This window comes from Streptomyces sp. NPDC090025, from assembly GCF_044748125.1.
Lineage (GTDB): Bacteria > Actinomycetota > Actinomycetes > Streptomycetales > Streptomycetaceae > Streptomyces.
The window spans coordinates 172435-230105 of the sequence record NZ_JBIVFL010000005.1 but is presented as its reverse complement, the minus strand read 5'-3'; the positions used below and the strand labels follow the sequence as shown (position 1 = coordinate 230105).

At 73.7% G+C, this 57671-nt stretch carries 40 protein-coding genes (2 of these 40 only partly in view); 10 read left to right on the top strand and 30 right to left on the bottom strand.

All coding sequences use genetic code 11. The features are described 5' to 3' along the window. The 3 genes from ACIPXM_RS15455 to ACIPXM_RS15445 form a co-directional block, all read right to left on the bottom strand. Positions 1-353 carry the beginning of an HSP90 family protein gene (locus tag ACIPXM_RS15455; protein ID WP_401655404.1) on the bottom strand. Its footprint begins 1546 nt before the window's first position, so 353 of the gene's 1899 nt are visible here — the first part of the coding sequence; its start codon is at positions 351-353; its stop codon lies beyond the left edge, outside the window. 100 nt (positions 354-453) lie between these two features. Continuing rightward, positions 454-1431, bottom strand: a complete 978-nt coding sequence (locus ACIPXM_RS15450) for a hypothetical protein (RefSeq protein WP_401655402.1) — start codon at positions 1429-1431, stop codon at positions 454-456. Positions 1432-1588: 157 nt separating this feature from the next. Next, on the bottom strand, positions 1589-2767 hold the full coding sequence (locus ACIPXM_RS15445; RefSeq protein ID WP_401655401.1) for an ROK family protein: 1179 nt from the start codon (positions 2765-2767) through the stop codon (positions 1589-1591). A 183-nt stretch (positions 2768-2950) separates the two neighbouring features. On the opposite strand from ACIPXM_RS15445, the gene ACIPXM_RS15440 reads away from it, so the two are divergent. The 3 genes from ACIPXM_RS15440 to ACIPXM_RS15430 all read left to right on the top strand — a co-directional run bounded on the left by ACIPXM_RS15440 (position 2951) and on the right by ACIPXM_RS15430 (position 7108). Then, positions 2951-4429 (top strand): APC family permease, encoded by a 1479-nt coding sequence (locus ACIPXM_RS15440; RefSeq protein ID WP_401655400.1) that lies wholly within the window; start codon positions 2951-2953, stop codon positions 4427-4429. Positions 4430-4667: 238 nt separating this feature from the next. After that, positions 4668-6467, top strand: a complete 1800-nt coding sequence (locus tag ACIPXM_RS15435; RefSeq protein ID WP_401655399.1) for a sigma-70 family RNA polymerase sigma factor — start codon at positions 4668-4670, stop codon at positions 6465-6467. 35 nt (positions 6468-6502) lie between these two features. Next, entirely contained in the window at positions 6503-7108 is a 606-nt protein-coding gene (locus ACIPXM_RS15430) for a DUF998 domain-containing protein (protein WP_401655398.1), read from the top strand. Positions 7109-7112: 4 nt separating this feature from the next. Here ACIPXM_RS15430 and ACIPXM_RS15425 read toward each other — a convergent pair whose 3' ends face one another. Continuing rightward, on the bottom strand, positions 7113-7958 hold the full coding sequence (locus ACIPXM_RS15425) for an SDR family NAD(P)-dependent oxidoreductase (RefSeq protein ID WP_401655396.1): 846 nt from the start codon (positions 7956-7958) through the stop codon (positions 7113-7115). 106 nt (positions 7959-8064) lie between these two features. Between ACIPXM_RS15425 and ACIPXM_RS15420 the strand changes: the two genes are divergently transcribed. Continuing rightward, positions 8065-8418 (top strand): MmcQ/YjbR family DNA-binding protein, encoded by a 354-nt coding sequence (locus ACIPXM_RS15420; RefSeq protein WP_401655395.1) that lies wholly within the window; start codon positions 8065-8067, stop codon positions 8416-8418. 23 nt (positions 8419-8441) lie between these two features. Here ACIPXM_RS15420 and ACIPXM_RS15415 read toward each other — a convergent pair whose 3' ends face one another. Further along, on the bottom strand, positions 8442-9542 hold the full coding sequence (locus tag ACIPXM_RS15415) for a magnesium and cobalt transport protein CorA (protein ID WP_401655394.1): 1101 nt from the start codon (positions 9540-9542) through the stop codon (positions 8442-8444). 109 nt (positions 9543-9651) lie between these two features. On the opposite strand from ACIPXM_RS15415, the gene ACIPXM_RS15410 reads away from it, so the two are divergent. After that, a complete protein-coding gene (locus ACIPXM_RS15410) occupies positions 9652-10077 on the top strand; it encodes an ArsR/SmtB family transcription factor (protein ID WP_401655393.1) in 426 nt (141 codons plus the stop codon). A 42-nt stretch (positions 10078-10119) separates the two neighbouring features. Here ACIPXM_RS15410 and ACIPXM_RS15405 read toward each other — a convergent pair whose 3' ends face one another. Both ACIPXM_RS15405 and ACIPXM_RS15400 read right to left on the bottom strand, forming a co-directional pair. Further along, the gene (locus tag ACIPXM_RS15405) at positions 10120-11589 is read right to left on the bottom strand and encodes a nitrate/sulfonate/bicarbonate ABC transporter ATP-binding protein (RefSeq protein WP_401655392.1); all 1470 of its coding nucleotides are present in this window, start codon (positions 11587-11589) and stop codon (positions 10120-10122) included. 70 nt (positions 11590-11659) lie between these two features. Beyond that, complete coding sequence (locus ACIPXM_RS15400) at positions 11660-13399, bottom strand: ABC transporter permease (protein ID WP_401655391.1); 1740 nt, start codon at positions 13397-13399, stop codon at positions 11660-11662. A gap of 742 nt (positions 13400-14141) precedes the next feature. Here ACIPXM_RS15400 and ACIPXM_RS15395 point away from each other — a divergent pair. Both ACIPXM_RS15395 and ACIPXM_RS15390 read left to right on the top strand, forming a co-directional pair. After that, a complete protein-coding gene (locus ACIPXM_RS15395) occupies positions 14142-15581 on the top strand; it encodes an amidase (protein WP_401655390.1) in 1440 nt (479 codons plus the stop codon). Further along, positions 15578-16384 carry a crotonase/enoyl-CoA hydratase family protein gene (locus ACIPXM_RS15390; RefSeq protein ID WP_401655388.1) on the top strand — a complete coding sequence of 269 codons (807 nt, stop codon included), beginning with the start codon at positions 15578-15580 and terminating at the stop codon, positions 16382-16384. Before ACIPXM_RS15395 ends, ACIPXM_RS15390 begins: the two co-directional genes overlap by 4 nt. A 22-nt stretch (positions 16385-16406) precedes the next feature. Here the strand turns inward: ACIPXM_RS15390 and ACIPXM_RS15385 are convergent, their stop codons facing one another. The 7 genes from ACIPXM_RS15385 to ACIPXM_RS15355 all read right to left on the bottom strand — a co-directional run bounded on the left by ACIPXM_RS15385 (position 16407) and on the right by ACIPXM_RS15355 (position 38346). Continuing rightward, entirely contained in the window at positions 16407-17657 is a 1251-nt protein-coding gene (locus ACIPXM_RS15385; protein ID WP_401655387.1) for a cytochrome P450, read from the bottom strand. A 79-nt stretch (positions 17658-17736) separates the two neighbouring features. Continuing rightward, entirely contained in the window at positions 17737-19380 is a 1644-nt protein-coding gene (locus ACIPXM_RS15380; protein ID WP_401655556.1) for a phytoene desaturase family protein, read from the bottom strand. Positions 19381-19486: 106 nt separating this feature from the next. Further along, complete coding sequence (locus ACIPXM_RS15375) at positions 19487-21175, bottom strand: phytoene desaturase family protein (RefSeq protein ID WP_401655386.1); 1689 nt, start codon at positions 21173-21175, stop codon at positions 19487-19489. Next, positions 21165-30827: an amino acid adenylation domain-containing protein gene (locus tag ACIPXM_RS15370; RefSeq protein WP_401655385.1), complete on the bottom strand. Its 9663-nt coding sequence runs from the start codon at positions 30825-30827 to the stop codon at positions 21165-21167. The genes ACIPXM_RS15375 and ACIPXM_RS15370 overlap by 11 nt, the downstream gene beginning before the upstream one ends. Positions 30828-30971: 144 nt before the next feature. Then, on the bottom strand, positions 30972-31826 hold the full coding sequence (locus tag ACIPXM_RS15365) for a sterol desaturase family protein (RefSeq protein WP_401655384.1): 855 nt from the start codon (positions 31824-31826) through the stop codon (positions 30972-30974). A 474-nt stretch (positions 31827-32300) separates the two neighbouring features. Continuing rightward, positions 32301-34055, bottom strand: coding sequence for a discoidin domain-containing protein (locus ACIPXM_RS15360; RefSeq protein ID WP_401655383.1), 1755 nt, complete (start codon positions 34053-34055; stop codon positions 32301-32303). Between the two features lie 118 nt (positions 34056-34173). Beyond that, a complete protein-coding gene (locus ACIPXM_RS15355; RefSeq protein WP_401655382.1) occupies positions 34174-38346 on the bottom strand; it encodes a glycosyl hydrolase family 8 in 4173 nt (1390 codons plus the stop codon). 206 nt (positions 38347-38552) lie between these two features. On the opposite strand from ACIPXM_RS15355, the gene ACIPXM_RS15350 reads away from it, so the two are divergent. Next, a complete protein-coding gene (locus tag ACIPXM_RS15350; protein ID WP_401655381.1) occupies positions 38553-38720 on the top strand; it encodes a hypothetical protein in 168 nt (55 codons plus the stop codon). Positions 38721-38729: 9 nt separating this feature from the next. After that, entirely contained in the window at positions 38730-39437 is a 708-nt protein-coding gene (locus ACIPXM_RS15345) for a GntR family transcriptional regulator (protein WP_401655380.1), read from the top strand. A gap of 168 nt (positions 39438-39605) precedes the next feature. Here the strand turns inward: ACIPXM_RS15345 and ACIPXM_RS15340 are convergent, their stop codons facing one another. Beyond that, entirely contained in the window at positions 39606-41024 is a 1419-nt protein-coding gene (locus ACIPXM_RS15340) for a zinc ribbon domain-containing protein (protein WP_401655379.1), read from the bottom strand. Positions 41025-41091: 67 nt separating this feature from the next. Here ACIPXM_RS15340 and ACIPXM_RS15335 point away from each other — a divergent pair, with 67 nt between their 5' ends. Next, entirely contained in the window at positions 41092-41325 is a 234-nt protein-coding gene (locus ACIPXM_RS15335) for a hypothetical protein (protein WP_401655378.1), read from the top strand. Positions 41326-41370: 45 nt separating this feature from the next. Here the strand turns inward: ACIPXM_RS15335 and ACIPXM_RS15330 are convergent, their stop codons facing one another. The 15 genes from ACIPXM_RS15330 to ACIPXM_RS15260 form a co-directional block, all read right to left on the bottom strand. Further along, the gene (locus tag ACIPXM_RS15330) at positions 41371-41970 is read right to left on the bottom strand and encodes a phage tail protein (protein WP_401655377.1); all 600 of its coding nucleotides are present in this window, start codon (positions 41968-41970) and stop codon (positions 41371-41373) included. Beyond that, positions 41967-43937: a putative baseplate assembly protein gene (locus ACIPXM_RS15325; RefSeq protein WP_401655376.1), complete on the bottom strand. Its 1971-nt coding sequence runs from the start codon at positions 43935-43937 to the stop codon at positions 41967-41969. The genes ACIPXM_RS15330 and ACIPXM_RS15325 overlap by 4 nt, the downstream gene beginning before the upstream one ends. Continuing rightward, on the bottom strand, positions 43937-44359 hold the full coding sequence (locus tag ACIPXM_RS15320) for a GPW/gp25 family protein (protein ID WP_401655374.1): 423 nt from the start codon (positions 44357-44359) through the stop codon (positions 43937-43939). The genes ACIPXM_RS15325 and ACIPXM_RS15320 overlap by 1 nt, the downstream gene beginning before the upstream one ends. Then, positions 44359-44676 carry a PAAR domain-containing protein gene (locus ACIPXM_RS15315; protein WP_401655373.1) on the bottom strand — a complete coding sequence of 106 codons (318 nt, stop codon included), beginning with the start codon at positions 44674-44676 and terminating at the stop codon, positions 44359-44361. The genes ACIPXM_RS15320 and ACIPXM_RS15315 overlap by 1 nt, the downstream gene beginning before the upstream one ends. Positions 44677-44746: 70 nt before the next feature. Then, entirely contained in the window at positions 44747-46561 is a 1815-nt protein-coding gene (locus ACIPXM_RS15310; protein WP_401655372.1) for a VgrG-related protein, read from the bottom strand. After that, on the bottom strand, positions 46558-47280 hold the full coding sequence (locus ACIPXM_RS15305; RefSeq protein WP_401655371.1) for a LysM peptidoglycan-binding domain-containing protein: 723 nt from the start codon (positions 47278-47280) through the stop codon (positions 46558-46560). Before ACIPXM_RS15305 ends, ACIPXM_RS15310 begins: the two co-directional genes overlap by 4 nt. An 88-nt stretch (positions 47281-47368) precedes the next feature. Next, entirely contained in the window at positions 47369-47794 is a 426-nt protein-coding gene (locus tag ACIPXM_RS15300; protein ID WP_401655370.1) for a phage tail protein, read from the bottom strand. A 68-nt stretch (positions 47795-47862) separates the two neighbouring features. Further along, the gene (locus tag ACIPXM_RS15295) at positions 47863-51057 is read right to left on the bottom strand and encodes a hypothetical protein (protein WP_401655369.1); all 3195 of its coding nucleotides are present in this window, start codon (positions 51055-51057) and stop codon (positions 47863-47865) included. A gap of 4 nt (positions 51058-51061) precedes the next feature. Continuing rightward, positions 51062-51220 (bottom strand): DUF6760 family protein, encoded by a 159-nt coding sequence (locus tag ACIPXM_RS15290; protein ID WP_401655368.1) that lies wholly within the window; start codon positions 51218-51220, stop codon positions 51062-51064. After that, the gene (locus ACIPXM_RS15285) at positions 51217-51723 is read right to left on the bottom strand and encodes a hypothetical protein (RefSeq protein ID WP_401655367.1); all 507 of its coding nucleotides are present in this window, start codon (positions 51721-51723) and stop codon (positions 51217-51219) included. The genes ACIPXM_RS15290 and ACIPXM_RS15285 overlap by 4 nt, the downstream gene beginning before the upstream one ends. Further along, positions 51720-52160: a phage tail protein gene (locus tag ACIPXM_RS15280; protein ID WP_401655366.1), complete on the bottom strand. Its 441-nt coding sequence runs from the start codon at positions 52158-52160 to the stop codon at positions 51720-51722. The genes ACIPXM_RS15285 and ACIPXM_RS15280 overlap by 4 nt, the downstream gene beginning before the upstream one ends. 132 nt (positions 52161-52292) lie before the next feature. After that, positions 52293-53846: a phage tail sheath family protein gene (locus tag ACIPXM_RS15275; RefSeq protein ID WP_401655365.1), complete on the bottom strand. Its 1554-nt coding sequence runs from the start codon at positions 53844-53846 to the stop codon at positions 52293-52295. 228 nt (positions 53847-54074) lie between these two features. Beyond that, complete coding sequence (locus ACIPXM_RS15270; protein ID WP_401655555.1) at positions 54075-56222, bottom strand: AAA family ATPase; 2148 nt, start codon at positions 56220-56222, stop codon at positions 54075-54077. 110 nt (positions 56223-56332) lie between these two features. After that, positions 56333-57163, bottom strand: coding sequence for a DUF4255 domain-containing protein (locus ACIPXM_RS15265; protein WP_401655364.1), 831 nt, complete (start codon positions 57161-57163; stop codon positions 56333-56335). Further along, positions 57160-57671: the end of a hypothetical protein gene (locus ACIPXM_RS15260; RefSeq protein ID WP_401655363.1), read on the bottom strand. The gene runs 2647 nt beyond the window's last position; the window shows 512 of its 3159 coding nt (coding positions 2648-3159); its start codon lies off the right edge, out of view — the gene reads right to left on this strand; the stop codon is at positions 57160-57162. Before ACIPXM_RS15260 ends, ACIPXM_RS15265 begins: the two co-directional genes overlap by 4 nt.

The window sequence follows — 57671 nt, the reverse complement described above, 5'->3', positions numbered from 1 at the left end:
GCGTCGAGTCCGGCGCCGTCGAGGGCGCCGTCGGCGGTGCGCTTGGAGCTGCGGCCGATGGTGGCGAGGAAGCGGTGGACGTCGGCCTCGGTCAGACCGACGCCGGTGTCCGTGACGGTGAGGGTGTCACCGGTGCGCACGGTGATGGTGCCGGGCGCGCCGGGGTCCAGGGCCTGGCGGGCGGTGATGGCGTCGACGGCGTTCTGCAGCAGCTCGCGGAGGTAGACGCGCGGGCTGGAGTACAGGTGGTGGGAGAGCAGGTCGACGAGGCCGCGCAGATCGACCTGGAAGGTGTGCGCGGTCTCGGCGGGGGAGGAGTCGGGGGTACCGGAGGAGCCGGAGGAAGAGAACACGTGACGACGTCTTTCGGTGACGGGAGGTCTCGGGACGGGGGAGGGGCCGTCGGCCGGTCGCGGGCGTCCGTTCCGCGCGCGCGTACCGGGCGGCCCGGGGTCAGCGACCGGCGGCGGAGCGCATCTTGCGGTAGACGTCGGCCGGCCGGTCCGCGTTCAGGTACTGCCACGGGGACTTGGTGACCCGGCCCGCGAGCAGTTCGAAGCACTCGCGGGCGGCGCCCTGGTCGGCGGCGAGCGAGAAGGCCAGCGCGAAGCTGTTGACCGTGTTGAGCCAGCCGGTCTCCTGCCGGAAACCCGGGTGCCGGTAGGAGTGGTCGGCGGCCCGGCGCAGCGACTCCAGGACCTCGGGCGTGCGCATGTACGCGGTGTCGGCGCCGCGGTCGAGCATCAGCCACTGCTCGATGTGGGCGTCCGGGACGAGCCCGCCGAGCAGGGTGCCGCCCGGCGCGCCGAACGCGGAGTCCCGCGCGAACGCGTGCATCTCCTCGTGCGAACCGCCCCACTTCTGGCAGACCTGCTGCAACTGCTGCTGGTGCGCGCCGCGGTGCTGGGGGCTGCGCCGGACGACCGCCTCGAAGCGGCGCCGGGCCACCGTCTGGCCGACCTCCAGGCCGCGCCCGGTGATCTGCAGCCCGTACCAGGGCGAGGCCCAGCCGGGCTCGCGCTCGGCCGCCTCGTACAGCCAGCGCTCGGCGTCGCGCAGCCGGGCGTGGAAGACCCGGAACTGGTCGCGCGAGACGTGCTCGGCCAGGGCCCCGGTCCTGGCCTCCCAGGCGAAGGTGATGTAGCGGATCCCGGCGACGACCCGGGGCAGCGCCGTGTCCGGCTCGGCCTCCAGGACGCGTGGCATCCACTGCTCGACCCCGGCGGTGTCGCCGACGGCCCACAGCAGCTCGGTGCGGTCCGCGGCCTCCGGGCGTGCTTCGAGCACCGCCCGCACGGTCGGCCAGTCGCCCGCCTCGGCGGCCTCCCGGATCCGGGCCACCTCGGGGTCGCCCGAGTCCTTCACCACCGCCGCGTCCTCGCGCCCGGCCCATCTGCCGAGCGTGCGCCCCCATGCGCGGACCAACGCCATCTCCCCACCCCTTGCTGTGTCGAACGGGCAGGTCAGCGATCGATCCCGCCCATGCGTAAGTGAGTATCACGATCGGCCGACAATCGCCCAGAGTTATCCACAGGCCATGGCTCGGGGGCGGTGACACCGCCGTACCGCCGGGCCCCCGCCGGACCCTTCAGCCCTGCGGCCGCCGCTCGAAGACCAGGTCCCTTGCCGTGTCCAGGGCGATCGCCAGGGCCCCGTGCAGCACCGCGTCCTCGCCGAGCGAACTCGCCGTGATCCGGGGCCTGATCGGGGTCAGGGTGCGCAGGGTGGCGCGGACCGTGCTGAGGAGCAGGTCGGCGCTGTGGCCGACGCCGCCGCCCAGCGCGACCAGATCGGGGTCGAGCACCGCCGAGACGGCGGCCACCGTGTGGGCGAGGCGCTCGCCGACCAGCTCCACCGTGCGCACGGCGGCGGGCTCCCCGGTCCGGGCGGCGGCGAAGACGTCCTTCGCGGTCAGCGGGGTGTCGGTCATCCCGTGCTCGCGCGCGGTGGCCACCACGGCGTCGCCGGACACCAGTTCCTCGACCGTGCCCGGCCCCTCCTGGCGCGGCCAGGGCAGGAAGCCGATCTCACCGGCCCCGCCGTGGGCGCCGGTGAAGAGGCGCCCCTCGCTGACCACGCCCATGCCGAGGCCGGTGCCGATCATGAGGTAGACGAAGAGACGGCTGCCGGTGCCGACCCCGGAGGTGTATTCGCCGAGCGCCGCCAGATTGGCGTCGTTGTGCACCGCGAGCGGCACGCCGAGCCCGTCGCGCATCCGGTCGAACAGGCCGGGGCGGCCCCAGCCGGGCAGGTGCTGGGCGAGCCGCACCCGGTGGCGGCCCTCGTCGTACACACCGGGGGTGCCGACCACGGCCTGGGCGACCTTGGCGGGCTCGACCCCGGACGACTCCATCAGCTCACGGGCGGTGCTGACCACCAGCTCGGCCATCGGCCCCGAGGTGCGGGCCTGGTTCCGGACCTCGGAGCGGGCCACCACCGCGCCGTCCAGATCGGCCAGGGCGACCCGCAGCCAGGAGCGGCCGATGTCGATGCCGAGCGCGTAGCCGGCGGTCGGGTCGGGCGCGTAGAGCACCGCCGACCGGCCGCGCTCGGGAGTGTGCAGACCGGCCTCCCGGACCAGGCCCGCGCCCTCCAGGGAGGCGAGGGCGCTGGAGACGGTGGGTTTGGACAGACCCGTGGTCCGGGCGAGCTGTGCCCGGGACGTCGGTCCGCCGGATCGCAGCAGGTCGAGCAGCAGCCGCTCGTTGCCGCTGCGCAGTCGCTGCGGGTTCCAGATCTGGTCTCCGCCCTCGTCGTTGCCGGTCATCCCGTCATTCTGGCCCATCTCGCGCGGTGATCCGTCCGGCGGATCCTGACGAACCCTTGACGGGTCTAGTAAAGGACCCTAACTTAATCGCACCCGGCGCCGAAGAGCGCCCTGCCCGAGGGGCGGGCGCCGGTCGCGCCAGATCCCTTTCCCTACCCCGTCGCAAGCCCCAGGGGGCATGTCGTGTCCGGTTCCCCTCCGCCGTCCGGTGGCTTCACCCGCCGCATCGGCCTCTTCCAGGCCACCGCCATCAACATGAGCCAGATGTGCGGCATCGGCCCCTTCGTCACCATTCCGCTCATGGTGGCGGCCTTCGGTGGCCCGCAGGCGTCCATCGGTTTCGTCGCGGGCGCGATCCTCGCCCTCGCCGACGGCCTGATCTGGGCGGAGCTGGGAGCCTCGCTGCCCGGCTCCGGCGGCTCGTACGTCTATCTGCGCCAGGCGTTCCAGTACCGCACCGGCCGGCTCATGCCGTTCCTCTTCGTGTGGACGGCGATGCTGTTCGTCCCGCTGATCATGTCCACGGGCGTCGTCGGCTTCGTGCAGTACCTCGGCTACCTCGCCCCGGACCTCGGCGGCACCACCGGCGACCTGATCGGCCTCGGCGTCATCGCCCTGGTGATCCTGCTGCTGTGGCGGGGGATCGAACACATCGCGAAGATCACCACGGTCATGTGGATCGTGATGATCACCGCGGTGGTCCTGGTCATCGTCGCGGCGGTCACCCACTTCGACCCGGACCTCGCCTTCACCTTCCCGAAGGGCGCCTTCGACCTCACCGAGGGCAGCTTCTGGATGGGCTTCGCGGCCGGTCTCACCATCGGCATCTACGACTACCTCGGCTACAACACCACCGCCTACATGGGCGCCGAGATCAAGGACCCGGGCCGCACCCTGCCCCGCTCGATCGTCTACTCCATCGGCGGCATCATGGTGATCTACCTGCTGCTGCAGATCGGCTCCCTCGGCGTGATCGACTGGCACCGGATGCTCGACAGCACGGACATCGCCTCCTCGTCCGTCGCCTCCGCCGTCCTCCAGGAGACCTGGGGCAAGGGCGCCGCCCAGGTGGTGACCGTCCTGATCCTCATCACGGCCTTCGCCTCGGTCTTCACCGGCCTGCTCGGCGGCTCCCGCATCCCCTACGACGCCGCCCGCGACCGGGTGTTCTTCCGGGCGTACGGCAAGCTGCACGCCAAGCACAAGTTCCCGACCTTCGGCCTGGCCACCATGGGCGTCGTCGCCGCCGCCGGATTCCTCATCGGCCGCCACACCGACCTGGTCACCCTGATCCAGCTGCTCACCACGGTGATGATCCTCGTGCAGGCGTTCTCCCAGATCGCCGCCGTGACGGTGCTGCGCAAGCGCCAGCCCACGCTGCCCCGCCCGTACAAGATGTGGCTCTACCCGCTGCCCAGCGTCGTGGCCCTGGTCGGCTGGCTGGTCATCTACGGCTACGCGGACAAGAACTCCCCGGGCCGCCACCCCATCGAGTGGTCGCTCGGCTGGCTCGCCCTCGGCTGCGTCGCCTTCTTCCTGTGGTCCCGCTTCGAGAAGGTCTGGCCGTTCGGACCGCGCGAGATCAACGAGGAGTACCTGGCCGGCGCGACGGCAGGGACCGGCGCGGCCGACGGCCGCGCCCCGGAGCCCGACCCGCGCTGACGGGCCGCCGCCCCCGGCACTTCAGTCGCGAAGCGGCCGGTTCCCCCGCACACGGAGCGGGCGAACCGGCCGCGTCGCCGTTCCCGGCGCCCCTGAAGAAAAAAGGACTCCTCGAAGAACTCCTCGACGGATTTCCGTTATCCGGCCGCCCGCACGCGATCTCCCAGATGTCGGACCACCACACCGGCACCCCCACGCACGACGACCACCGGGATGAGGCAGGGCGATGAGGCAGGGCATGGAAGCAGCGCACGGGACCGAGCTGGTCAGGGCCGCGCAGAGCGGCGACCCGCAGGCACGGGAGCGGCTCGCCCGGGACCATCTGCCGCTCGTCTACAACATCGTGGGCCGGGCGACCCACGGCCGCCGCCACGCCCAGGACGTCGACGACATCGTCCAGGAGACGATGCTGCGCGCCCTCGACGGACTGTCCCGGCTGCGCTCCCCGGACAGCTTCCGGTCCTGGCTGGTCGCCATCGCCATGAACACCCTGCGCGCCCACTGGCACCAGCGGCAGCGCGCCGGACACGCGGCGGGCGCCCTCGACGACGTCCGCGACCTCGCCCACCCCGGCGCCGACTTCGTCGACCTCACGGTCGCCCGGCTCCAGCTCTCCGGCCAGCGCCGCGAGACCGCCGAGGCCACCCGCTGGCTCGAAGCGGAGGACAGCGCCCTGCTCTCGCTGTGGTGGCTGGAGTGCGCGGGCCTGCTCAGCCGGTACGAGATCGCCGCCGCGCTCGAACTGTCCCCCGAGCACACCGCCGTCCGCGTCCAGCGGATGAAGACCCAGCTGGAGACCGCCCGGGTGGTCGTGCGGGCCCTGACCGCCCGGCCGCTGTGCCCCGCCCTCCACCACGAACTGGGCGGCTGGGACGGCCACCCCTCGGCGCTCTGGCGCAAGCGGATCGCCCGGCACGCACGCGCGTGCCCGCACTGCGCGGGCTTCCAGGACGGCCTGGTCCCGGCCGAACGGCTGCTCGCCGGACTGCTCCTGGTGCCCCCGGCCGGCGGTCTGCTCGCCGCCGTCCTGCACCGTGCGGGCCTCGCCGACCCGGCCCTCACCGCGACGCACGCCTACGAACCGGCCCAGGGCTACGGCCCGGCCGACGCCTACGACCCGGCCCACGCCACGACGGCCGTCGACGGCACCCCGGTCGTCCCAGGACCCCGCACCGGCGGCGGCCCCCGGCACGGCGCCGGGCGCGGCCGGCACGCGGCGGGCGGCGGCACCGGCGACGGCACGCCCGTCGGCCGGGGCGCCCGCCGCGCGGAGGAGCGGCGCAGGCGCGGCCGTCGCCGCGCGGTCGCCGCCGCCGGACTCGCCGTCGTCGCCGTCACCGGCGGCGCCTTCACCCTCACCACCGGACCCGACGGCGGCGACCCCGACGCCGGGGACGTCACCCAGGCGTCCGCCCCCGACACCGCAGAGATATCCGGCTCCGACCCGGCCACCACCGACGGCACCGCCGTCCCCACCGGCAGCGCGAGCACCACCGCGAGCCGCTCCGCCACCCCGGGCCACCCGCCGAAGCCCACCCCGACCCCCACCCCCAGCAGGACCACCACCCGGCCGGCCCCGCCGCGCACCACCCCGCCCGCCCCGCCGCGCCCCCGCCCCACCACCCCGAGCAGCCCCAGCGGCTCCCCGGGCTCCGGGGACGACTCCGCCGCCCAGCAGGTCATCGACCTGGTCAACACCGAACGCGCCAAGGCCGGCTGCGGCCCGCTCACCGAGCACACGCTGCTGACCCGCGCCGCCCAGGGCCACTCCGACGACATGGCCGCCCGCGACTTCTTCGACCACACCAACCCCGACGGCGCCTCGCCCGGCGACCGGGTCACCGCCGCGGGCTACCGCTGGTCGACGTACGGCGAGAACATCGCCAAGGGCCAGCGCACCCCCGCCCAGGTGATGGACTCCTGGATGAACAGCCCCGGCCACCGCGCCAACATCCTCAACTGCTCCTTCAAGGAGATCGGCATCGGCATCCACGACGCGGGCGGCCCCTACTGGACGCAGGTCTTCGGCGCGCGCTGACCGGCTCGCGCCGGATCCTTGCCTACCGTGATCCGATGCGACGCGTTCCGAGATGGGCCCTGCTGCCGTCGGGCTCCGCACCCGTCGTCCTGGTGGGCGGCTGGACCACGGCCGCCGCGCTCGAAGGGCCCTCCTACGACGCCGTACGGCAGACCATCAGCGTGCTCGCCGCCTACGGCGCCGCCGGGTTCTGGGTGATGACCAGCGCGCTGTTCGCCGTCGGCGTCTGCCACCTGGGCACCGCCGTCGGCCTGCGCGCCGCCGCCCCCGCCGGGCGGGTCGCGCTCGCCGCCGGCGGGGCGGCGGCCCTCGCCGTCGCCCTGGTGCCCGCGCCCAGCAGCGGCGGCTCGCTGCGGCACGGCTCGGTGGCGGCGACCGGCTTCGCGTTCCTGGCCCTGTGGCCGGTGCTCGCGGCGGTACGCGGCGGGGCCGACGCCCCCTGGGCGCTCCGGCTCGGACCGGCGCTCGCCGCGAGCGCCGCGATGGGCGGGGGCGCGCTCTGGTACCTGATCGCCACCGGAGACGGCGGCCCCGCGGGCGTCGCCGAACGCCTCGTCACCAGCCTGCAGTCGCTGTGGCCGCTGGTGGTGGTCGTCTCCTGCCTCCTCCACCAGCACCGCACCCGCCCGCCGACCCCGTGACCCGTCAGCCCGCGCGCGGCTCCAGGCGGAAACCGAAGCCGAGCGTGCCCGGGTCCAGGGACGTGACGCCGCCGTCGACGGTCAGGGTGGCGCCGTTGACGAAGGAGGCGGCGGGGGAAAGGAGCCACGCGATCGCCTCCGCGACCTCGCGGGGCTCACCGGGGCGCCCGGCCGGACTGACCCGGGTCACCTCCTCGTACGCCTGGGCCACCCCGCCCGGCAGTCCGGCCTCGGCCGCGAACCGGTCCATCCGGCGGTCCGCCATGTCGGTGCGCACCCAGCTCGGGCACACCGTGTTGGCGCGCAGCCCCGCCGGGCCGTAGTCGACCGCCAGCGAGCGGCACAGCTGGAGCAGCGCCGCCTTCGAGGTGGTGTACGCGGCGCTGCCGACGCCGCTGAGGAGCGCGGAGACCGAGGCGACCGCGACCACCGCGCCGCGCGCCTCCAGGAGGGCGGGGAGCGCGGCCCGCAGCAGATGGAAAGGACCGGTGAGATTGGTCCGCATCACCTCGTCCCAGTCGTCGAGGGCCACCTCGCCGACCCCGCCGCCGCGTCCGATCCCGGCGTTCAGGACGAGCCCGTCGAGCCGCCCGTACGCTTCGAGCGCCGCCGCCACCAGCGCGGCCGAGGCCGCCGGGTCGCCGATGTCCGAGGGCACCGCGAGCGCGCCGGTCTCCTCGGCGACCAGGTGCAGCGGCTCCGGCCTGCGGCCCGAGACCACGACCCGGTGTCCCGCGGCGGCGAGCAGCCGGGCGGTGGCCGCGCCGATGCCGGTGCCGCCACCGGTCACCAGGTACACCCGCCGGTCCCCGTCGGCCGTGCCGTCCCTGTCCTCCGTCGCCGCGCGCATGGGAAGCCTCCGTCGTCCTGGGCCGGGTCCGTGCCGTGTCCGTGCCGAATTCCATGATCATAGGTGGGCCCGGCCGTTGTCGGTGGTCGCCCGTAAGGTCGGGTCCATGAGCACTTCCGACGACGTCCGCGCGCTCGCGCTCGCCCTCCCGGAGACCACCGAGAAGGTGGCCTGGTCGATGCCCACCTTCCGGGTCGCCGGGAAGATGTATCTGACCCTGCCCGACGACGAGACCTCGATGGCCGTGCGCTGCCCCAAGCTGGAGCGGGACGAACTCACCCTGGCGGAGCCGGAGAAGTTCTGGGTCGCCGACCACGAGGCGTCCTCCGCCTGGGTCCGGGTGCGGCTCGCCGCCGTCGACGACCCGGACGAGCTGCGGGCGATCGTCGTCGACTCCTGGCGCCAGGCCGCCCCGCCCCGGCTCCTCGACACTCACCCCGAGCTCGCCGCCCCCGCCTGACCGGCCCCGGCCGGGGCAGCGGCTCAGAGCCAGCCGTTGCGCTTGAAGCCGCGGTGGATGAGGAAACAGGCCGTGGCCATCACGGCCAGCACCGTCGGATAGCCGTACGTCCACCGCAGCTCCGGCATGTGGTCGAAGTTCATGCCGTACACCCCGCACACCATCGTCGGCACCGCCACGATCGCGGCCCACGCGGTGATCTTTCGCATGTCCTCGTTCTGGGCGACCGTCACCTGCGCCAGATGGGCCTGGAGGATCGAGTCGATCAGGCCGTCGAAGGCGTTGATCTGCTCGGTCACCCGGGCGAGATGGTCGCAGACGTCACGGAAGTACGGCCGTATCGCCGGGTCGATCACGGCCGGCGGCCGGGCCACCAGCGCTTCCAGCGGCCGGGCGAGCGGCACCGCCGCCCGCTTCAGCTCCAGGAGTTCCCGCTTGAGCTGGTAGATCCGGCCGGGGTCGGCCGAGGTCTTGGCCCGGGGCGCGAACACCTCGGTCTCGACCTGGTCGATGTCGTCCTGCACGGCGTCCACCACCGCCAGGTAGTCGTCCACCACCTGGTCGGCGAGGGCGTGCAGCACCGCCGACGGCCCCTGCGCCAGCTGCTCGGGCCTGGCCTCCAGCGACTCGCGCAACGGACCGAGCGAACCGTGCCGCCCATGCCGTACGGTCACCACGAAATCGGGCCCGGTGAACACCATCAGCTCACCGGTGTCGACGACCTCGCTGGTCGCCGTCAGTTCCTCGTGCTCCACATAGGTCACCGTCTTGAACACGGCGAACAGGACGTCCCCGTACTGCTCCATCTTCGGTCGCTGATGGGCGTGCACCGCGTCCTCGACGGCCAGCGGGTGCAGTCCGAACAGCTCGGCCACCCCGGCGAACTCGGTCTCGCTCGGCTCGTGCAGACCGAGCCACACGAAGCCGCCGCGGCGGGCGTGCTTGCGCAGATGGCGGATGTTCTCGGCGACCCCGCCCTCGTCCGGGAGACGGCAGCCGTCGCGGTAGACGACACAGTTGACCACCGTGCTGCCGAGCGGGGAGCGCGCGGGATGGCTCAGGTCCACCCGGCGCATCCGCCGGGCGAGCCGGGCCATCTTGCGCAGTCCGCCGACCATCGACATACGGGCTCCTCCGCCGTTCACCGTTCACCGCCCCCGGACCGGTGCTCCGGCGAGACGGCCGCCCAGTCTGCCAGAGCCCGACCGGGCCGCGGCCCGGTAGGCTACTTGCATGAACGCGCAAGGAGAAGGACAGGGCGAGGGCTGGGACACGGCGGCGGCGGAGCGGGCGGTCGCCGTCCTCAAGGCCGTGGCCGACCCCTCGCGCTACCGGCTCCTGTGGGCGCTCAGCCGCCGCGAACTGCCGGTGAGCGAACTGGCCAGGATGCTCGACGCCCATGTGGCGGCCACCTCCCAGCACCTCGCCAAGCTGCGCGCCGCCGGACTCGTGGTGTCCCGGCGCGAGGGCACCCGGATCTTCTACCGGGCCGTCGACGTGGCCGGGCTGCTCGAACAGGCCCAGCTGCTCGCCACCGCCGACGAGGTCGCCGCGGCCCGCGCCGAGGCCACCGGCACCGCGACCGCCACGGCCGCCGCGCCCGCGCCCGCCCCGGCGCGGGCCCGCGCGACCGTCCGCCGCCCGGCCACCGAAGCCTGAGCCCCCCCGGCCAGGCCCAGGGCAGCGCCCCGGGCCCTGGCCTCAGTGCCCGCCCACCTCGTCGATCCCCGCCCCGCCCGTGCCGCCGCCGACCCCGAAACCGAAGCCCGACCCGGTCCCGTTCTCGTCGAGCCGGTACTCCTCCGGGTCCGCGTCATAGGTGAACAGCTCCGCGTAGCGGCCCCAGTCGGTCGCCGTCTCCAGCTGGTCCGCCACCTGCTCACTGGTGAAGTGGTGGGCGAGCAGATCCCGGAAGAACCCGGCCCGCACCGTGCCCTCCGGGTTCTGCCGCAGACTCGTCGTGATCAGCCGGACCAGCGGCGCCCGCAGCGCCGCCGCCGCGAAGATCCGCTTCGAGGTCTGCACATCGGCCCCGGCGAAATCGGTGCCGGGCCCGGTGAGCAGCAGGTCGTCACCGTCGACGGTGGCGAAGCCGAGCAGGTCGAGGGCGTCGATCTGGGGAAGCAGATCGTCGATCTCCAGGCCCAGTTCGTCGGCCAGGTCCGCCAGGTCGCAGCTGCCGCCGCGGTGCTGCACCAGCTCGGCGAGCCCGGACAGGCCGTCGACGCTCGCCGAGGGCAGCGGGGTGTTCGCCGGGGTGCGCTTCTCCGGCACCGGCTCGGCGCGCCCGGGCGTCCTGGTCTCCTTCTGGCGGCCCGTCATGGTCCGGTACACCTGGTCGATCAGCGCCTCGAACTCCGGGGCGTTCCTGTCCCTGGGCCGGTCCAGGCCCACCTCGATGACCTCGCGGATGGTGCCGTACGGGCGGGAGCCGAGGACCACGATCCGGTCGGCCATCAGGACCGCCTCCTCGATGTTGTGGGTGACGAGGACGATCGCCCGGGTCGGGAACTGGCCCGACTCCCACAGCTCCATCAGCTCGCCGCGCAGGTTCTCGGCGGTCAGCACGTCGAGCGCGGAGAACGGCTCGTCCATCATCAGCACGTCCGGCTCGACCACCAGGGCCCGGGCGAAGCCGACGCGCTGGCGCATGCCGCCGGACAGCTCCTTGGGGTAGGCGGACTCGAAGCCGTCGAGACCGATCAGGTCGATGGCCTGCCGGGCGGACTCGGCCCGCGCCTCGGCGGGCACGCCCTTGGCCTCAAGGCCGAGTTCGACGTTCTGCTGGACGGTCAGCCAGGGCAGCAGCGCGAAGGTCTGGAAGACCATCGCGGTCCCCGGGTTGGCGCCGGTCAGCGGGGCGCCCTTGTAGCTGACGGTGCCGGAGCTGGCGGGCAGCAGCCCGGCGAGGCAGCGCAGCAGCGTCGACTTGCCGGACCCGGACTTGCCGAGCAGGGCGACGACCTCGCCGGCCCGTACGGTCAGGTCGATGCCGGAGAGCACCGGCAGTTCGCCGTCGGCACCGGCGTACGACTTGGTCAGGCCGACGGTCTCCAGCAGCACCTCGTCGGGCGCGCCGGGCGCGTCGGGCGTGGCCGGGCCGGTGGCGCCGTGGGTGGCGAGGGCGGCGGTGGTGGTGTGCAGGTGACGGCGGAGGATGTTCAGCACCATGGTGTGCTCCTGGAACGGTGGGCCGCGCCGGGACGCGGGGCGTGCGTACGGAAGGGAAGTTCGAGGGGGGTCAGAGCGCGTAGCGGCGCTCGGCGAGCCGGTAGAGGCGGCGCCAGAACAGCCGGTTGACGGCGACGACGTACACGCTCATCACGGCCACTCCGGCGAGCAGCTTCGGGAAGTCTCCGGCGGCCGTGGCCTGGGCGATATAGGCGCCGAGGCCGGTCGCGGTGAGCGTGGTGCCGCCGAAGGTGACGACCTCGGACACGATCGAGGCGTTCCAGGCGCCGCCGGACGCGGTGATGCCGCCGGTGACGTACGAGGGGAAGATCCCGGGCAGGATCAGTCGCCGCCAGCGCTGCCAGCCGCGCACCCCGAGGTCGTCCATGGCCTCGCGGAGGTCGGTGGGGATGGCCATGGCACCGGCGATGGTGTTGAAGAGGATGTACCACTGGGCGCCGAGGGCCATCAGCAGGATGCCGCCGACGTCGATGCTGATCCCGGCCTTGAGGAAGAACCACACGGCGAGCGGGAAGAGGAAGTTGGCCGGGAAGGACGCCAGGACCTGCACGATCGGCTGGGCGATCCGGGTGAGCCGGGGCGAGAAGCCGATCTTCACGCCGATCGGCACCCAGATCAGGGTGGCGAGCACCACCAGGACCACGACCCGGGCGAGGGTGGCGAGGCCGAGCAGTATCGGTTCGCCGAACACCCCGAGTCCGGCCTTGTCGTGGAGGTAGCCGAGCAGGTCGACGAGTCCCCACACCACCAGCGCGCCGACGACGACCGCGAAGACCAGGTCCCCGGCGCGCTGCCGGCCGCGGTCCACGGTGAGCGCCCGGTCGTCGGTGCCGAGCAGCCGTCCGGCGCTGTTCAGCGCGCGGCCGACGGGCCGCAGGGCGCGGCCGAGCAGCTGCGGCCAGTGCGAGCGGCGCAGGAAGTCGAGCACCGCGGAGCGCTGCACCTCGCCCGCCTCGGCCTGCTCGTTCTTGAACTTCTCGGCCCAGGCGGTGAGCGGCCGCCAGAACAGGAAGTTCACGCCGATGACCATGACGGCCATGGTGAGGATGGCCCAGCCGACCTTCCCGAGGTCGCCCTCGGTGATGGCGGCCCCGGCGTAGGAGCCGACGCCGGGCAGCGTGTACTCCTGGTTGTTGACGCTGATCGCCTCGGACGCGACCAGGAAGAACCAGCCGCCGCCGAAGCTCATCATGCCGTTCCAGACCAGGCCGATCATGCCCGAGGGCACCTCGACCTTCCAGAACCGCATCCAGCGGGTGAAGCGGAACGACCGTGACAGCTCGTCGAGTTCGCGGGGCAGCGAGGTCAGCGAGTGGTAGAAGCCGAAGGTCATGTTCCACGCCTGCGAGGTGAAGATCGCGAAGATCGACGCGCATTCGAGGCCCAGCATCGAGCCCGGGAACAGGGCGATGAAGCCGGTCACGGCGACGGTCAGGAAGGCGAGGACGGGCACCGACTGGAGGATGTCCAGGGCCGGGATGAGGATCCGCTCCAGGCGACGGCTCTTGGCCGCCGCGTAGGCGTACCCGAAGGTGAACACGACCGAGAGGCCGAGCGCGACGAACATCCGCAGCAGCGAGCGGGCGGCGTCGTACGGCAGCCGCGCGGGGTCGGTGTCGACCCTGACGTTCTCCGTGGGGCTGAACGAGACGGTGGTCCCGTGGCCGACCCGGAGCACGAGGTAGAGCAGGACGAGCACGGCGGCGGCGACCACCGCGTCCACCCAGCTGACCCGGGACACCCAGGAGCCGGGGAAGCCGCCGGGGCCCTTGGGGGTACGGGGGGACATGGACCGGGTGGACCGCGTGGACGTCCGCGACGCGCGGTCGGACGCGCGGTCACGGGTGTCGGACGGTGCCCTGTTGTCGGTACGGAACGACATGGGACGAGACCTCCAGCCACACCGGCGGACCCCCGGTCCCGCACGGCCGCGGCGAGGGCGACGGCGTCGGCATGGGGTCACGGCGCGGGGGCGTCATGACGTCATGGCGAGGCCGCGGCGGGGCCGCGGGGCGGGAGCGGGGAGGTTGCACGGTGTACAGACGAGCATGGGAAGGGCCCGGCCGCGTGGAGGCGGGCCCGGTGCGCGCCCACCCGTGCCCGGAGGGCGGAAAGGGTGGACGGCGGCTCAGTGCTGCTGGGCGCGACTGGGAGGCTCCGCGCGCATGGCGGACGTGTGGGCCGACATCTGCGGGGTCACGGTGGTCACGGTCATGGCTGCCTCCTCACGGGCTCGTCGTGCGGGTCGCACGGTCGCGCGGGTCGGCGTCGTGCGAGGTGCCGGCCGGGCCGTCACGGCGGGGTCGGCGGGGCGGGGCGGAGCACCGCGCCTCCGGCAGTCTCCCTCTTCTTGCGTGGATACGCAAATATGCCCCGGGGTGCCGGGCGGGGCCCGGGCGGGCCCGGGAAGTCGGCCGAATCCGTTCGGCGCAGAACCCTCGCGGGTTACCCGCTGGTAGGCGATGATGAGGCGAACGATCATCCGATCATCGGTGACACGTCCGACAGGACGGTTGGGGGCTGAGGCAGCGGTGACGACGACCGAGGAACCGACCAGGGTGCACGCCTTCCGCGACGACGCCCTCGGCGAGCACGACGCCGTGGGCCTCGCGGCGGCGATCCGGCGCGGCGAGATCGGCGCCGACGAGGCCGCGCAGGACGCGGCCGAGCGGGTCCGGGAAGTCGAGACCTGGCTGCACGCGGTCCAGGTGCACGCCGACCACATGGTCCAGCCGACCGCCCCGCGCCCGGCCCCCGGCACCGCCGCCGGGGCCTTTGCCGGGGTGCCCACCTTCGTCAAGGACAACACCGACCGCCGGGGCCTGCCCACCGGCCACGGCAGCGCCGCCTTCACCCCGCGCCCGGCCCGCCAGGACGCCCCGTTCGCCCGTCAGCTGCTCAGCACCGGCGTCACCGTGCTCGGCAAGACCCGGCTGCCGGAGTTCGGTTTCAGCCCCACCACCGAGTACGAGCACGCCGAACCGGTCCGCAACCCGTGGCACACCGGCCACTCGGCGGGCGGCTCGTCCGGCGGCAGCGCGGCCCTCGTCGCCGCCGGGGCCGTGCCGATCGCCCACGCCAACGACGGCGGCGGCTCCATCCGCATCCCCTCCGCCGCCTGCGGCCTCGTCGGCCTCAAGCCGACCCGCGGCCGGACGGTGACCAACGCGCAGAGCCGCCAACTCCCCCTGGACATCGTCACGGACGGCGTCGTCTCCCGCTCGGTCCGGGACACCGCCGCCTTCCTCGCCGCCGCCGAACGGCACTGGAGCAACCCCAAGCTGCCGCCGGTCGGCCTGGTCGAAGGCCCCTCGGGCCGCAAGCTGCGGATCGGGCTCGTCCTCGACTCGCCCAACGGCGTCCGCCCCGACGCCACCACCCGCGCCGCCGTCGCCGACACCGCCGCCCTGCTCGAACGCCTCGGGCACACCGTGGAGCCCGTCGCACCCGCCATCGACCCGCGGTTCACCGACGACTTCCTCACCTACTGGGGCATGATCTCCTTCCTCGTCGGCGCCACCGGACGCACCCTCGGCGCCGACTTCGACCGTCGCCGGATGGACGGCCTCAGCCGCGGCCTGCGCGCCGCCTACGTCGACAACTGGCGCTCCACGCCCGGGGTGTTGCGCCGACTGCGACGCACCAGGCTCGCGTACGCGGCGGCCTTCCGCGGCCACGACGTGCTGCTCTCGCCGGTCCTCGCCCAGACCACCCCGGCGCTCGGCCACCTCAGCCCCGCCGTGCCGTACCCGACGCTGATCGAGCGCATCCTCGCGTACGTCGCCTACACCCCGGTCGACAACATCGTCGGCACCCCGTCGATCTCCCTGCCCTCCGGCACCAGGACCGCCGTGGGGCTGCCGGTCGGTGTCATGTTCGCGGCCCGCCCCGGCGCCGAACGCACCCTGCTCGACGTGGCGTTCACCCTGGAGGCCGAGCGCCCCTTCGCCCGGATCCAGGACGCCGGGTGACCACCGGGAAGGCGGCGGACGAGGCCGCGGCGCCGCCGACGGTACGGGTGGAGCGGGACGGCCCGGTGACCACCGTGGTGCTCGCCAGGTCCGCCGCCCGCAACGCCGTCGACGGCCCCACCGCCCGGCAACTCGCCGACGCCTTCCGCGCGTTCGAGGCCGATGAGAACGCCTCGGTCGCCGTCCTGTGGGGCGAGGGCGGCGCCTTCTGTGCGGGCGCCGACCTCAAGGCCGTCGGCACCGCACGTGGCAACCGGGTCGCCCCCGACGGCGACGGACCGATGGGGCCGACCCGGCTGCGCCTCAGCAAGCCGGTGATCGCCGCCGTCGCCGGACCCGCCGTCGCGGGCGGCCTCGAACTCGCCCTCTGGTGCGACCTGCGGGTGGCCGAGGAGGACGCCGTGTTCGGCGTCTTCTGCCGCCGCTGGGGCGTCCCGCTGATCGACGGCGGCACCGTACGGCTGCCCCGCCTCATCGGCGAGAGCCGTGCCATGGACCTCATCCTCACCGGCCGCCCGGTCCCCGCCGCCGAGGCCCACGCCATCGGCCTCGTCAACCGGCTGGTGCCGCCGGGGCAGGCCCGCGCCGCCGCCGAGGCGCTGGCGCACGAGATCGCCGCCTTCCCGCAGCTCTGCCTCCGGCACGACCGGCTCTCGGTCCTGGAGCAGCATGGCCTGCCCGAGCCGGACGCGCTCGCCGCCGAACTGCGCCACGGCCTGGTCCCGCTCACGGCGGGCGAGACGGCCGACGGCGCGGCCCGCTTCGCGGCGGGCGCCGGACGGCACGGTGCGGCCGATCACTGACCCGGCCGCCAGGCCGCGCCGTTCACCAGGCGACCGGTAGCGAGCGCAGGCCGCTGAAGAACTCCTTGGAGCGCCAGCGCAGTTCCTCCTCCGGCACGGCGATCCGCAGTCCGGGCAGCCGGGCCGTCACGCGTTCCAGCGTCACCTGGAGTTCCAGCCGGGCCAGGTGCGCGCCCAGGCAGTAGTGGATGCCATGGCCGAAGCTGATGTGCGGGGTGCCGGAACGGTCGAGCGAGATGCGGCCGGGGGCCGGGAACGCCTCGGGGTCGTGATTGGCCGCCGCCTGCGAGACCACGACCGGCTCACCGGCCCGGACGAGGATGCCGCCCAGTTCGACGTCCGCGCTCGCGTAGCGGGGCAGGGTGAGGCCGTTCAGCAGCGGGACGTAGCGCAGGAGTTCCTCGACGGCCCGGGGGATCAGCTCGGGCCGGTCCTGGACGGCGGCCAGCAGCTCGGGTCCGCCGTTGTCCCCTTCGCCGGGGAGCAGCAGGACCGCGAAGAAGTTGGCGATCTGGTTCGTCGTGGTGACGAAACCGCCGATGAGGAGTTCGTTGAGGAGTCCGGTCAGCTCGTCCTCGGTGAGCTGCCCTTCGTCGCAGGCGCGCACCAGGACGGTGATCAGGTCCTGGGCGGGGGCCCGGCGGCGGGCCTCGATCCAGCCGTGCATGAGGGCGAAGAATTCCTGGGCGTCCCGCCGTACGCTCTCGGGCGTGACGCCGCCGGAGCAGACGGTGTCGGCCCAGGCCCGTACGGCCGGCCGGTCCGCTTCCGGCACTCCGGTGATCTCGCAGATCAGCGCCATGGGCAGCGGGAAGGCCAGGTCCTCGACCAGGTCCGCGGGGGGACCCGCGGCCAGCATCCGGTCGAGCAGGCCGTCGGCCACCTGCCGGATGTGGCCGCGGAGCCGTTCGATGCGCCGGGCGGTGAACTCCTTCGCGAGCAGGACGCGCAGCTGGGTGTGACGCGGGGCGTCGAGGGCGATGAGGCCACCGCCCGCCCTCGGCATGGGGCCGATGCGGGGCTGGTCGCGGCGGACCGCCTCCGCGAGGCTGAACCGGGGGTCGGACAGGACGGCGCGTACGTCCTCGTAGCGGGTGACGAGCCAGGCGTCGTCCCCGTACGGGAACCGGACGCGGACGGGCGGCCGGTCGCGCAGCGGCCGGTACTCCTCGGGGAGGCCGAGGCCCTCGGTGGTCCAGAACGGGTACGCAAGGGGCTCCGGCCCGGTGTCCGGTGCGGGCGCGGCTGCGGTGGTGCGGAGGGGTGCGGTCACGGGGGCCTTCCCGGTGTTCGGTGGTGGTGGGGGCGCGGTACGGGCGGGACGGGACGTGCGGACGGGGGCGCCGCGGGGTTCAGCGGTGCGGGCCGACCGGGATGTCCACGTGGGTCGGTGGTGGTGCGCTGGTGTCGAGGGAGGCGGTGAAGGCGATGCCGTCGTCCCGGCAGATGAACTGCATGACCTGACGTCCGGCCGCCGCCGCCCGGATCAGGCCGCCGGTGGTGGCCCACACCCCGGAGAGGTAGAAGTTCTCCAGGCCGGGCAGGACGGGACCGTTCTTCTTGACGAGTTCCTCCATCGCCTCGCCGCTCTCCACGAACGGCTGCCAGCCGAGGAAGGTGCCCTCGAACGCACCCGTGTACCGGATCTGGGTCAGCGGGGTGCAGGTGTCCCGGACCGCGACGGAGTCCTTGAGCCCCGGGTAGAGGCCGTCGAGGAAGTCCACGACGGCGTCCCGGGTACGGCGCTTGGCGAGGACGTAGGGCTTGCCGCGCCGGACCGGGAGGGTGTGCACCTCGCTTCCCTTGAGGGTCCGGCTGAGCCGCTCGGGCCCCTCGGCGAGCTCGCGCCAGGGCGCGGTGTCGGAGAAGTAGGTGGCGTAGATGACGGTGGTGTCCCGGGGGGACAGCTCGGGATAGAAGCGGCTGCGGAACTGCACGTTGAGGCTCGGGTGGCGGATGCCCGTGAGGCGGGACGCCGTCTCCTCGTCCAGCAGGTGCGTGGTGGTGGGATCGGCGTCCGGGAACGGGCGGCGCAGGCCCAGGAAGACGCTGGTGTAGCCGGGGAAGACCATGCCGGGCCGGTGCAGGGTCTCGCGGTACAGGGTGGCGTACTCGCCGTCGAGGTAGCGGCCGTCGAGGAGCTTCAGCAGGGTGGCGGGCCCGTCGCAGGCCGACACGATGATGTCGGCGTAGTGCTCCTGCCCGTCGGAGAGCCGGACCCCGACCGCCCGGTCGTCCTTGACGAGGATCTCCTCGACCATGGCGTTGTACGTGATCTCCCCGCCGAGCCGCAGATAGCGCTGCTCGATGGAGCGCGCCAGCCCCAGCGAACCCCCTTCGGGCACGCCGGCGGACCGGTGGGCCTGCGCGGCCATCTGGAAGTAGAAGGGCAGGACCGGGAATCCGGGGTGCTTCTCGTAGAGGATGTAGTTGAACGCCTCTTTCAGGAGCGGGTCCTTGAAGCGGGTCGCGTACTCGGTCATCAGCACCGACATCGAGGTGCGGAAGAGGTTGAAGTACGGCAGGAACCCGGCGAGCATCCGCCAGCGCTCACGGCGGCTCATCAGCGGGACCGGGGTGAGGAAGGGGTAGGCGGGCAGGCAGCTGATGAACCCGCGCAGGCCCTTGCAGAACCCGCGGATGGCCCGGGCGTCGGGCGGCGACAGCGACAGCAGGTGGGCTTCGAGCCGGTCCGGGTCGCAGTAGAAGTAGACGGTGCGGCCGTCCGTGCCGCGCACGGTGTTGAAGACGTCGAAGTGGCGCATCTCCTTGCCCTGGAGCGCCCCGAGTTCGAGCCAGATCTGGTGCATCTCGTTGCCGGGGCCGTTGCCGAGCAGCCAGCTGACGCAGGCGTCGAAGGTGAATCCGCCGCGGTCCCATCCGGTGCAGCAGCCGCCCGGGATCTCGTGCATCTCGAAGATCCGGGTGTGGTAGCCGTTCATCCGGGCGTACGCGCCGGTGGACAGGCCGCCGAGGCCGCCACCGACGATGATCATGGTCTTCCGGCGGGCGGGCGGGCGGGGTGCCGTCCCGCCGCGCGCCGCCCCGGGCGTCGTACGGGGCCGCGCACCGGTCGTCGTGGTCGTGGGAGTCATGACCGGGTCACCTCACCCTGCGGGTCTCTAGCTGGGGCAGGGTGCCGAGCAGCCCCGGATGCCACGGGTCGGTGCCGCCGCGTTCCCAGGCCCGGAACTCCAGCCCGAGCTCCCGGCACAGGTACTGGGTGACGAACCGTCCGCTGGCCGCCGCCCGGATCAGACTCCCGCCGCCGAACCACTGGCCCGCCAGGGAGAACCCGGCCAGGCCGGGCAGCCGCATCCGGTCCTTGTTGATCAGCCCCGTGATGACGTCGTCGGCCGGGGTGAAGGACTTCCAGCCGAGGATGCTGCCGCCCCGGACACCCGTGTACCGCTCGGTGGTCGTCGGGGAGGCCACGTCCACCACCTCGATGGCGTCGCCGATGCCCGGGTGGTGGCGCTCCAGGAAGCCCCGCACGAAGTCGGCGACCCGCTGCTTGCGGGCCCAGTACGCCTTGCGGTCGGTGCGCCGCAGCTCCTTCCAGGACTCGTAGTCGCTGAAGTAGGTGCAGTGGATCACCGACTTGCCGGCGGGGGCGAAGCCGTCGGAGTACCGCGAGCGCATCTGGACGACCATGCTGTTCTGCAGGACACCGGGCAGCGCGGCGCTGTCCTCGTCGGAGAGCAGATAGGTGGTGCTGTGCCGGGCGGCCGGGTCGAGTTCGTCCTTCAGACCGACGAAGGCCGAGACCACGCCCGGGTAGAGGGCGTCGGGCCGGTCCATCATCTCGGTGTAGAGCTTGTCGATCTTCGGGCTGGTGTAGCGCCCGCCGAGCATCCCCTCCAGGGTGGTGACCCCGTCGCAGGCGGAGACCACGTGGTCGGCGAAATGCCGCTCCCCGCCCCGCAGTTCCACGCCGACCGCGCGGTCGTTCTCCACCAGGATCCGCTCCACCCGGGACCGGTAGTCGATGCGTCCGCCGAGCTCCGTGTACCGGTCCTCGACCGACCGCGCCAGGCCGAGCGAACCGCCCTGCGGGAAGCCCGCGTTGAGGTGATGGGCGCTGGCCATGTTGAACAGGTAGGGCAGCAGCGGGAAGACCTCGTGGTCCTGGAAGAAGATGAACGGGAACGCCCGGCGCAGCAGCGGGTCCTCGAAGCGCGCGCAGAAGCTCTCCATCCGGGTGACGGCGGTGCGCCACAGCAGGACGAACGAGGGCAGCACGGTGCGCAGGGTGGCCAGCCGCTCCCGCGCGGACTGGAGCGGCGGCGGGGTCAGGAAGGGGTAGAGGTTGATCCGGGTGAAGGCCCGCAGGTCGCGGCAGAACGCGCGGATCGGGCGGGCGTCGGCGGGCGACAGCTCGAGGAGGTGCGCTTCGAGCCGGTCGGGGTCGTTGTAGAAGGTGACCGAGCGGCCGGTCTCGTCGGTGACGGTGTTGAACATCTCGAAGTTCGCGATGGTCTTCCCGTCGAGCGCGCCGAGCTCCCGCCAGACCTGGCTGGCGTCGTTGTTGGTGCCCGTCCCGGTGAGCCACTCGATGCAGTAGTCGAAGACGTAGTCCTGGCGCGACCACGCGGTGCAGCACCCGCCGGGCAGGACGTGCCGCTCGAAGATCCGGGTCTCGGCGCCGCTCATCTGGGCGTAGCAGCCGGTGGACAGACCTCCGATGCCCGCGCCGATGATGATCACCCGGGGCTTGTCGTTCGTGCTCCGGTCCCGCCCGGGGGACCGGGGGCCCCGGTCCTCCCAGACGATCCTGTCGTTACGCGGCACCGTGCTCGTCCTCCGTGTCCGTCATGGCGTTCCGTGGGGTGGTGACCGTGTCCCGGACGGCCGGCGCGGTCTCGGCCGGATCGGCGAGCGCGGTCAGCACCAGGGCGGCGTTGCGCACCGCGGGCTTCTCGTCGAGCATCTCGGCGTGCTGCCCCGCGCCGCGCACCAGCCTGCTGCCGGTGCTGGAGGCCGCGTGCCAGCTGCCGTGCCGTCCGGCCGCGTAGAGCTCCGCCTTGACCTCGTCCGAGATCACCGTGACCAGCGCGGCCACCGTGCCCAGGTTCGGCGTACGGCCGCAGTACTCCAGGTAGTCCCTGGCCTGTTCGAGGGTCTGCGCGGTGACGGTCTCGGAGCGGGTGTGCCGCCGCAGGTGCTCGCCCAGTTCCTGTTCGAAGGCCGCCACGTGGCCGTCGGGGACCCCGTACTCCTCGGTGATCCGGTACGAGTCCATGATCACGACGTGCGGGACCTCGCGTCCGCGCCGCTCCAGTTCCTTGGCGACCTCGAAGGCGAGGTTCCCGCCCAGGGAGTAGCCCAGCAGGAGGCAGGGCCCCTCGGGGCGCAGCGACTCGACGAGGTCGGCGTAGCGGACGGCTTTGTCGCCGCTCACATGGTTGAAGGCGACGAGTTCGTACGAGGGCAGCCGGGCGGCGAAGTTGCGGTAGACCAGACCGTGGCCTCCGGCGGGCGGGAAGCAGAACAGCAGCGGTCCGCCGCCCGCGTTGAAGGTCAGGTGGGAGAGACTGCCGGAGATCCGGCCGGTGACGACGTCCTCGACGGTACGGGCCATGCCGTGCAGGGTGGTGACCTTGAAGAGCAGGCCGACCGGGATCACGATCCCGAACTCCTTCTGGAGGAGGTGGATCAGCTCGATGAGGGTGATCGAGCTGCCCCCGGAGGCGAAGAAGTCGCTGTGCAGACCGACCTGTTCGATCCCGATGACCGCCTTCCAGTGCGCGGCGACGCGCTCCTCGTACAGCGTGACGGGCGGCTCGTGCTCCTCCTGTCCCGCCGTGGCCTCGGCGTGCGGTGCGGGCAGGGCGTCCGGGTCCACCTTGCCGTTCGGGGTCAGCGGCAGCGCGTCCACGACCACGATGTGCGCGGGGATGAGGTAGGTGGGCAGGTGGGCGGCCAGGTGGCGGCGCAGCGCGCGGGTGTCGGGCCCGGCCGTGTCTGCTGTTTCCGCCGCCGCCTCGGCTCCGGCCGCGGTGGTGGCGCGGACGACGTAGGCGCACAGCGCGGGCCGGCCGCCGCTGTCGGTCCGTACCATCGCGTGGGCGTCCGCGATCCCGGGGAACGCGGTGAGCAGGGACTCGATCTCGCCCGGTTCGATGCGGTGGCCGCGCAGCTTGACCTGGGCGTCGGCGCGGCCCAGCAGATGGATCCGGCCCCGGGCGTCGCGGCGCGCGAGGTCGCCGGTGCGGTACAGCCGCTCGGGGGCGGCGTCCGGACCGCGGTCGAGGGTGAGGCCGACGAAGCGGCGGCCGGTCTCCTCCGGGTCGCCCGCGTAGCCGAGGGCGAGGCCTGGCCCGCCCGCCCACAGCTCGCCGGTGACCCCGTCAGGCACGGGCTCGCGGTGCGCGTCGAGGACGTGGAGCACGCAGTTGGGCAGCGGGGTGCCGATGGGCACGGTGCTGTGGGGGTCGAGCCCGTCGGTGGGCCCGTCGAAGCATGCGCTGTCGATGGTCGCCTCGGTCAGACCGTACGAGTTGATCACCCGGGTGTCCGGGCCGCAGAGCGCGCGGAGCCGGTCGTACTCCGCGACCTTCCAGGTGTCGGACCCGACGATCACCAGCCGCATGAAGTCGAGCCGGTGCCCGCCCTCCTCGCAGTGGGTGATCAGGGCGCGGGCGACGGCCGGGACGAATTCGGCGCAGTCGGTCCCCTCCTGTCGCATCGCCTCGTACAACTGGGCGGCGTTGAGCAGGAGTTCACGATCGGCGAGGACGAGCCGGCCCCCCGAGCAGAGGGCGCGGACCAGGTCACCGGTGAACACGTCGAAGGAGGCACCGGCCATCTGGAGGTGGACACCGGGGGCGGAGTCCAGCGCGTACTCCTCGCGCCAGGCGGCGCACAGGGCCGAGAGCGCGCCGTGCGGGACCCGTACCGCCTTGGGGCGGCCCGTCGAGCCTGAGGTGTGGATGACGTAGGCAGGCGTGTCCGGGCCGACCGGCGCGTCCGGCCCGTCCCCGTCCGCCGTCGCGCCGTCAGCCGTCACGTCGTCCGGGTCCGGGTCCGTCGTGACGTCGGTGAGGAACTCCGCGCCGGGTACGGTCAGCCGCTCCGCGCCCGCCGGGTCGGTGATGACCAGCGCCGCGTCCGCGTTGCCCACCATGAGGGCGAGCCGCTGCGCCGGGTGGTCGGGGTCGAGCGGCAGGTACGCGGCTCCGGCGCGCAGGACGGCGAGCAGGGCGACGACCAGCTCGGGCGACTTCGGCAGGCACACCGCGACGGTCGTGCCGGCCGCACCCCGGGCGCGCAGTCGCCGGGCGAGGGCCGCGGAGGCCCGGTCCAGCTCCGCGTACGTCAGATGGCGGGCCCCCTCTTCCGCCGTACGGGCGGCGGGGACGGTGACGGCGACGGCGTCCGGGGTGCGGGCGGCGGCCCGGGCGAACAGCACGTGGACGGGCGGCTCCTCGGCGAGCACCGGGCCGCGGGCGGACGGCCCGTGCAGGAGGGCGTGCCGCTCGGAGCCGCCGAGCATGTCGAGTCCCGACACCGGCTGCTCGCCGGGGGCGCGGGTCAGCGCGTCCAGCAGGTTGCGGTAGTGCGCGGCGAACCGCTGGGCGGTCTCGGTCCTGAAGAGGTCGGTGTTGTACTTCAGGACGCAGTGGAAGCGGTGCTCGGCCTCGTCCTCGTAGGCCGACAGGGTCAGGTCGAACTGCCCTTCCTCCTCCGGGAGTTCGATGTAGTCGAGGTGATAGCCGTACTGCCGGGAGGACACCTTGTGGGCGAGCAGGATGAACATCGCCTGGAAGACGGCGGAGCGGCTGGGGTCGTGCTGGAGGCCGAGCTTCTCCACCAGCAGCACGAAGGGGTACTCCTGGTGGTCGAGGCCGCCGAGGACGGTCCCGCGGACCTGGCCGAGCAGGTCGGCGACGGTCGGGTCACCGGCCAGGTCCGCGTACAGGGGCAGCGGGTTGACGAAGTAGCCGTAGACGGCGGCGAGATCCTCGTCGGTGCGTCCGGTGACCGGGCTGCCGACGACGATGTCGTCCTGGCCGGAGTGCCGGTGCAGCAGCAGGTAGTAGGCGCACAGCAGCACCACGAACGGGGTGACGTCGTGCTCGCGTGCCAGAGTGTGCACCCGGGCGCTGAGGTCCTCGTCGAGGACGAAGAACTCCGAGGCCCCGTTGTGGGTCTGGACGGCGGGCCGGGGCGCGTCGGTGGGCAGGGCGAGGGGAGGCACCTCGGCGGGCAGCGCGCCGCGCCAGTACTCCAGCATCCGGTCGGCGTCGGGGGACGCCAGGAACTGGTTCTGCCGGTTGAGGAAGTCCAGGTAGCGGGCGCGGACGGGCGGCAGCTCGGTGGTGCGGCCCGCGCGCAGGCCCTCGTACAGGGCGAGCAGTTCCTCGATGAAGGTGAACGTGGAGATCGCGTCCGAGATGATGTGGTGGACCGCCTTCATCAGGACCCAGCGGTCCGGTCCGCGCCGGAAGAGCCGGAAGCGCATCAGCCGGTCACAGGTGAGGTCGTAGGGCCTGCGGTACTCCTCGACGATCAGCTCGCGGATCTCCTCCCACTCCAGGCCCTCGACGTCGAAGACCCTCAGGTCCGGCTCGGTGTCCGGTGAGACGGTCTGGAGCGGGCGGCCGTCCTCCATCACGAAGTTGGCCCGCAGGGCGGGGTGACGGGCCGTCAGGACGCGGACGGCGTCCGCCATCAGCTCCGGGTCGATCTCGGTGCGGACCTCGACCGCCCCGCCGATGTTGTAGGCGAAGCCGTCCGGGTGCAGCTGCTTGAGGAACCACAGGGCCTTCTGGTTCTGGGTCAGCGGGTGACGGGCGGGGTCCTCGTACACCTCCACCGCCGAGCCCGGCCCGTCCGCCGAGGTCCGGGCGGCCAGCTCCGCCGTGGCCTCCTGGAGCTGCCCGGCCAGCTCGCGCAGCGGCGCTCCGCTGAGCAGGGCCACCACGGGCAGGGCGACGCCGGTCTGCGCCTGGATCCTGGCCCGCAGTTCCATGGCGAGGAGGGAGTCGATGCCGAGTGCGCCGAGGCCGGTGTCCACGTCGAGCTGGTCGGCGCTCATCCGGAGCACGGCCGACGCGGCGCCGACGAAGCGGTCCATGACGAGCCCGGCGCGTTCCGCGTCGTCGGCGGCGGCCCGGAACAGGTCGAGGTAGCCGCCCCGGGCGTCCGGCGCGCCGTCGCCCGTGGCGGGTCCGGCGGCGGCCGCGGTCCGGGCAGCCTCGTCGGCCAGGCCCCGCACCAGCGGTGGGGGAGAGGGGTACCAGGCGAGGAAGGCGGGCCAGTCGACGACGGTGGCGATCAGGAGCTGGGCGCGGCCCAGGCCCAGGACCCGTTCGAGGACGGCCGTGCCCGCGGCCGGCGAGAGCGAGCTCATGCCCCGGACGGTGCGGTAGTGCTCGACCAGGCTCAGTTCCTGGATCATGCCGGTCGCCCAGGGGCCCCAGTCCAGGCTGAGCGCGGGCAGTCCGCGGGCCCGGCGGTGGTGGGCCAGGGCGTCCAGGAAGGCGTTGCCCGCGGCGTAGTTCGACTGGCCGGTGGTGGTGAGCAGGGAGGCGATCGACGCGAAGAGGACGAAGTGATCGAGGGGTTCGTCGCGCAGGTGGTGGTGGAGCAGCCAGGCCCCGGCGGCCTTCGGGTCGAAGACGGAGCCGAACGCGGTGCGGTCCATGGCCCGGACCGGGGTGTCCGCCACGTGTCCGGCGAGGTGGAAGACGCCGCGGATCGCGGGGGCGTCCCGGTCGCGGTAGTCGGCCAGCCAGTCGGCCAGGGCCCGCTCGTCGCCGACGTCGATGGCGGCGTGCGTGGTGTGGGCGCCGAGCGCCTCCAGTTCCTTGACGAAGTGGACGCCGGAGCTCGCCGGGGCGTCCGGGCCGAGGGCCCGCCAGGTGGCGCGGTCGGGCAGCTCGGTGCGTCCGACGAGGATCAGGTGCCGGGCGCCGCGCCGGACCAGGTACCGGCACAGCAGCCGGCCCAGTGCGCCGAAGGCGCCCGTGACGAGGTAGGCGCCGTCCGGGCGCAGCCGGGGCGGGATGGGATGGGTGAGGCCCTCGGGGCGGGTGAGGGAGCTGACGAGGCGGCGGCCCGGGCGCAGGGCGACCTCGTCCTCGGACCCGTCGGGGGCCGGAGGGGCGAGGATCTCGCGGAGCAGCGCTTCGGCGTCGGAGGCGCCGGTGCCGTCCGCGCTCAGGGAGCCGGTGCCGCGCGGGCCGGGGCCCGGGAGCGGGGCCAGGTCGATCAGCTTGCCCGGGTGCGCGGTCAGTTCCTGATGGCGCAGGACCCGGCCGACGCCCCAGAGCGGCGCGCCGAGCGGCTCGACCGGGTCGCCGGGGACGGCCGCCATGGCGCCCCGGGTGACGAGGTGCAGGGCGGCGGGGGCGGCCGTCTGCCCCGGGTCGTCCTGGAGGGCCTGGGCCAGGGCGATGACGGAATAGGCGCCGAGGGTGGCGTGCGCGTCGAGGTGGTCCCGGGTGGTGTCGTCCAGTGCGGGCAGGCCCAGGTTCCACAGGTGGACGACGGTGGCCAGGGGTGGTGTGCCCTGGTCGGCGGTGTGGCCGGAGAGGTCGTCGAGGAGCCTGCGGAGGTCGTCGGCGCTGCCGGGGCCGATCCGGGTGTCCCGGCCCAGGGGGTCGAAGGCGTAGCCGTCGCCCGGGCGGACGAGGTGGCAGTGCGCGCCCCGGTCCGTGGCCAGTTCCGCGAGGGCGTCGGCGACGCCCCCGGGGGCGTCCGCGAAGAGCAGCCAGCCGCCGGTGGCGGTCCTGGCCGGGTCATCCTCCACGGCCGCCGGGTCCGACGGGGCGTCGTGCCAGGTGAGTTCGGCGAGCCAGCCGTCGATGGTGGCGGTTCCCACGGTGGTCGACGCCTGTTCGATGTCGGCGGCACGGAACCCGTGGACGTGACCGGCCGGTTCACCGTCCTCGGTGTACAGGGCGATGTCGCCGACGAGTTCGTCGTCCGCGCGCCGGGTGACGGTGGCGTGCGCCCACAGCGGCCGGTCCCCGACCGGGACGACGCGGATCTCGTCGATGGTGAGCGGCAGCAGCATCCCCTCCCCGGCCGGGGTGTCGGCGGGTGGCAGCCCCGCGACGAGGAGGGTCTGGAAGCAGGCGTCGAGGAGGACCGGGTGGAGGTGGTGGTCGGCCGCCCCGGGGCCGAGGTCCACGGACGGCCGGACCAGGGCCAGTGCCTCGCCGTCCGTACGCCAGACCTCGGCGATGCCCTGGAACGCGGGGCCGTAGTCGTAGCCGAGGGCGCCAAGCGTCGTGTAGCAGGCGTCGGCGTCGAGACGGTGCGCGGCCCTGGCCCGTACCGCGTCCCCGTCCAGGGGGAGCGCGCGGGCGGCCCCGGCGCCGCTGCGGACCACGCCCCGGGCGTGGACGCTGGGGGTGTCGCCGCCGCCGGCGATGGTGAAGGCGGAGGATTCGGCGGAGAGGGAGACCTGGACGGGGTGCGGGGCGCCGTCGGACAGGAACAGGGCCTTGCGCAGTTCGATGTCGGCGAGCGAGGCGTCCGTGGCGCCGGTCAGCGCGCGGACGGCCTGGTGGGCCATCTCGACGTATCCGGCGGCGGGGAACAGGGCCCGGCCCTGGATGCGGTGGTCGGCGAGGTAGGGCGCGCGCTCCACGTCGAGGGAGACCTCCCAGCCGGGTTCGGCGGTGGGCAGCCGGTGTCCGAGCAGCGGGTGGTCCACGCGGCCCAGCCGGATCCGTTCGACGGGCGCGGGTTCGGTCCAGTACCGGTCGCGCTTCCACGGGTAGCGGGGCAGCGGGACCCGCTGTCCGCGCGGCTGTACGACGTCCCAGTCGACGGGGCAGCCGAGGGTGTAGAGCGCGGCGAGGGAGGTGGCGAAGCGCAGCGGTTCGTCCTCGGCCCGGCGGATCGACGGCAGGGTGGTGACGGGCGGCTGTCCCCCCGGACCGCCGGGCGCTCCGTCGCGGGCGGCGGCGCATTCCTTGATGGAGTGCCCGAGCACCGGATGGGGGCCGATCTCCAGGAAGGTGCGGTGGCCGTCGTCGAGCATGGCGTCGACGGCGGAGCGGAACCGGACGGTGCCGCGGACGTTGTCCCACCAGTATGCCGCGTCGAGTTCGGGGCCTTCGGCCCGCCCGTCCCGGCCGGTGAGGTAGAGCGGGAGCCGGGCGGGGCGGGGGGTCAGGTCGGCGAGTTCGGCGAGGAGCTCGTCCTTGATCTCGTCCATGGCGGCGCTGTGGTACGGCACTTCGACGTCGAGGAACTTCGCGAACACGCCGTCGGCGCGCAGCGCTTCGGCGTACGCGGTGAGACCGGCCTCGTCCCCGGCCATGGTCAGGGCCCCCGGGCTGTTGACCGCGGCGACCGACAGCCGGTCACCGAACGCGGCGGCCCTGCGGACGGCCTCCTGCTCGGTCAGGCCCACGGCGAGCATGGTGCCGGTGCCCGCCACGCGGTGCTGGAGGCGGCTGCGGTGCAGCATGATCCGGACGGCGTCGGGGAGGTCGTAGACCCCGGCCTCGTAGAACGCGGCGGCCTCGCCCGTGCTGTGGCCGACGATGGCCGCGGGGTGGACCCCGTGGGCCCGCCAGAGGGCGGCCAGGCCGGTCTGGACGGCGAAGTTGGCGGGCTGGGCGAGCCAGGTCTGCGCCATCCGGGAGGTGTCCTGGTCGGCGTTGAGTTCGTCGAGCAGCGACCAGCCCGCCTGGGCGGCGATCTCGCGGTCCACGGCCTCGACGGCCTCCCGGTAGGCGGGCGCGGTCGCGAACAGGCCGCGGCCCATGGCCCACCACTGCGGCCCCATGCCGGTGAACACCCAGGCGGGTGCGGTGTGCGGGGTGTCACGGCACCGGCCGGTCAGCACGCGCGGGTGTTCCTCGCCCCTGGCGTACGCGGCGAGCGCCCCGTCCAGTTCCTCGCGGGACTCGTACACCACGGCCAGCCGGGCGTCGTGGTGCTGCCTGCGGTGGGCGAGGGTGTGGCCGAGGTCGGCGGGGCGGACGGGCTCCGTGCCCGGGTCCCGCGCCGTCAGTTCCGCCCGTACGCCGTCGGCCAGGCCGGGCAGTACGGCGGGGTCGTGGGCGCTGAGCGGCAGGACGCTCGGCAGACCGGCCGGGCCGGTGGCGCCGGGCGGGTGGTCCTCGGGGTCCGGGCGGTCGGCGTCGGCGGGCTCGGGCGCGGCTTCGAGGAGCACGTGCGCGTTGGTGCCGCCGAACCCGAAGGAGTTGACCCCGGCCCGGGCCGGGCCCTCGTGGGCGGGCCAGGGGGTGGGCCGGTCCGGGATGGTGAAGGGCGCGGCGTCCAGGTCGATGGCGGGGTTGACCCGTTCCAGGTTGATGTGCGGGGGGATCAGACGGTGCTTGATGCTGAGCGCGGTCTTGATGAGACCGGCGATCCCGGCGGCGGACTCGGTGTGCCCGATGTTCGTCTTGACGGAGCCGACGTAGCAGGCGGCGCCGGGTTCGCGGCCGGTGGCGAGGGCCCGGGCCAGCGCGTTCGCCTCGATCGGGTCGCCGACCGGGGTGGAGGTGCCGTGCGCCTCGACGTACTGGAGGGCGCCCGGGGTGATGCCCGCGCGGGCGCAGACCTCCTCGATCAGCGCGGTCTGGGCCTCGGCGCTGGGCACGGTGATGCCGTTGGTGCGGCCGTCCTGGTTGACCCCGGTCTCGGTGATCACGGCGTGGATGGGGTCGCCGTCGCGCTGCGCGTCGACGAGGGGCTTGAGGACGACGATGCCGACACCCTCGGCCCTGACGTAGCCGTTCGCCCCGGCGTCGAAGGTGCGGGAGCGGCCTTCGGGCGAGAGGAAGCCGCCCTTGGTCTCGGCGATCGTGTACTGCGGGGCGAGGTGCAGCAGGGTGCCGCCCGCCAGGGCGAGCGAGCTCTCGCCGCGGCGCAGGGACTCGCAGGCGAGATGGACGGCGACGAGGGAGGAGCTGCAGGCGGAGTCGATGGAGAGGCTGGGGCCACGGAAGTCGAAGCAGTGGGACAGCCGGTTGGAGACCATCGTCATCATCGTGCCGGTCGCCGTGTGGGCTTCGAGGGTGTCGAACCGGAGGTCGGAGAACTGCAGGATCTTGTAGTCCAGGGTGAACGCCCCGACGAACACGCCGACGTCCCGTCCGGCCAGTTCGGCCGGCTTCTGCCCGCCGTCCTCCAGCGCCTCCCAGGCCACTTCGAGGAGTTTGCGCTGCTGCGGGTCCATCGCGTGCGCCTCGCGGGGGCTGATGCCGAAGAACGCCGGGTCGAACTCGTCGAACCCGTCGATGTACCCGCCGCGTCCGCCGACCAGCCTGCCGGGTTTCGCCTTGTCCGCGCTGCCCAGGCCCCTGGCGTCGTACCGGTCCGGTGGGGTGGGCGTGATGCAGTCCCGTCCCTCGACCAGGTTGCGCCAGAAGGAGCGGTGGTCGTTGGCCCCGCCGGGGAACCGGCAGCCGATGCCGATGACGGCGATCTTCTCTGCGGGTGCGGGGGACCTGCGGGCTGATCCAGACATGAGTGTTCCTCGGATGTCGAAACGAGCGGGGACGACGGAACGGAGGCGCGCCGGAGACATGCCGGACGGGCCCGGGGCGCCGTGCGGCAGGGCTGGCTGAGGGGAGTGTGGTGCGGGCCGGGACCGGGGTGCGGGCGGGCGCGGTCAGCCGAGCGAGCGGCGCCAGGGGTGGACGAGCGTGGCGAGGATGCGTCCGGTGGCCGGGAAGGACCCGGGGTCGGCCAGGCCGACCGCCACCGGCACCCGGCCGGGGCGCCAGGTGAACGTGCCGAACAACTGGTCCCACAGCGAGAGGTCGGAGCCGTAGTGCCCGGCCTCCAGGAGATCGGTGCTGTGGTGCAGCCGGTGCTGTTCGGGGCTGACGAGCAGATAGTTCAGCGGCCCCATCCGGACCCGGATGTTGGCGTGGACGAAGTATCCCTGCGCGACGACGAACAGCCCGACGGCGAAGACCGCGCGCTCGGAGAACCCGAGGAGCGCGAGGGAGAGCTGGACGAACCCCTGCGAGATGATCACGTCGGCCACGTGGTTGACGCCGTTGTTGGCGACGTTCACCTTGCCGGGCACGTGGTGCACGCCGTGCAGTCTCCACAGCCACGCGAAGGTGTGCCCGGCCCGGTGCACCGCGTAGCTCGCGAGCGAGCCGATCAGCAGCGCCAGCGGGATCTCGCCCCACAGGGGGAGGACCGGGCGGGTGGTGGCGATCGCGCCCACGCCGAGGAGCACGAGGGTCTGGCCGAGCGCGCCCCCGGTCGCCGTGAGCACGTAGTAGACGGCGTAGTACCCCCACTCCCGGCGGTCGGGCCGCCAGGTGGGGTCGTGGGGGATCAGGAACTCCAGTGCCACGAGGAAGCCGAGCACCGCGAACTGGAAGAGAAAGGTGACCATGCCCCGGTCGTATCCCCATAACTCGGCGAGGAGGAAGACGGTGACAGCGGCGAGGAGCAGTACGGGCTGGGCGGACACACCCAGTACGTCTCGCGCCGTGGGCCGGGACATGGAACTCCTCTGGAAGATGACGAGGTGACACGGGGGGATGGCGTGTTCCCCGGGCACAGGAGTGCCGGAGGAGTCATCACAGTATGGATTTCCAAAATTACGGAGCGCAACCAACCCTCTCGGCGTGCGGTATCGCGAGCGCCCGGTTCCGCGATGCGCGCAACCCCCGGGAGTGCATCCGAAAGCTGTCTCAACTGGGAATATTTCAGAGATCGTTGGCGTATGAACGAGAAGTATCGATTCGCCCGGACGTCGCATTTGCGCCACTGTCCGGCGGGCGTCCCACGCGGCGGGGTGGTGGTGCCGGTGGACTTCCAGGTGATGCCGGTGACGAGCCCCGTGGAGAGCGGGGCGAGCTTCTGGAAGGCCGTCTCGCTGAGACCGATGTGCGTCGCCGCGCAGGACGGCCACCTGTCCCCCCGTCGTGCGCCTGGGCGCGACGGAGGGACAGGCGGGTGATCCGTTCCTCGGCGGTCAGGGCGTGACCGGCACGTTGGTCAGACCCGAGGTCGCGTTGCTGACCGTGTTGCTCGCGTACACGACGTTCGGGTTCGCGGTGCACTTCGACGTCGAGGTGATCTTGATGGCGTAGGCGCCGACGCCGCCGAGGTCCGAGCGGTTGCCCCGCCACACATTGCCGCAGCCGTTGGCGAACGACGGCGTGGTGGACGGGTTGTGGGTCTCGTACCCGTTGGCGAAGGTGCCGGGCGAGGCGAACGTCCCCGTGTTGTTCTCGATGAGGTAGCCGACGCCCTTGGCGTCGATCCACGAGTCGGCCGAGTTCTCGCCGGTGATCCCGCGCCCGTCGAAGGTGTTGCCGCGGATCACCCCGTCGAAGGTGCCCTCCTTGATGTCGATGTGCTCGGCGGCGACGTTCGGCCCCAGCCGGTTGTCGAGCACCTGCACCCGGTCCGAGCGGTCCACGCCACCGGTGTTGCCGTGGCAGGACCAGTTGGAGTTCGCCGAACCGATGTAGACGGCCTCCCCGTAGCCGGGCTGCACCAGACCGGTGTCCGTGATCGTCGAGTTCTTGATCACGCCGTCCGACGACGACCGCCGGAAGTGCACGGCCTCGTCCTCGACGTGGTGGACGTTCAGCCCGTCGATCGTCACATGGTGCGAGTTGTCCAGGACGACGCCCTTCTTGGAGTCCTTCACCGTGAAACCGGTCAGCTTCCAGTACGGCGCCCCGTACAGCCACAGCCCGTAGCCGGAGTCCCAGCCGCCGCCCGGCACCGGGCAGGACGGGGCCGTGCCGGACGGGCCGTCGTTGACCAGGACCGCGCCCGCCGGCCCGGTCAGGGTGATCGGCGCCGCGGCCGTACCGGCCTTCTGCGTCACGAACGCGCCCCGGTACTCACCGGCCGCCAGCCGGATCGTCTGCCCCGGCTGGGCGTTCGCGAGCGCGCTCTGCAGCTGCGCCGCCGTGGACACGTCCACCACGGGGCCGCCACCGCCGCCCGCCGAGGTCGTCACCGACAGCGGGGCGCTCCCCGCCGACACGTTCCCGGCCGCGTCCCGCGCCCGGACCGTGTAGCTGTACGCGGTCGAGGCGCTGAGCCCGCTGTCGGTGTACGACGTCGAGCTCGTCGTACCGACCAGGGCGCCGCCCCGGTAGACGTCGTAGCCGGTCACGCCGACGTTGTCGGTGGCCGCCGTCCAGGCCAGGGACGCACTGTTCGCGGTGGTCGCGGTGGTACGCAGACCGCCGGGGACACTGGGCGGGCTGGTGTCGCCGCCGCCCGCGGGCGCGCCGTACACCTCGAACTCGTAGAGCGAGTAGCCGTACGAGGTGCCCCGGGCGGTCCCGTACATCCGGATGTAGCGGCCGGTGCCGCTCACCGTCAGGTCGTCGGTGCCGCCGTCGCCGGACGTCGTCGCGTAGACGTCGGTCCAGGCGGAGCCGTCGGCGGAGGTCTGGATCTTGTACGTCTTGCCGTACGCGGCCTCCCAGCTGAGCTTCACGCGCGAGATCGTGTGTCCGGAGCCCAGGTCGATCCTGAGCCACTGCGGGTCGACGCCCTCCAGGCTGGCCCAGCGGGTGCCGGTCGAGCCGTCGACGGCCAGTGCGGCGGGGAAGGCGCTGGTCTCCACGGACGAGGCCGTGGCGGGCTTGCCCGCCGAGACCAGGGGATCGGCGGCCTGCGCCTGCGGCAGGGCGACGAGCGGGACGGACAGCACCGCGAGCGCGGCGGAGAGCGAGAGCAGGACCGGTCCTCTTCGTGGCATGGCAACTCCTCGGGGAACGAAGGCGGTTCGAGGGCGGTGCGAAGTACAGGGGGAAGGGGCCGTCCGCCCGGCCCGGATGGGCGGACGGACGGCCCCCCGTTCGACGGTCGCTTCCCGGCTACGGGACCCAGTGGTTCCCGGAAGCCGTGATCATGACCTGGAGCTGGATGCTCGCCGAGTAGTAGCTGCTGGTGTCGATCGGGGTCGCCAGCATCTTGGTCCAGAGCGCGTCGAGCCACGCCTGGCTGCCCGGGTCGGTCATCGCCGTCAGCGCGAACGGCGCGAAGAACGCGGCCTCGCTGCCGGACGACAGCTGCGTGCCGTCCAGCTTGTAGCCGATGGCGATCTTGTTCGGGTCGCCGCCGGTCTTCGTCTTGATCCAGCTGTTCAGCTTCCGCGCCGACGCGAGGGACTTGGCGTCACCGCTGGTCACCGCGTCGTCCGCGATCCGCCACGGGGTGCGGCAGGCGTTCCACCAGTACGCGCCGTCGTTCGGGTCCTCCAGGACCTGGCCGGGCGCGGGCTTCGGGGTGCTGTTGGTGTTGACCACGAAGTCCGGGAGCAGCCCGGTGTTCGGCGCGTAGGAGTTCTGCAGGTTGGTGATCTGGGTCTGGTGCGCGGTGCGGATGGTGTCCCAGGCGGCGTCGCCGCTCGCGGTCCGGAACGCCCGGAAGTGGTCGACCATCCAGTCCGAGGTGCGGGTGATGTAGTAGTACTGGTCGCCGGAGCTGCTCCAGTCGCCCAGCTTCAGCAGGTTGGTGCTCGGGTTGATCTCGTCCTTCTTGATGGCCGCGATGTGCTTCAGGGCCAGCGCCTTGTAGTTGTAGGTGCCCGCGCTGCCCCACTGCTTGTCCGCCAGGAGCAGACCGTAGGCGACGTCCATGTCGCCGTCGGTGGCGCCGTCGCTGCCGTTGACGCTCTTGCAGGCGGTGTCCTGCTCGGCGGCGAGCAGATCGGGGTTGATCGACGACGGGTGGTCGATCATCCACTTGGTGAGCCCGTCGAAGATCTTCTTCGCGTCCGGGTCGGCGCCCGCCATCGTCGCGGCGATCACCATGCCGTACCCCTGCGCCTCGGCGACGTACGGGTGGTCGGCGTCCGGCGAGATGACCTGGTACCAGCCGTTGCCGCAGTTCTGCCGGACGAAGGCCGACTTCCAGTTGTTGTAGTAGTCGACGACCTTCTGGTCGAGGGTGGCCTGCGCCCCGGTCGGCTTGAGGATGCCGGAGACGTACGGGCGGGTGTGCCCGCCGAACGGCACGGCCGGACCGCCGCCGCCACCGCCGGGGGTGGTGACGGAGAGCGGGCTGCTCGCCGCCGACACGTTCCCGGCCGCGTCGCGGGCCTTGACGGTGTAGCTGTACGTGGTCGAGGCGGTGAGTCCGCTGTCGGTGTACGAGGTGCCGGGCGCGGTGCCGACGAGGGTGCCGCCCCGGTAGACGTCGTAGCCGGTGACGCCGACGTCGTCGGTGGCCGCCGTCCAGGCGAGGGTGGCGCTGGTGGACGTGGTGGCGGTGGTGCGCAGCCCGGCCGGGGTGCTCGGCGGGGTGGTGTCGCCGCCCCCGCCGCCCGCCGGGACGCCGTACACCTCGAACTCGAACAGCGAGTAGCCGTACGAGGTGCCGCGCGCCGTGCCGTACATCCGGATGTAGCGGCCGGTGCCGTTGACCGTGAGGTCGTCGGTGCCGCCGTCGCCCGCGGTGGTGGACTGGATGTCGGTCCAGGTGGTGCCGTCGTCCGAGGTCTGGATCCTGTACGTCTTGCCGTACGCGGCTTCCCAGTTGAGCTTCACCCGGGAGACGGCGTACCGGGCGCCGAGGTCGATGCGGATCCACTGCGGGTCCACGCCCTCCGCGCTGGCCCAGCGGGTGGTGGCGGAGCCGTCGACGGCGAGCCCGGCCGCGTACCCGCTGCCCTCGACCGAGGAGGCGGTGGCCGGCTTGCCCCTGGAGATCAGCGTCGGCGTGGGCGTGCCGCCGCCGCTCTGGGTGCTGACGGTGAGGGTGCCGCTGGTCGCGGAGGCGTTGCCCGCCGCGTCGCGGGCCTTGACGGTGTAGCGGTACGAGGTCGACGCGGTCAGTCCGCCGTCGGTGTAGGCGGTGGTGCCCGAGGTGCCGACGAGGGCGCCGTCGCGGTAGACGTCGTAGGCGGTGACGCCGACGTTGTCGGTGGCCGCCGTCCAGGCGAGGGAGACGCTGGACGCCGTGGTGGCGCTGGCGCTCGGGGTCCCGGGGGTGCTCGGCGCCTCGGTGTCGCCGGTCGGCGGGGTGCCGGAGGACTTCAGGAACAGCGAGCCCGTGGTGTCCGTGCGCGAGGCGTTGACCCCGGCGTTCGGCGCCTTGGTGTAGTCCAGGTTCTCCTTGCCCGCCCAGTCCAGGATGGTCGAGCCGTTCTCGGAAAGGTGCTGGTAGCTCGCGGCGTCCGCGGCGGAGCTGCCCAGCTGGTAGAGCCGCTGCTTGTCCGGGTAGTACGGCTGGTAGGCGCCGCCGGCGGTGGTCTGCTTGCTCATGTCGTTGCCGTAGAAGACGTTCTGCGGGCCGGTCGCGCCGGACCACTTGACCGCCTTCGGGCCCGCGCCCCACCAGATCGGCCACCAGGTCGAGTCGTCGGGGGCGTCGCCGCCCTCCTCGCCGCAGTTGGCCCGGCAGCTCTTCGAGGAGTTCTCGAAGGCCACCGCGGATCTGTTGTTCTCGAAGAGGTTGCGCCGCTCCCAGCCGCCGTGCAGGTTCATGTCGCTGTCGAAGTCGTTGCCGACGGCGACGTTGTCCGACGCGGACCACTGGAAGGTGAAGTGCCGCAGATTGCGGCTGGTGTTGTAGGCGTAGAGCGAGTCCCAGACCCGGGAGCCGCGGAAGTAGCCGTTGCCGCCCTTGCCCTTGTTCCACGAGCCGTCGAAGGACGACTCCTGGACCTGGACGTTCTTGGCGCTCTCGGTGACCACCGCGTGCGAGCCGGTCATCGAGGTGCCGACGCGCCGGATCCACACGTTCGCCGCCCACTTCAGGACGATGCCGTGCTGCTGGTACTCGGGGGCGATGTTGCCGAAGTTCGCCTTCGCGTCGGCGGGGGTGACGTTGTACGTGCCGCCGCCGAGCTTCGGCATCCCGTTGAGTTCCTGGGTGATGCTCAGGTCCTCGATGCCGACGCCCTGGACGACCTTGAGCGGGGTGACCCGGCTCGGGTAGACGGTGCCGTCGATGGCGGCCGAGCCGTCACCGGTGGAGTTCAGCGGGAGGTCGTACTCCAGCGGCTTGTCGATGGTGAGGTTCTTGCCCGCGGTGTCCACGGAGGCGATCTGGAAGATCTGCTGGCGCATATGCAGGTTCACGTACTTGGACGAGTCCGTGACCGTCTGGGACTGGTAGAACTTCGCGGTGTTGGCCGCGCCGACCCACAGATAGCCACCGGCCTTGAAACGGGACATGTCCGCGTTGGTGGCCAGCTTGATCTGGGTGGTGCCGATCGCCGATCCCTCGCGGAGCGCGACGCCGCTCGCCCAGTGCTGGTTGACGCTGCCCTCGAAGATGTCCTTGCGGTTGGCGGGGGCGGAGGCGTAGTCGCTCGCGTACTTCGGGGACACCTCGCGGGTCTGCACCCGGAGCATGCCGCGCCCGGGCCACTCCCAGCCGCCCTTGCCCGCGCCGTGCGTCATCCCGTCCTCGTCCCAGTCACTGCCGTCGGCGGTGAGGGTGTCGTAACGGGTGTTGGCGTCCGGCCGGAAGGTGAGCGTGGTCTGCCCCATGCCCGCGCCGCGCAGCACCATGTAGTCGGCGTCCAGGGCGAGTTGCCTGGTCACCACGATCCGCCCGGCGGGCAGCGTGATCGACGACAGCTTGGTGTAGCCGGCGGACGGGGTGCAGGTGGTGCGGATGGCGTCGATCGCCTGCTGCAGTCCGGTGGTGGCGTCGCTGCCGTCGGCCTTCACCCCGTACTGGGACGCGAGTTCGGCGGCCGTGATGTGGCAGTTCTGGTCCGGGTTGGCCTCGCCGGAGCCGGGCAGCGCGGCGCCGCCGCGGTAGCCGGCCTTGCTCCAGTCCGGCAGACCGGCCTGCGGGGCGCGGCGGTTGGCGCTGGTGAGGTCGGGCAGCGCGGCGGTGTGCCCGACGGTGGCGGCGGCCCCCGCCTGGGCCGCGGCCTGGGCGCCGGACCGGGGGGCCGCCGCCGAGGCGGGCCCGGCGATCCCGGCGGCCCCGGTCAGGGCGGTGGCCAGGGCGACGGCCCCGGCGAGGGAGCGGCGCCATCGGTGCGGTCGGTCTTCGCGCGCGGAACGTTGCTGATGTGCCAGTGACATCGGGCGTCCTCGGGTGAGTGGTGCACGGGTGGGGGAGGGATCCGGACATCCGGATCCGTGAGTTCCGGGGATCACGTGCAGAGTGGTTAGGAAAACTTCCTAACCATTGCGCGGCAGCGTAGAGACCGGCCGAGGGGGCCGCAAGGTTCCGGACGTCATTCGTAACAGTGACCTGTGTTCATGTATATGACCCGGGTGGGGTCGGCGTGCCGAGGGCGACCGGCATCCCGGTCCTGTCCTTCCCGGCGGCGCGGATCGACCACCCGGCGCAGCCCGGGGGCGGCGGAGGCGAGTTCGGCGGCGGTGGGACCGGCCGGCCGCGCGGCGCGGTGGCGGCGGCCGGGGCCATCCCCGCCGTCGCCCGCTGCCCGTAGAGTGGGCGGGTGCCCCGAGAAGCCCGATACCGCGCGATAGCCCGCGAGCTGGCCGACCGCATCCGCTCCGGCGATCTGGCGCCCGGCTCCCGGCTGCCCACCGAACCCGAACTCGCCGAGCACTACGGCGTGCACCGGCTCACCGCCCGGCAGGCCATGGTCGAGCTGCGCACCGGCGGACTCGTCGAGACCCGCCACGGCAGCGGCAGTTACGTCCGGGCGCTGCGCCGCCGCTACGAGGTCTCGGTGGACCCGGAGACCCGGCTGCACCCGCCCGCCGTGATCGACGACATCGCCGCCCGGCTCAGCGGCGGCGAGGAGATCCGCTCCGCCGCGCTGCGCCAGGACCCGGTGGTGGCGGGGCGCCTCGGCCTGCCGGACGCCGAGGTGTTCGAGGTCGCCACGCTGCTGCGGATGGAGGGCGTGCCCTGCGTCGCCAGCCGGTACGCGCTGCCGCCGCGCCTCGCCGACCTCACCGTCGAGCCCACCGAGGGCGTGCTCGGCGCGCTGCGCCGCCTCGGGCTCGACCACCGCTACCGCAGCCACACCGTCTCCGCCGACCTCGCGGGCCCCGAGGACCAGGAGCTGCTGGGTAGCGAGCCGGGCGCGGCCGTGCTCGTACGCGAAGGGCTCCTCGTCGCCGACGAGGAGCCCCTGTGCCAGGTCGTCCGGCGCTGCCGGGGCGACCTGGTGGCCTTCACCACCCGCTACGAGTGACGGGCGGCGGCGGGTTCGGCGAGGCGCGCAGCGCACCGCGCTCGTCGTGGTTCCCGGCCGTGTGGACGACCTGGGCGCCGAGCTTCTCGGCTGCCGGTCGGACGGCCTCGTCGAGCAGCCGGTACGACTCCGCGTCACCGCTGTCGGTGCGGGGCCGTGGCCGGGAGATCAGCCGCGCTGGAAGAACTCCACCTCCGCCAGGGCCAGATGCCGCTTGCCCGAGAGACCGACGGGCGTGCCCAGCACGAAGCGGACCGAGGTGACGTCGCTGATCCCGGTCGGGAAGGTCTGCGGCCCCGCCTTGTCGGTCAGGTTCAGCGTCTGCCGCTTCACCTCGCCGTCCTTCGACGTGACCTCCATCTCGATCTTCAGCGCCCTGCCCTGGTTGGCGTAGCCCTCCGGCTCGGACGTCGGCCCGTTCGTCACGATCACGTCGACCATCCGGAACGGCTTCGCGAAGCGGTACGTCACCGACGCGCCCGCGCGCGGCGCGCCCCAGTAACGGTTGCTGAGCCCGTCGACGCTGGCCACGCCCGGATGCCCGGGTACCTCGGCGCTCGCCTGCGCACCGGTCGGGGTGACCGGCTTCGCCTTGCCCAGCTTGTCCCGGGTGTCCTCGATCAGCGCCCGCCCGGCGGGCAGCAGCAGGAACCCGCCCGCGCACAGCGCCAGGACGATCACCAGGACGGTCAGGAACCGGGTCAGCCGCCCGGACCCGCTGCGGGCCCGCCGCTTGCGGAACGGCCACACCGTCCGCCACCACGGCAGCTCCTCCGGCGCGGCCGTCCGCCGCAGCGGCGCCGCGCACTTGCGGCAGAAGTTCCGCTCGGGCGCGTTGGGCGTGCCGCACTTCGGGCACGGCGGCCCCTCCAGGTCCGCCGTCACCGGCACCTGCCGCACCACCGGCCGGGCGGCCACCGCCCGGCCCGGCAGCACCGGACCCGGCGAACCCTCCTCGGCCGGAGCGGGCACGGCGGCGGGCGCCGCCGGGGCCCGCCGGGGCGGCGGAGCGGTGGGGCGTACGGGGGCGGGCGCGGCCGGGGGAGCCGCCGGTGCCGGTGCCGACGGCTGGGCCTGGGCCTGGTGCTGCGGGCGGGGGCTCTCGACGATGTCGTCGTCGTCCGCCTGGCGGTCCGCGCCCCGGTCGGACCGGAAGTCGGCCATGGACGCGGGCGGCACGCCCGGCACACCGGGCACGGAGGGCAGGCGGGGCGGCGTCACCGACGGCAGATCGGGCATCAGCCCGAACCGCTGCGCGGTCTGCCGCAGCCACCCGGCGCCCTCGCGGGCCATCGCGGCGTTCTCGCTCTCGCCCTGGGAGTCGTCCTCCTGGGCCTGACGCCGCCGCCGCTCCTCCCGGTCACGGTCACGGTCCCGCTCACGGCTGGCCTCGTCGCGCTCGCGGCGGTCCTGCCGGTTGTCGTCCTGGTCGTCCTGGTCGTCGTGCCCGTCCGCGCCGTCGTCGGGCTTCGCGGCACCGGCGAGCGGGCGCGGGCCCGACGGTACGGGAGCGTGAGCGGGAGCGGCGGGCGGCGCCGGGGAGTGCGCCGGGCGCGGCGGGACGACGGGTGCGGCCGGGGGCTCCACCGGCGGCACCGGGTCCGCCACGGGCGCCGGAGCCGGAGCCGGAGCAGGAACGGGCGTGGGAGTGGGCGTGGGTGCCGGTTCCGGTGCCGGTTCCGGTGGGGGAGCCGGTGCGGCGGTGGGCGTCGGCGCGGGTACGGGTGTCGGCGCGGCGCTCGGCGCCGTACCGGCGGCTTCCGGCGCGGCGGCCGGTCCCGCCGGACCCGTGGGCGCGGTGGGCGCGGTGGGCGCGGCCGGACCCGACGGCGCGCGTCCGGCGCGTGCCGACTCCTCCGACCAGCCCAGGTACGAGCCGCAGTTGTGACAGAAATCGTCCGTGGGGGCGTTGGCCGCCCCGCACGCCGGACACTCACGCACGGTGTCCACCCTCCTCGCCGTCCGTCTCCGGTTCGGCCGCGTCCGCGGGCCGGCCCGGCAGTACCTCCACCCGGCACCTGGTGTGCACCGGACACAGCGTCCGCACCAACTGCCGCACCCGGTCAGGGTCCACCTCGGCGCTGCGCCCGGGCCAGACCCGTACCAGGATCTCCGCGGCCACCGGGGGCGGGGTCGCGCCGCCCGGGGTGGCGGACCAGGCGACGCCGCCGTCGCCCGACACGTCGGCGGAGACGCCGAGGACGAGCCGCAGCGCCTCGACCAGACCGCGCCGGGTGCCGCGCAGCCGGTGCAGCTCGACCGCCCGGGCCACCGCCTCGCGGCGCAGCTCCAGCGGCCAGCGCTCGTCGTCGACGCCGCCCACCCAGCCGGCCAGCCAGGACAGGAAGTCGACCGGGGCGAGCCGCGGGTCGAAGTAGCCCGCCAGGTTGTCCAGGGTCGCGAACACCGGCGCCAGGACGGTGTCGAGCCCGGACGTGAACCGCTGCGCGAAGTCGTCCTCGGCGTACAGGGCGGGCAGTTGCTCACCGATCGGGTAGCGGCTCGGCAGGCCGGGGACGGCGGCCCGGGTCATCCCTGGCCCTCCGCGTCCGTCGCCGTGACGACCACCTGGTGCTGGTAGGAGAAGACCAGCGCGCCGGGCCCGAGGTCGATCCGGTCGACGGGCGAGCCGCGCCGGCCGCTGATCGGATCGGCGGCGAACATCCGGATGTCCTCGATGAGGACGTCCCCGACGGCCCGCTGGAGCACGCCGAACAGCTCCCCGTACTGCACCGGCCGCCCGAACGGCCAGCCGGTGCCCTCCGGGCCGCCGTGCAGCGGGTTCAGGTGCCGGAACAGCGCGGCGAGCGCGGTGTCCCGGACCCGGTCGGCGTCCGCCGACGGGGCCGCGAGCCGGGCGACCACGGTGACGCCCTGGTACACCGGGGGTTCCACGACGAGGCGGGTGCCGATCAGGCGCCGCTCGTCGAGGGCCCGGGTGATCGAGGCGAGCATCTGGTCGGACGGGATCAACTGCTCGAAGCGGAGCCGGTCGTCGCCCTCGTCGGCGACGGCGTCCGGCACCACCAGGACGCGCACCGGGCCGCCGGGCGTGTCGTCGGCGGCCGGGAGGCAGCGCACCCGGCGCACCGAGGGCGCCGCCTGGCGGGCGATGATCTCGTGGTCCTCGGCGGTGACCGCGCGCTCCTGCATCCGCAGCGCCTCCGGCGCCCGCAGCTTCGCGTTCTCCAGGGTCTCCCCGGCCACGCCGCCGCGCGCCGCCTCCCGGTTGTCGACCCGGGCGATGTACGGCACCGAGCTGCGCAGCACCGAGATCGCGCCGCGCGCCACGTTGCCCGCCGGGCCGCCGCCGGTGCGGTAGCGGGACACCCGGATCTGGGCGCCCTTGGGCGGTACGGCGCCCCGCGCGCGCAGCGAGCCGTCCGGCTCGCGAAGCACCGGCGGGAAGCTGAACTCGCCGGTGGTGGCGTCGACCCGGACGTGCCGGTCCTCGGGCCCGGAGCGGCCGAAGTGCTCCACGACCTCCCAGCGCTGCCAGCCGTCCGGCGAGGACACCTCGACCACCGGCGGTTCGCCGTCGAGCAGCACCGGCGGGCGGCCGAGCGGGAAGCGCTGCCCCGCGACGCCCTCCGAGCTGCCGAGCGGCACGTCGGTGACCGTCTCGGCGTGCTCGACGGTCATCGTGCCGCCGACGGTGAACACCGCGGCCTCGCGGACCGTGGGGGACTCCGAGTAGAACGGCTGGCCCGGCTCCGCCTCGATCACCCGACAGCGCAGCCAGCCCGCCCGGGTGCCGCCGATCAGCGACGCCCGGTGCCCGGCGGGCACATGGACGATGACCTCACCCGGCCGGTTGAGACCGCCGGTGCTGTCGGAGCCGGTCTCGCAGCGCTGCCAGCGCCCGCCGTCCCACGCCTCCCACACCAGCGGGGGCTGCCGGGGGTCGACGCCGACGCCCTGCACCCGGCTGTCCAGGCGCACCGCGATCACGCAGCGCGGCACCGCGGTCGGCAGCCCGAAGAGCACCGCGTCGCCCGGCTCGGGCGCCCCCTGGAAGACCGGGATGTCCCGGCCCTCGGCCAGCTCGGCGGTCCGGTCGGTCTGGTCGCCGATCCGCGGCGCGGTCAGCATCCGGATCAACTCGCTCGGCACGATGTGGAGTTCGTCGGCGGTCGCGAAGACCACCGCGTCCTCCTCGCCCTCACCGGCTGCCGTGGTCACCTCGGTGCCCGCCGGCAGTGTCACCGTCTCCGGCTGGGGCGCCGACAGCCAGAAGTCCACCTCGGCGGAGGCCGCCGACGGCGGGAACAGCTGGATGCCCAACAGTTCGAGGAACGCCAGGTAGTTCTTGTCCGGCACCCGGTTGAGCCGGTACAGGAGCTGGTCCACCAGATAGGCGAACGTCTCGATCAGCGTGACACCCGGATCGGAGACGTTGTGGTCGGTCCACTCCGGGGCGCGCTGCTGCACATAGCGCTTCGCCTCGTCGACGAGCTGCTGGAACCGTCGGTCGTCCAGGTTGGGGGAGGGGAGGGCCATCAGTCCGCGACCATTTCCTCGGCCCCCTCCTCGGAGGGGATCGTGTAGAAGGGAAAGACCAGGTTGCGCCGGTCGTTGGTGATGCGCACCGTGTAGTGCACATCGATGTAGAGGGTGCCCGCGTCGACGGAGTCGAAGGCCACGATCACGTCGTCGACGATGATCCGCGGCTCCCACCGCTCCAGCGCGTCGCGCACCTGCTGCCCGACCCGCCCGGCGGTGTCGCCGTCGCCGGGGGCGAAGACGTACTCGTGGATGCCGCAGCCGAACTCGGGCCGCATCGGGCGCTCACCGGGGGCGGTGCCCAGGATCAGCCGGATCGCCTCCTCCAGCTCGCGCTCCCGCTCGACCATCGCGATGCCGCCGGTGGGCCCCACCCGCATCGGGAAGGCCCAGCCGCGGCCGATGAACCGCTCGCTCATCACACGCCCCCGATCAGCACGTTCATGGCACCCGTGAGGATCATCGCGCCGCACGTCGTCTGGTCCCTGGCCCGGGCCGCGGGCAGCCCGCCGATCAGCACCGTGCCGGTGGCGAGCGCCGCCGGATTGGGCATGATCACATTGCCCGGGCCGAGCGCCGCGTGCGGCGGCACCACGCACACGTGCAGGCTGCCGGTGACGGCGGCGGGCCGCCCGCCGATCAGCACCGTGACCACCGACCGCGCGGCGGCGGGCGGCGGCGTGCCGATCACACCGCCGTGGTTGGTGGGATCGCCCGTACGGGCAGCGGCTGGCATCTGGGACTCCTGGAGGTGGGTGCGGACGGGGGCGAGGGCTGCGGCCGGACGAAAGCCCTTGGGGCGGGCCTCAGTTGATCCTGATGAGGCGGGCCTTGAGGGTGGCGAGCAATCCGCCGTCGACCGTGACGTCCGCGGTACCGGCCACCTTCACCGTACGGCCGTCCACGTTCACCCCTGCGGTGCCGTTGATGTCCACCTGACGGCCCGACACCTTCACGGTGCCGCGCCCGGCGTCGAGCGTGATGCCCTGCCGGTCCATGATCAGCTGGCTCAGCGGACGGTTCTTCCCCGCGAACACGGTGACCTCGATCCGGTTCTTCCGGTCGTCCATCCGCACCTCCAGACGCTCGTCCCCGGTGACCAGCCGGATCCCCGAAGGACCCGGCGCGGGCGCGTCGAGCAGCTCGATCCGGTGCCCCGAACGCGACACCACCGAACGGCGGTTGACCTTGCCACTGGTCCGGTCGATCAGCGGCACGTCGTGCGGCGACGGCTGGTCGACCCCGTTGTAGAGCCCGCCGAGGACGTACGGGCTGTCGAGCAGCCCCTGCTCGAAGCCGACCAGCACCTCGTCGTTCACCTCGGGGCTCACCACCCCGCCGCCGCCCTTGCCGCCCCACTGCACCGTACGCACCCAGTCCGTCACGTACGTCTCGTCGAGCCACGGGAACTTCAGCCGCACCGCGCCCCGTTGGGACCCGTTCGGCTCCCGCACATCGGTCACCACACCGATCGCGAGACCGGGCATCCGGGGCCCGCGGCCCGGCGCGTTCGCCCCGGTCACCAGACCCGCGAGCGAACGGTCCGGACTGGAACTCACCCACACGGTGGTCCGGTAGCCGCCGTGCGGCTCCAGGACGTGCTGCACCGCCGTCGCCGTGTACCGGCCCGAGAACGCCTTGCCCACATTGCCGAGCGCCACCGGCTTGCCCGCCCGCAGCATCGGATTGCCCTCGGCGACCGCCTCCAGCTCACCGAAACCCGAACTGATCTGCGCCGCCGCCGCGTTCGCCACCGCCGCCGTCTCCGCCTGCGTCCGGTACGGGGTGTCCGCCACCGTCACCACCGGCGCGCCGAACACGGCCGCCGCCTGCGGCTTCAGCCCCGGCGTCACCGTGTCGCTGACCACCGACGGCTGCTCGGCGAGCAGCGGACGCTTGGTCGTCGTGTCCCAGCCCCGCACCCGCACCTTCGCCGCGCCGTCCGCCGCCGACAGCGCCGCCCGCAGCGCGATCAGATTCCGCCCGTACTCCAGGACCATCGGATTGCGGGTCGCCGACGTCGACGGCGCGGGCGCCCCCGACGCCTTGACCGGCTTGGTGAACTGCAGCACACCCTTGTCGTCGACCCGCACCTGCGCGCCGCTCTCGCCCGCCAGGTACTGCAGGAACTCCCAGTCGGACACGTTCGCCTGGGACAGCTGCTTGTACGTGACCGGCGCCGCCTCCACCTTGCCGACCGCGAGCCCGGCCCCCGCCGCGACCTTCCGCACGATGGCCGACGCCGTCATGTTCCGGAACGCCACCACCTTCCGGCCGCGCTGCAGCCGGTGCGCCTTCGAGTACGCCCGCACCACGGTGAACGAACCGGTACGGTCCCGGTCGATCTCCAGGGCGGTGACCTCGCCGTTGAACAGCCGCTCCCGCGCCTGCCCCTTCACCGTCACCACCGACACCTTCAGCGGGGTGCCGATGGTGATCCCGGTCGCCGTCAGGAACTCGTGGTCGGGGTCGCGGAACGTCAGCACCGCCGTGTCCGGCAGCCCCACGTTCTCGTCGACCACACAACTCACCAGCTGCGCGCCCCAGATGGGCGGCAGCTCACCCGGTGCCTCCACGATCGGATCGGCCGCGAAGGACCGCCCTCCGGTGTCCCCGCTCATCGCCCCTCCTCAGGCTCGGCGTCCGGCATCCCCGGCACCACCAGTTCGGTGCCCGGGACCAGCGCCATCGGGTCGTCGATCCCGTTGGCCTCCGCGATCGCCCGCCAGGCGGTCGCGTCCCCGTACTCGCGCCACGCGAGCATCGCGAGCGTGTCGCCCGCCACAACCCGGTGGGTGCTGCGGGCGGTGCGCGCGCCGGACGTCGGGTTCTGGCCCGGCGGATCGACGCTCGCCTCCTCGATCGACAGCTGGCAGGTCGCCCGCAGCGGTTTCCCGTCCACATCGAACAACGTGTACGACACCGAGAGGTTCGAAAGGACCCCGTCGAACGACGTCGTCCGCGCGTTGCCCCACTCGAACCGCACCCACGGGCTCGCGGGCTTCTTGCGCCCGAGGCTCGCCGGCGTCGGCACACACGCCTTCATCAGCTTCTCCACCGCCTGCTCCACCGAGTTGTCGTGGGTGGCGGTCGCGTCCAGGAACACTTCCAGGCTCAGCGTGCGCGGCCCGCTGCCGACGAATTCCGGCAGCGCCGACTGCCCGGCCATCCGGGACGGCGAACGCCGCCACTCGGTGGACTTGCTCAACTGCAGGTTCGACGGGTTGAACTGCAGATTGAGCTTGGCGAGCGTCCCGCCGGGCTTGGCACCGACGGAGGCGGGCGGCTCCTTGAGGGTGAGCTGCGCCCGTGCGCGGCTGGCGCGAGCCGATACGGCCATGCCGTGGACTCCCTTCCGAGAGTGAGGCGGGAACGAGGGTGGACGGAGGTGGGGCGGGAGGCGGCGGCCGGAGACGGCGGCCGGAGGGTCAGCTCGGGACCAGGCCCGCGTGGGCGATCTCCAGGGTCTCCACGGCCGCCGCCGAGTTGGCGGGGTCGAACGACGGGCCCTGCCAGCGCACCGGCACGATCCCGAACACCTGCCAGCTGATGATCCGGCTCAGGTCCGGCCGCAGCGCCACGATCTCGCCGTCCTTCGGCTCCACCCGGCGCAGCGTCTCGTCGAGCCAGCGCCCGATCTTCGCCGTGTCGGCGGTCACCGGCCGGGTCAGCGTGATGTTCGACCAGGTCACCCGGCCCGGCAGCTGCCAGGTGAAGCCGTTGTTCCCGCCCTCGGCGTACGTCTCCATCTCGACCTCGGCGCCCATCCCGGAACAGGTGTGGAAGGCGCCCAGGTCGTTGCCGCCGATGGCGAGCCGGAAGAACACGCTGGTGGCGAAGATGTTGTCGGTCATCGGTCGGTGGTCCGTTTCTTGTGCGTCCGGGTGCGCGGCGGGCTTGGCTTGCTCGGCGTGCGCACGGTTCAGCGGCGTCCGTCGAAGGGGCGGCCCGCGCGTTCCCGCCCGCGCCGCAGATCCGCCCGCAGCAGCCGCGCCACGGGGTCGATCAGCTTGCGGGCCAGCTCGTCCAGGTCGGAGTCGTCGGGCTTCGGATGCCCCGCACCCCGCTCCCGGTCCTGCTTGCCCGCGCCGCTCTTCCCGGTGGTCGTGGTGGTCGTGGTGGTCGTGCTGGTCGGGAGCGGCGCCGCGCGCTGGACGGGCGCGGGCCCGGCCGGACCGGGACTGCCCGGCGCGGACCCCGGGGCCCGCCCGGCGGCCGGCGTGGGCGCGGCGCCGGGCACCGGACCGGACGGCAGTCCCGGCGCCACCGACCGCGGCTGCACCACGGGCACCGGCTGCCCGGCGGGCCTGGCCCCCGGCAGCGACGGCAGCGCGGGCCGCGGCCCGGCCGGAGCAGGCTGCACCACCAGCGGAGCCGCCTGCGGCCCGGCCATGGGCAGCGGAGCGGGCCCGCGCCGGACGCCCGGCGCGGACGGCGCGTGCGACGAGCCCGACGGCGGTACGGGGGTGACGGCGGCCCGGCGCTGGACGGCGGGCGCGCCGGGGGAGGCGAAGGACGGGCGGGCGGCGGGCGCACTCGGCTTCCCCGGCGTCCCCGGAGTGCCCTGGTCGTGGGCCCAGCGCGCCGGGACCACCGGACGCGCCGCCGGACGCGGGGCGGTGGCCGCCGGAAGATCCGGGGCGACGGAGTCCGCGCCGAGGCTCGACGGCAGCGGCCGCTGGGAGAGCAGCTGGATCGAACGGCCGGTGGTCGTGGTGACGGGCGGGACGGTCGCAGGGCCGGAGACCGGTCCGGCCGCCGGGCCTCCGGGGGTGTCGACCCGCCGGGCGACGACCAGCGGCACCGGTCCTGCGGCGGCCGGGGCCTGCGCCTTCGCCGCCGTCGTCGCCTTCGCCGCGGGGGCGGGCCGGGCGGCCGGGCCCGGGCTGAGCAGCGGGGCCTGAGGGGACGGGGACTGACGCGCCGGGGCCTGAGGCGCCGGGGTCTGGCGGGACGGCGCCCGCTGGACGTCGTACGGGCGGGTCGCTGGCGTCGCGCTCGCCGGCATCGAGGTCATGGGCGCCCCGAGCCCGGTCCGCCCCCGGGGCCGTCGCTGCACCGAGGAGGGCGCGGCGGAGGGCGCGGGCGTCGTCGGGCCGCTCGGGGTGGTGTCCGACGGGCCCTTGAGCACCGGCAGGGCGGGCGAGGGGGTGGCCGGGGCCGCCGGAGCGGCATCGGCCGCACCGGGACCCGGCTCCGTGGCGCGCTGCAACGAGGGCAGCGCGGGTCCGCTCGATCCGCCGGTCAACGGTCGTGCGGTGGAAGGCAGTTCGGTGAGCGGCGCACCCAGGCCCTGCTGTGCGGGCCGGGTCCTGGCGGCCGGACGCTCGGCCGCCGGAGCGGGAGCGGACGGAGCGGCAGCGGACGGGGACGCGTCGGACTGCCGCTGGAGTACGGGCAGCGCCGGTCCTGCCGAGGCCGGGGCGGCCGGAGCCGTCGCCGGGTCCGCCGACGGGCGGGCGGCCAGGCGCTGTTCGCCCGTGGTCGTGCCGAGCGGCGCCCGGACCTCCGCGCGCTGCACGGCGGTCCCGGTTGCGGCGGAGGACGCCGTCGCGGCGACCGGGGGCGTGGCCGACCGGGGCACGACAGGCACCCGGCGCCGGGCCACCGGAGTGGTCACCCGGGCAACGGTCAGACGGGCGCCCACCGTTCGCGGTCGCACCACGGCACGGGCGGTGTCGGCAGGGGCGGTGCCGGTACGGGGCTCCGCCGGAGCCTGGCCGGTCGCGGCACGCTGGACGTGCGGAGCGGCGGTCGGGGCCGGAGCGGACGGCCGGGCGGGCCGGGCGGGTGATGAGGAGCGCGGCGCGGCCACCGGGGCGGCGCCCGCCGCCCGTACCTCGGGAACCGCCGCGATCCGGCGCACCACCGGAAGCTCCGGGGCACGCACCGGCGCGGCGCCGCTCGACGGCACGGCAGCACGCTGAACGCTCTCGGCGGGCGTGCCGAGCACCGTGGGGGAGCCGGGGGAGACGAGTCCGCGGCTGGCGGGCGCCGGGGCCTGGGCGGCGCGCTGCACCGGAGCGGCTGCGGCGGCGGCCTGACCGCCCGTACCGGACGCGCCCGTGCGCGAACCGCTCGTACGGGAGCCGCTCGTACCGGAGACGCCCGCACCGGAGCCGTCAGGTCGCGAACTGCCCGTGCCAGACGTGCTGTTGGCGGATCCAGGGCTCGATGCCCGGGGGCGCTGGACGGCGGGGCCGTCCGTACCGGACACCGGTCGGGGTGCCGCCGACGCGGCCGGAGCGCCCCGCGAGGCTCCGGAGTCCTGGGAGGCACCCGGGCGTTCGGTGTCGCGCGGGGCACGCTGGACGGCGGGACCGTCCGCACGGGACGCCCGCTGCTGCCTCTTCCCCTGGGTCTTCTCCTGCCGGGCCTCCGGCTTCGGGCTCTCGGCCCGGGCCCGGCGCCGCACGGCGGGAGCCGGGGGAACCGGGGCGGCTGCCCCGGCGCCGTCGGACGCGGTGGCACGTGCCACGACAGGACCGACCGGTCCCGGCCCGCCGCGCCCCGGCCGTACGGCATCCGGCGAGACCACCGGGGCACCCGAAACGGCGGTCGGAGTCGAAGAGTTGGAGGTATCCGGCGTGGGTGCCGGGCCGGATCCGAGGGTGCCGGTGGTCCGCGTGCCCGGCTTGGCCGTCGCGCGCTGCACCGGTGCCCGGCCGGCCGGGACGACCGTGGTGGTGGTCCGCTCCGGCTCGGGCTCCGGCTCCGGTCCCTGCGGGCGGATCGCGCGGAGCAGCAGCGGGCCGCCGCCGCCCGTCGTGGGGCGGGCGGCCGGGGGCCTGGCCACGCCCTGGATCACCCCGGACGGGGCCGTGGGCAGCACGGAGTGGGCGAGGCCCTTGTCGAACGAGGGGTCCTGCCAGGAGGCGAGCCCGGCCCGGAAGGTGAGGCCGTCGCTCACGCCGAGCGGCGCGCGCGACACGGTGAGCGTCGGCGGGGTCGTCGCCCGCCAGCCGCCGTCCCAGTCCCCGGGCACGCCGGAGCGCGCCCCGGCGTCCGGCGCGGGGGCCGTGCCGGAGGTCGCCGCGGCGCCCGAGTCCGCCCGTGGGGCGGGCCCGGCCGCCGGTCCGGCGGCCCGCCGACGCAGGCGCCAGTCCCGCCATGCCATGTAGCTAACCGCCTTCGTTCACACGGGTGTTGATACGAGCTATCTCCGCGACCCACTCCTGGCGTTCGCGGTGCGGCAGGTCGAGGATCTCCTCACGCTGCCAGTGGAAGTGGTAGGCGATGTACGCGATCTCCTCCCGCAGCCGGGGGAGTGCGTACGTCACGATTCCCCCAGGCGCCCACCGGAGAGGTCGACCTCGAAGCCGCCCTCGCAGTGCGGGCAGGTGACCGCGGCCCGGGTGTGGCCCTCGCTGTTGACCCGCCGGTAGAAGTCCTGGAGGAACGCCACGTCCGTGGCGTACATCCGCTCCACGATCCCCGCGTGCACGTCGCTGATCGTGCCGAGCCGGGTGATCACCTGGCTGAGCAGGACCACGCTCAGGTACGCGGGGTTCTCCTTGACCCGCAGGTCGATCTGCGGGCGCAGCTCGTCGCGCGCGGTGGCCAGGCGCATCGAGCCGTGCCGGTGCACGGTGCCCGCCTCGTCCACGTACCCGCGCGGCAGCTCGAACTCGAACTCGGTGCGCAGTCCGTGGTCCGCGCGCGGCGCCGCGCTGGGCGGCGCCGCCACGGGCGCGGGCTGTTCGAACCCCGCCGCGGCCTGGGCGGGCGCGGTCGCCTGGAGAATCTCGTCCAGGTTGCCCGCCGTGACCGTACGACGCCTCATTCGACGACGATCTCCTCGAACACGATGGTGACGCTCTCGGTGGCCGCGGACGACTCACCGGCCTTGAGCGAGGGACCCTCCCACTTGGACGCCCAGCCCTGCATCAGCTGGATGCGGCGGACGGTGGCGCCGGTGGTGTCCTTGATCTCGATGGTCAGGTTCTGCCGAGCGGTGTCGACGGCCCCGTTGTTCAGGGTCTCCTTGATCCACTTGGTGAACTCGCTGCTCTTGTCGAGACCGCGGGTGATGGTGATCTCGCCGGCCTGGCGGGCGCCGGGCTGCTTGCGGATGATCTGCTTGCCGTCCGCGCTCACCTGGCGGACCTCGACGACCTCTTCCTCGACGGTCAGCCCGCTGATCTCCTGGATCGACTCGACCAGGTATCCGCCCAGCTGGACGCCGAAGATATGAGTGGAAAGAGCATCGCCCTCTGCCATGACTCCCTAACCTTTCCGTGTTCCGGGGCGGATCCGTCGGACCCGCCCCGGCCTGTTCCTGCTCGTCACGTGCGATGACTGCTGCCGCAGCCCGGTCCGCCCGGCGGTCCGTCCACCGGGCGGTTCGTCGGCCTACTCGTCGACGAGGCTGGTGCTGTCCGAGAACTGCGCGAGCCGGAACACCACGAACTCGGCGGGCTTCACGGGCGCCACACCGATCTCGCAGACCACCCGGCCCTGGTCGATCGACTCCTGCGGGTTGTTGTCCCGGTCGCACTTGACGTAGAACGCCTCGGCCGCCGTGCGGCCGAACAGCGCGCCACGGCGCCACTCCTCGGTGAGGAAGGCGGTGACGTTGCGCCGGATGCTGGACCAGAGCCGGTCGTCGTTCGGCTCGAACACCACCCACTGGGTGCCCAGGAGGATCGACTCCTCCAGGTAGTTGAACAGGCGGCGCACGTTCAGGTAGCGCCAGGCCGGGTCGGACGACAGGGTGCGGGCACCCCAGATCCGGATGCCGCGGCCCGGGAACGCGCGCACGCAGTTCACGCCGATCGGGTTGAGCAGGTCCTGCTCGCCCTTGCTGAGACGCAGCTCCAGGTCGACCGCGCCGCGGATGACCTCGTTGGCGGGCGCCTTGTGGACACCGCGCTCGGCGTCGCTGCGCGCCCACACACCGGCGATGTGACCGCTCGGCGGGACCGTGGTGTTGTGGCCCGCGGCCGGGTCGAAGACCCGCACCCACGGGTAGTAGAGGGTGGCGAAGCGGGAGTCGTAGCCCGCCTCGTCCTGCCGCCAGCGGCGCACCTGCTGGGCGTTGAGGCCCGGCGGGGTGTCGAGGACGGCGACCCGGTCGCCCATCTGCTCACAGTGCGAGATGACCGCGAGCTGCACGGTGCGGACGCCCTCTTCGTCGATGGCGCCGCGCTCGTAGGCGCTCATCAGGTCGGGGACCGCGACCATGGTGATCTCGTCGATGGTCTCCAGACCGGCGAAACCGGTACGGGCGCCGGCGTCGCCGACGTACTCCGCCGGGTCGACCCGGGCCACGTCCGACTGCCCGCCCGGGACGGCCGGGGCCGCGGCGTCGGGCAGCGCGACCGTCTGGCTCTCCGGCCGGGTCTGGGTGGCGTCCCGGCGCTCGGAGACCTGGATCAGCTTCGAGGCCCGGGTCTGGGTGACGAAGTAGCCCTTGACGCTCTTGCGGGTCGAGACCTCGAAGGTCTCCGCGACCTGGTCGCCGCGGCGCACCAGGACCTTGAAGCGGTCCTCGGGCGTGTTGTCGCCGTCCGCGTCGGCGATCTCGACCGAGACGCCGCTGACGCCCGGCTTGGCCGCGATCAGGAAGCCGCCGAGCTCGACCGGCTGGGCCGCGATGGCCTGCGGGCCGCCGCCCTGGGCGGCGGAGCCGCCGCTCGCCGCGGACTCGCCGACGCGCACGATGTACGCGGCGCCGCCGCCGTTGGAGAAGTAGCCGTAGACGGCGTGCGGGAGGTAGGTGCCCTCCGCGAACCCGCCGAAGGTCTGGGTGTACTGGTCCCAGCTGGTGACCAGGGTCGGCTCGTGGAACGGGCCGCCACTGGCGAAGCCCACGAACGCGGCGACGGCGGTGCCGACTCCTTCGATCGGACGAGCACCGGACTGCACCTCCTCCACGTACACGCCCGGGGTGAGGTACGTCGGCATGCTCGCTCCTTCGTTCTGTCACTTCAAGAGAGGGATGACCCCGTCCGGCGGTCCTTCCGGCCGCGGACCTGTGAGGTCCGGACCTTTCGGCGGTGGCCGTGATCAGGGTCGTCCCAGCCTTTCCGGCGGGCCGCCGCGGACGGAAGGTGCGTACGGACCTGGGCGGGGGCAGCGGGACTGCCCTCCGGGGACTCAGGTCCGTACGAGGACTCAGGTCCGTACGAGGGCTCAGGGCCGTACGACCTCGGCGAACCACGGTCCGAACTCGCCCGGCAGGATCAGCCGGCCGAGCTTGCGGTACTCCTGCGCGACGGCCGTCATCAGCTGGAGCATGGTCAGCGCGCCGCCCGCCGCGGCCGCCGCGTAGGCCGCCGACACCGCGCAGGCGCGGATGTTGCCGCCCGCGAGCTCGAACCGGTCCGCGCAGAAGCCGAGGTCGAGATCGGCCGCGCGGGGCAGCCGGGGGCCAAGACAGCGGTCCCACAGGGCAAGCCGCTGGGTGGCGTCGGGCACCGGGAAGTCCGCGATGACATCGATGCGGCGGGTGAACGCCTCGTCCAGATTGGCCCGCAGATTGGTCGTCAGGACCGCGATGCCGTCGAACGACTCCATCCGCTGGAGCAGATACGCCGATTCCACGTTGGCGTGCTTGTCCCGGGCGTCCTTCACCTCCGACCGCTTGCCGAAGATGGCGTCGGCCTCGTCGAACAGCAGCACCGCGTTGACCGACGACGCCTCGGTGAAGATCCGTTCCAGGTTCTTCTCCGTCTCGCCGACGTACTTGTCGACGACCGTGGACAGGTCCACGACGTACAGGTCCATGCCCAGATCGGCCGCGACCACCTCGGCGGACATCGTCTTGCCGGTGCCGGACGACCCCGCGAACAGCGCGATCACCCCGCGCCCGCGTCCGCCGCCCGGCCGCATCCCCCACTGCCCGAGCACCTGGTCGCGGTGCCGGGCGCGGACCGCCAGCTCGCGCAGCTGCCGGTGCGTCGGCGCGGGCAGCACCAGATCGTCCCAGCCGACCGCGGGCTCCACCCGGCGGGCGAGCCGGGCGAGCCCGGCCCCGCTCTGGCCGCGCACGGCGGCGCGCAGGTCGTCCGGCGACACCGGGCGGCCGTCGAGCGCCGCCGCCCGCACGGCGGTGCCCGCCGCGCGCCGCAACTGCCCCGCGTCGAGCCGGTGCGCGGCCACCGACAGCGCCAACGCATCGACGTCCGGGGCGTCTTCGCCGCCCTGACCCGGTGCGCCGCCCGGTCCGGCCGCCGGTCCGGACAGCGCCGTCCCGGTCACCTCCGGTGCGGTGGTGGCCAGTTCCGTCATCGCCCGCTCCAGGGCGTGCCGCCAGCGCGCCGCGTGCCGGTCGGGCGCGGGCGCCGCCGCGGCGAGCGTCACCGGGGTGTCGGCGGCCCAGGCGGGTTCCCAGCCGCCCGTCCCGTACGTCAGGAGCGGTACGCCACGCAGCGCCGCACACACCGTGCGGAGCAGCCGGTCCCGTACCCCCGGCTGGTCGGGCAGTGCTTCGACGGGGCCGAGCAGCACGCCCGCGCCGCTCAGCCGGGCCTCCCGGGCGGCCGTCCTGGCGAGCCCGGCCACCGCCCGCTCGTCCTGGCCGAGCGCGCCCGCGTCCAGCGGCAGCGCCCGCAGCCCGGCGGCGTCGAGGGCCGCCGCGCCGAGGCCGGCCGCGTCACCGCCCCTGGCCCGCAGATGGACGTGCCCGGTCCCGGTGCGCAGCGCGGCGGCGGCCCGGTCCCGTTCGGCCGGATCGACCGCCGGGTCCCGCACGGCCAGGCCGAGCACCTCGGCGAGCCGCGGATCGGGCGCGTCCTGGCCGAGCAGGTGGGCGATGACCCGGTCGGGCACCGCGAGCACCCGCGACAGCGGCGGCCGGTCCGGCTCGGTGACCTCGATCAGACCGCCCGCCACCAGCGGTGCGCCGGGGGAGAGACGGAACCGCGCCGAGGGGATCCCGGCGCGGCCGACGAGTTCGAGGGCGAGGCCCACGGTGGGTCTGCGCCGGGTCAGATCGTCGTTGAGATAGCCGTAGAGCCGTTCGAACCGGCCGTCCAGGTCCGGCGCGAGCGCCACCAGGAGCAGATCCAGGTCCAGCGGCGCGAGCCCGAAGCGGGCGGCGAGCACCGCCGAGGGCGAGCCCGGCGGCGGCGTCGCCGGGGCCAGCGCGGGCAGCGCCGGGTCGTACGGCGGATCGAGCACCCGCTCGACCGCCTCGGGCGTCAGATACTGCCCCCGGTAGGGGTCGTCCGGGTCGGGGTCGACCGCCCGGCGCACCGCCACGGCCTGCCGCACCCGCTCCTCGACGACCCGCAGCCGGTCCCACAGGAACCGGGCCGCCGTCCCGTCGTCGGGGGCGATGCCGCGCTCCGAGGCAGTGTCGGCGGGGTCGGCGGAGTCCTGCGGTACGGGCCCGGCCGGTCGGGCGGCCGGGGTCCGCCGCGCCTTCGGCGCGGTCGGGGTGGTGCTGGTCACGGCTGTCGTCCTCCTCGTCGGCGGCGCGCCGGAGCGGGGCGCCGCTCCCGGGGCGAGCCGAAGCCCTCACCCGGTGCCGGCTGGCTCACCTCGGTGTACCGCAGCCGCCGCCGCTCCTCGCCGTCGCCGTCCGTGCCGGTGCCGCCGTCGGTGCCACTGTCGGTGCCGGGTGCGTCCGGGGCGGACCCGGACCCGTCCCCGTACCCCTGGCCGTCCTCGCCGGGGCCGTACCCGGCGAGCGTGCCGGGCTCCGGACGCACGCCCGGGGTGGAGCGGATGAGCAGGCCCTCGGTGACCGGCCGCGCCGCCTCGGTGGCGACACCGGCCAGCGGCGCGTGCACCCGCAGACCGATCGACGGGCGGAGTTCGCCGCCGAGGCCCGACCAGACGTCGGAGGCGGCGGGCGCGTCCGCGCCCGTGCCGCCGACGTCGACCGGAAGCAGCAGCCCGAGTTCGGCCAGCGTCCCGGTCAGCAGGTGCGGCGGCAGCGAGTCGTACCCCACCAGGGTGGCGAGCACCTGGGAGAGCAGCCGGTGCTCGTCCTGCGGGCGGCCCGCCCACGCGGTGACCAGATAGGTGAGCTCGAACCAGCGGGGCGGGGTGCGGCGGGCGACGACGAAGCCGTCGGCGTCGTACACCTCGCCGCCGCCGCTGCCCCGCCGGGTGTGGTCCTCGCGCAGGTCGTACAGGAACACGCAGACCGTCGGCGCGCTGCGCCGGGCCGCCCAGTCCCGGGTCGGGGCGTCGAAGACCACCTCGACGCCCGACGCCTCGAGACCGGACTCCACGAGCAACGCCCGTATTCCCTCGTCGACTTCATGGATCATCGGCGGGTCACCACGTCCGGCGGCTGGATGGTGCCGGTCACCACGAGGAAGTCGGTCTTCACCGGCGAGAAGCCGGGACCGCTCGCCGTGATGGTGCGCGGGCCCGTCTGGTCCTTGGCGAGGATGAGCAGCTGCCCGATGAACGTGCCGTTCGCGCGCGGCACGGTCGGCGCGGCCGCGGCGGTGATGCCGGGCTGCCAGGTGAAGCGCACCGGCGCACCGGGCGGGAAGTCCTTGCCGCGCACCGAGGTGACGAAGCCGGGCTTGCCGATCGGCGGCACCGCGACGATCCGCGGCTGGAGGATCCGGATGCGCTGCCGCGCGGTGTTGTCGCGCGGGTCGGCGTCGGTGCCGGTGGTGGTCAGCCGGCCGGTGACCTGGCCGGTGAGCGCCCGGTCGGGCCGCAGGATCACCTGGACGACGGCCCGGCCGCCGGGCCGCAGATCGGGCAGCGCGCAGTCGAACGAGGCGTCACAGCCGGGCGGCGGCCCGTCGTGCGGCACGCCCT

Bases quoted from the DNA above. Each gene is read 5' to 3' on its own strand.
- ACIPXM_RS15285 (WP_401655367.1), bottom strand. From the start codon at position 51,723: ATGAGGCGTCGTACGGTCACGGCGGGCAACCTGGACGAGATTCTCCAG.
- ACIPXM_RS15265 (WP_401655364.1), bottom strand. From the start codon at position 57,163: ATGATCCATGAAGTCGACGAGGGAATACGGGCGTTGCTCGTGGAGTCC.
- ACIPXM_RS15415 (WP_401655394.1), bottom strand. From the start codon at position 9,542: ATGTCGATGGTCGGCGGACTGCGCAAGATGGCCCGGCTCGCCCGGCGG.
- ACIPXM_RS15365 (WP_401655384.1), bottom strand. From the start codon at position 31,826: ATGTCCCGGCCCACGGCGCGAGACGTACTGGGTGTGTCCGCCCAGCCC.
- ACIPXM_RS15280 (WP_401655366.1), bottom strand. From the start codon at position 52,160: ATGGCAGAGGGCGATGCTCTTTCCACTCATATCTTCGGCGTCCAGCTG.
- ACIPXM_RS15430 (WP_401655398.1), top strand. From the start codon at position 6,503: ATGCGACGCGTTCCGAGATGGGCCCTGCTGCCGTCGGGCTCCGCACCC.
- ACIPXM_RS15420 (WP_401655395.1), top strand. From the start codon at position 8,065: ATGAGCACTTCCGACGACGTCCGCGCGCTCGCGCTCGCCCTCCCGGAG.
- ACIPXM_RS15315 (WP_401655373.1), bottom strand. From the start codon at position 44,676: ATGCCAGCCGCTGCCCGTACGGGCGATCCCACCAACCACGGCGGTGTG.
- ACIPXM_RS15300 (WP_401655370.1), bottom strand. From the start codon at position 47,794: ATGACCGACAACATCTTCGCCACCAGCGTGTTCTTCCGGCTCGCCATC.
- ACIPXM_RS15445 (WP_401655401.1), bottom strand. From the start codon at position 2,767: ATGACCGGCAACGACGAGGGCGGAGACCAGATCTGGAACCCGCAGCGA.
- ACIPXM_RS15355 (WP_401655382.1), bottom strand. From the start codon at position 38,346: ATGTCACTGGCACATCAGCAACGTTCCGCGCGCGAAGACCGACCGCAC.
- ACIPXM_RS15370 (WP_401655385.1), bottom strand. From the start codon at position 30,827: ATGTCTGGATCAGCCCGCAGGTCCCCCGCACCCGCAGAGAAGATCGCC.
- ACIPXM_RS15450 (WP_401655402.1), bottom strand. From the start codon at position 1,431: ATGGCGTTGGTCCGCGCATGGGGGCGCACGCTCGGCAGATGGGCCGGG.
- ACIPXM_RS15320 (WP_401655374.1), bottom strand. From the start codon at position 44,359: ATGAGCGAGCGGTTCATCGGCCGCGGCTGGGCCTTCCCGATGCGGGTG.
- ACIPXM_RS15435 (WP_401655399.1), top strand. From the start codon at position 4,668: ATGGAAGCAGCGCACGGGACCGAGCTGGTCAGGGCCGCGCAGAGCGGC.
- ACIPXM_RS15410 (WP_401655393.1), top strand. From the start codon at position 9,652: ATGAACGCGCAAGGAGAAGGACAGGGCGAGGGCTGGGACACGGCGGCG.
- ACIPXM_RS15310 (WP_401655372.1), bottom strand. From the start codon at position 46,561: ATGAGCGGGGACACCGGAGGGCGGTCCTTCGCGGCCGATCCGATCGTG.
- ACIPXM_RS15405 (WP_401655392.1), bottom strand. From the start codon at position 11,589: ATGGTGCTGAACATCCTCCGCCGTCACCTGCACACCACCACCGCCGCC.
- ACIPXM_RS15295 (WP_401655369.1), bottom strand. From the start codon at position 51,057: ATGGCATGGCGGGACTGGCGCCTGCGTCGGCGGGCCGCCGGACCGGCG.
- ACIPXM_RS15330 (WP_401655377.1), bottom strand. From the start codon at position 41,970: ATGACCCGGGCCGCCGTCCCCGGCCTGCCGAGCCGCTACCCGATCGGT.
- ACIPXM_RS15360 (WP_401655383.1), bottom strand. From the start codon at position 34,055: ATGCCACGAAGAGGACCGGTCCTGCTCTCGCTCTCCGCCGCGCTCGCG.
- ACIPXM_RS15425 (WP_401655396.1), bottom strand. From the start codon at position 7,958: ATGCGCGCGGCGACGGAGGACAGGGACGGCACGGCCGACGGGGACCGG.
- ACIPXM_RS15400 (WP_401655391.1), bottom strand. From the start codon at position 13,399: ATGTCCCCCCGTACCCCCAAGGGCCCCGGCGGCTTCCCCGGCTCCTGG.
- ACIPXM_RS15380 (WP_401655556.1), bottom strand. From the start codon at position 19,380: ATGATCATCGTCGGTGGCGGCCTCGGCGGCCTGTCCACCGGCGCGTAC.
- ACIPXM_RS15275 (WP_401655365.1), bottom strand. From the start codon at position 53,846: ATGCCGACGTACCTCACCCCGGGCGTGTACGTGGAGGAGGTGCAGTCC.
- ACIPXM_RS15305 (WP_401655371.1), bottom strand. From the start codon at position 47,280: ATGGCCGTATCGGCTCGCGCCAGCCGCGCACGGGCGCAGCTCACCCTC.
- ACIPXM_RS15325 (WP_401655376.1), bottom strand. From the start codon at position 43,937: ATGGCCCTCCCCTCCCCCAACCTGGACGACCGACGGTTCCAGCAGCTC.